A 55,797-nucleotide genomic window follows, 5' to 3' on the forward strand; every position below is an offset into this window, starting at 1 on the left:
TCAACATCTACGTCAACGACGAGGACGTCCGCTTCTCGGGCGGTCTCGACGCGGCGGTCAAGGACGGCGACACGGTCACGATCCTCCCGGCCGTCGCGGGCGGCTGACGTGGCTCGCTACGAGTCGCTGCTGGACGCGGTCGGCGGCACGCCCCTGGTCGGCCTGCCGCGGCTGTCGCCGTCGGCCGACGTCCGCCTGTGGGCGAAGCTGGAGGACCGCAACCCGACCGGCTCGATCAAGGACCGGCCCGTGCTGGCCATGATCGAGGAGGCGGAGCGGTCCGGGCAGCTGTGGCCCGGCTGCACCATCCTGGAGCCCACCTCCGGCAACACCGGCATCGCGCTCGCCATGGCGGCCAAGCTGAAGGGCTACGGGCTGGTCTGCGTGATGCCGGAGAACACCTCGGCCGAGCGCAAGCAGCTGCTCCAGGCGTACGGCGCGCGGATCGTGTTCTCGCCCGCCGCGGGCGGCTCCAACCAGGCCGTCGCGCGCGCCAAGGAACTCGCCGCGCAGAACCCGGACTGGGTCATGCTCTACCAGTACGGCAACCCGGCCAACGCCGGCGCGCACTACCACGGCACCGGGCCGGAGATCCTCAAGGACCTGCCCACCATCACGCACTTCGTGGCGGGCCTGGGCACCACCGGCACCCTGGTCGGCGTCGGCCGCTACCTGCGCGAGCAGAAGCCGGACGTGCAGGTGGTGGCCGCCGAGCCGCGGTACGGCGAGCTGGTCTACGGCCTGCGCAACCTGGACGAGGGCTTCGTGCCCGAGCTGTACGACGCGGAAGTGCTGACCGGCCGCTACTCGGTCGGCTCGTACGACGCGCTGCGCCGCACCCGGCAGCTGCTGGAGACCGAGGGCATCTTCGCGGGCATCTCCACCGGCGCCATCCTGCACGCGGCGCTGGCCGTGGCGGAGAAGGCGGCGGCCCACGGCGAGCGGGCCGACGTGGCGTTCGTCGTCGCCGACGCGGGCTGGAAGTACCTGTCCACCGGCGCCTACTCGGGCACCCTGGACGAGGCCGCGGAACGGCTCGACGGGCACCTCTGGGCGTGATGTCGGGGAGCCCGGCGGGCCGGGCTCCCCGTCGCCGCTCAGGGCGTCAGGGCGCGATCGCCCGGCCGTTCAGGATCCGGCCGGGGCACAGGCCCTTGTCCTTCAGGCCGCGGACGATCAGCGGCACCGCCGCCACCGTCGCCGGGTAGCCGTCGTGCATCAGCACGACATCGCCCGCCTCCGCGCCGGTGGCGGACCGCACGATCTCCTCGGTCGACTTGCCGGACCAGTCCAGCGTGTCCACCGTCCACAGCACGTGCTCCAGGCCCAACGCGCGGGCCTGCGCCTCGACGGTGGCGTTGGTGTCCCCGTACGGCGGCCGGAACAACGTCGGCACGTGCCCGGTGATCCGCCGCAGCACGTCCTGCGTGCTCGCGATCTCCTTCGCCACCTCGGAGGCGGACAGTTTGGTCAGGTACGGGTGCGACCACGAGTGGTTGGCGATCCAGTGGCGTTCCCGCGCCGTGGCGCGCACCAGCTCCGGCTCCTCCCACGCGCGGGCGCCCACGTCGAAGAACGTGGCCCGCGCGCCCGCCGCCCGCAGCGCGGCCAGCAGCGGCCGGGTGTAGTCGGCCCCGCGTGGTCCGTCGTCGTAGGTCAGCGCCACATAACCCGTGCAGCCCCGCGCGGCATTCGCCGGGTCCACCGGCTCGGCGGCATTCGCCGGAACCACCGGCGCGAGCGCCAGCAGGGCGACCACGAGCAGAGTTCTCAACAGCATCTTCGCTCCCCGGAAGTGGACGCGGCGACCGCCACCACTATCGACCGCCCGCGGGGTGCCGGACAACGGTCCGGGTCGTCTGAAATGGCCGGTCCGCCATTCGGACCCGGGTCCGCCCGGTAAACCGCGGAATTCGCTTCCGACGGGACTTCGGTGAACCGCAGTCACCGCCCGCCGAGTGGTCCGCTGAGGCATTCGAGTGAAAATCCCGCGAAGTCATTGCCGAGTGGCCCGCGAGCGTTTTCGGCAATTCACGGACGACGACTGCTATCGTGCCGGACATGCAATTGACGGTGCTCGGGTGCTCGGGTAGCGCACCCGGTCCGGACCTGCCCACCTCGGGTTACCTGCTGGAAGCGGGCGGCGTCCGGATCGCGGTGGAACTCGGCGGCGGCGTGTTCGGCGCGCTCCAGCGGTGCTGCGACCCGTTCCGGCTCGACGCCGTGCTGCTGTCGCACCTGCACCTCGACCACTGCGGTGACTTCAGCTCCCTCACCACCTACCTCCGCGAGCACCCCGACCGGCCCGCGGCGCACCGCAGGCTGCCGGTGTTCGCGCCGGCCCACGCGCCGAGCCGCCTCGCCGCCGCCCACGCCGCGTCCGAGGAGGAGCTGGCGACCCTGCGGCTGGAGGACACGTTCGACTTCGTGCCGCTGCGTGCCGGGCGGTTCACCGTGGGGCCGGTGTCGATCGAGGTCGCGCCCATGCGGCACATCTGCGAGGCGTACGCGTTCCGCATCACCCACGACGGGACGTCGCTGGTGTTCACCGGCGACACCGTGCCGTGCCCCGAACTGGTGGACCTGGCCCGCGGCGCGGACCTGCTGCTCGCCGACGCGGCGTGGCGGGAACAGGCCGGGCGCGCCAACTACCTGCACATGAGCGGCCGGGAGACCAGCGTCGTCGCCACCGAGGCGGGCGTCGACCGGCTCGTGCTCACCCACGTCCTGCCCTGGTCGGACCGGGACGGCGTGCTGGCCGACGCCGCCGAGGACTACGCCGGCACCGTCACGCTCGCCGAACCCGGCGCGGTCTACGTCGTGTGAGCGGTCAGCCCGCGAACGCGGTCGACGGCAACCCCTCGCCGGCGCCCGGCGCGACCAGCACCGCGCTTCCGCCGGTCGCCGTCACGTAGAGGTCGGTGAAGTCCGCGCCGCCGAACACGCACGCCGTCGGCTCCTCCACCGGCAGCTCCAGGTCCACGTCCACCCGGCCGTCCGGCGTGTAGCGGCGCACCGCCGACCCGCCCCGCAACGCCACCCACACCGCGCCCGCCGAGTCCACGCACAACCCGCCCGGCAGGCCCCGGTCCACCTCGGCCAGCACGCGGCGGTTCGTCGCCTCGCCCGAATCGCGGTCGTAGTCCAGCACGTCGACCCGGCCGGTCGCCGAGTCGACGTAGTACGCGCGGGTCCCGTCCGGGCTCCACCCGACGCCGCCGCTCACCGCGACGTCGGCCAGCACGACCTTCGCGTCGCCGTTCGGCTCGACGCGCGCCAGCCAGCCGCCCGGGCCCTCGTCGTAACGCGTGGTGCCCGCCCACAGCCGTCCCGCCGGGTCGACGGCCGCGCCGCCGCCGCGCACCCCGTCGCGCGCCCAGTAGACGAGCCACGTCTTCGCGCCGTCGCGGTCCACCAGCGCCACGCCGTCACGCAGGTTCAGCACCAGGCCGCCCCGGGAGCGGGGCTTCGCCGCGCCCACGTGCTGCGGCACCGCCAGCACGGCGTCCTCCGACCGGTCCGGCGCGAACCGGTGGACCTCGCTGCGCAAGACGTCCACCCAAACGAGGGTCCCACTACCGTGATCCCACGTGGGGTCCCCGGCCAGTTCGGCGTCTCCGCGCACAGCCACTTCGATCGACACGGGGCGACAGCGTAGGCGCTGATCACCAGGGGCGCGGCGAGCCCGCCGCAGCGTTGTCCGCCAACTCGCCCGAACGAGGAGTAATCCCCATATGGGGTGATCATGCGGTTACGGAGCGGTCATGCCCCGAACGACCGTCATCCGAGACCCGGTTCGCACGTAGCCTGAACACGTGGACCCCACGGTTGTGTCACCCGCGCCGGTGCCGCGGTCGCCGGCCAAGCGCGTCATACCGCCGAACCCGGTGCTGTCGGCCCTCGTGGTCGGCGGCTTCGTGGCGCTGCTGTACGTGATCGAGGGCATCGACACCGCGCTCGGCGGGGCGCTCGACCGCGAAGGCGTCATCCCGCGCGACTTCACCGAGTGGGACAACATCCTGTGGGCGCCCCTGCTGCACGGCGGCTGGGCGCACGTGACCAGCAACGCCGTGCCGCTGCTCCTGCTCGGCTTCCTCGCCAACTCCGGCGGGATCAAGCAGTTCCTCCAGGTCACCGCCGTCATCTGGCTGACCGGCGGGCTCGGCGTGTGGGTGATCGGGTCCACCGCCAGCCACATCGGCGCGTCCGGCCTCGTGTTCGGGTACCTGGTGTTCCTGCTGCTGCGCGGGCTGTTCACCCGGTCCGTCGCGCAGATCGCCGTCGCCGTCGTCGTGTTCGCCCTCTACGGGGCGGCGCTGTGGGGCGTGCTGCCGGGGCAGCCCGGCATCTCGTGGGAGAGCCACCTGTTCGGCGCGCTCGGCGGCGTGCTCGCCGCGTGGGGCGTCGCACGCGACAACCGGCGGGCCGCCGCGTGACCACCGCCGACGCGCCGATCGGCGTCTTCGACTCCGGCGTCGGCGGCCTGACCGTCGCCCGCGCGATCATGGACCAGTTGCCGGAGGAGAGCATCCGCTACGTCGGCGACACCGCCAACGCGCCCTACGGGCCGCTGCCCATCGCGCAAGTGCGCAAGCACGCCCTCGAACACCTCGACCGGTTGGTCGAGGACGGGGTGAAGATGCTGGTGATCGCGTGCAACACGGCGTCCTCCGCGTGCCTGCGCGATGCCCGTGAGCGTTACGACGTGCCTGTTGTGGAGGTCGTGCTGCCCGCCGTGCGGCGGGCCGTCGCCACCACCCGCAGCGGGCGCGTCGGCGTCATCGGCACCCAGGGCACCATCACCTCCGGCGCCTACCAGGACGCCTTCGCCGCTGCCCGCGACATCCACGTCACCGCCGCGGCGTGCCCCCGGTTCGTCGACTTCGTGGAGCGCGGCACCACCTCCGGCCGCCAGGTGCTCGGCCTCGCCCAGGCGTACCTGGAACCGTTGCAGCGCGCGGAAGTCGACACGTTGGTGCTCGGCTGCACCCACTACCCGCTGCTGACCGGCGTGCTCCAGATCGTGATGGGCGACGGGGTGACGTTGGTCTCCAGCGCGGAGGAGACCGTGAAGGACGTCGTGCGCCTGCTCACCGAACGCGACGAGTTCCGCGCCGGCGACCCCGACCTGCGGTTCTCGTGCACCGGTCCGGTCGAACCGTTCGCCCGGTTGGCCCGCAGATTCCTGCCCAGGCTGGAAAACGCGTCTTTCCACCCCCACGAATGATTTGGCACTCTCCAACGGTGCTGTTGACCATCCTCGGCTGCTCGGGCAGCCTGCCGGGGCCGCAGAGCCCCGCATCCGGCTACCTCGTCGAGGCGGACGGCTACCGGATCGGGTTGGAACTGGGCAACGGTGTGCTGGCGTCACTGCAAGCGCACTGCGACCCGTTCTCGCTGGACGCGTTGCTTTTCTCGCACCTGCACCCCGACCACTGCGCGGATTTCACCACCCTCGCCGTGATGCGCCGGTACCACACCCATCCGCCGCACGACACGACCAAACGCCGCCTACCGGTGCACGGCCCGTCCGAGGCGCCGCGCCGATTCGCCCGCGCGTACGCCGAAAGCGCCGACGAGCTGCGGACCGCCGACCTGACGGACGTCTTCGACTTCCGTTCCCTGACCCCCGAACCGTTCCGCGTGGGCCCGTTCCACATCACCGCGGCGCGCGTCGACCACCCTTGCGAGGCGTACGGGTTCCGCATCGCGACGGAGAACGCGGTGCTCGCCTTCACCGGGGACAGCGGGCCGTGCGATGCGTTGCACGGGCTCGCTGACGGGGCGGACGTCCTGCTGTCCGAGGCGACGTGGACGCACGCCGACAACCGGCCACCCGGCACCCACCTGTCGGGCGTGCAAGCGGGTGAACTGGCGACGGCCGCCGGGGCCGCCCGCCTGATCCTCACCCACGTAGCCCCGTGGACCGCTCCGGAAGCCGTGCTGGCCGAAGCCCAGAGCCGCTTCACAGGCCCCACCGAACTCGCCCGCCAGGGCGAGAAGTACACCGTAGACGACCCAGTGATCCGCCTGACCAGCGACGACAGTTAACCCTCCGCCCCCGACCCTCCGCTCCCTCCCTCGACTTCCCCGCCGGCTCCCTCTACCTACCCCGCCGGCTCCTTCCCGCCCCCGCCGCTCACTTCCCTCCCACTGGCTCATCCCCGCTCCCACCGCCTCCCACCGTCCCGCCCACCTCATCCGCCCCGACGCCGCCCACCCGCGCCACTCGCCCGGCGGCGTCCCAACCTCCGCCCCTCCGCCGCCGCGCCCCACCCCATGGCCGGTCTCGACCCGCCACCTGCCGTGCACGCCGCTCGGCGCATACCCACGCCTGGCGCATCCTCGGCCCGCCGCGCCGCCGCCTACCGCGCAACCCGCCCTGGCGCGCGCAGCCCGGGTTCACCCGACCCGCCAGCCGCCGACTCCCGCCTCGCCGCGCCCGGCTTGCTATCCCTGATCCGCCAAGCCCGGCTTCTTGCCCCTGATCCGCCAGGCATGGCCTTCCCCAGACCCGCCGTGCCGGATTCTCCCCAGACCAGCCGCCCAGACCGCGGTCCTCGATTCGCAACCGGAGCCGCCAGCACGCACACCGGCTCGGCGCTTGCCGGCCGCCACCCGCGGCTCCTCGCCCGATCCGCCAGGCACGCCTCGCCCTGTCGCATCTGTTCCAGCGCGTGGGTTCCCGCAGCAGCCGTAAGCCCTTGCCGGGCCTGGCACGCGGCCGACCGGTGCCGACCGGCAGGGCCTCTACCGCCACCCCCACCGCCATCCGGCGCCGGCCGGCTACCTGCTTGAGCGACGAGGGCTTCGAGGCGGGAAGCCCGGCAGGCCGTTGGGAGCCTGTGGAGGGCAAGTCGGCGGTGCGGGGACGGGTGAGGGGTGAGGGGCGGGGTGGTTCGCGCGGGTTCGATATCTCACCGAGGAGGCCGGGGGTCGGTTACGTACGAGTACCGGCCTCATATCCCCTAGTAGTGCTGCGAACGCCACCCGGCAGGGGGCACGGCCTGGCGGGAGCCCGGAGGGGTGTGGGGCACATTATGGCGGCTCGGCCCCTCTTCTCGGCTAACGTCGACGGCGTGTCGAACATCGAAGTCCGCCGGGTCGGTGTCCACGAGTTCGTCGCCGAGAACGACCGGGGCGCGTCGGTGCGCATCGGGCGCAAGGGCGCGGAAGGCTCCTTCAGCCCCGTGGAGTTGTTGCTCGCCGCCACCGCCGGGTGCGCGATCGTCACGGCCGAAACGCTGATCACCCGCCGCGTCGGCGAAGGGCTCACCGCCCGCGCCGACGACGTCCGCCCGGCAGGCGCGCACGACCTCGACGCCATCCCGGTCACCCTGGAGTACGACGTCTCGACCCTCACCGAGGACCAACGCGCGGCACTCGACACGGCCGTCCGGAGGGCCATCGAGCAGCTCTGCACGGTCTCCCGCACCATCAAGAAAGCGCCGCCCACGCCGCTCCACCTGCCGTGACCGAAGCTCAGCGCGCGTCGCCGCCCCACACGGCCGTCGACCCGCTGTGCCCGATGCGGATCGTCTGGACGGTCGCCGCCGCCCCCGCGGCCATCACGAGCACCGCCACCACGACCGATATCCGCCGCCACGTCCTCGGCACGGCCGGCCCGTCGGCGGCACGCTCGCGGTCGGCCAACCGGCCCGCCACGACCAGCACCACGACGAGCACCCCGAACCCCAGGGCGAACGGCAGCAGGTCGTTGCCCAACTCGGCGTGCCGCTGGATCAACGGGTTCCCCGACGGCGCCATACGCGCTTTCAACTGCTCACCGGCCTGCTGCGCGGGCAGCACCGAACCGACCCCGAGCAACGTCACGCCGAGCAACGGCCCGGCGTAGCGCTGCCGCCACCGGGGCACGACGGCCAACGCGGCGGCGAACACGGCGGACAGGGGGAGCAGCACGACGACCGCGTGTACCAGCAACGGGTGCGCCGGTAGGCCGAACACGGTCACCAGGCCGTTCGCGAGTGCCATGCCTCTCCCTACGCCAGTGGGACGTCGTGGGGTTCAGCGTCTTAGGGTAGTGCCGTGCTGAGGACCGATGGCAGGAACGACGACGTACTGCGCGACATCCGGATCACCCGTGGCTTCCAGCAGTGGCCCGCCGGGTCGGTGCTGATCGAGTTCGGCAACACGCGTGTGCTGTGCGCGGCGAGCGTGACCGAAGGTGTCCCCCGATGGCGGGCGGGCTCCGGCCTCGGATGGGTGACGGCCGAGTACGCGATGTTGCCGAGCGCCACGCACACGCGCGGCGACCGGGAGTCGGTCAAGGGCCGCATCGGCGGCCGGACGCACGAGATCTCCCGGCTGATCGGCCGCTCGCTGCGCGCGTGCATCGACCTCGCGGCCCTGGGTGAGAACACCATCGTCATCGACTGCGACGTGATCCAGGCGGACGGCGGTACGCGCACGGCGGCCATCACGGGCGCGTACGTGGCTCTCGCGGACGCCGTCACGTGGCTCCGCGCGGCGGGCCGGCTGGCGGACCCGCAGCCCCTCTCGTGCGCCGTCTCGGCGGTCTCGGTGGGCGTGGTGGACGGTCGCGTTCGGCTGGACCTGCCGTACGAAGAGGACTCGCGCGCCGAAGTGGACATGAACGTGGTCGCCACCGACGCGGGCACCCTGATCGAGATCCAGGGCACCGGCGAGGGCGCGACGTTCGCCCGGTCCACCCTGGACAAGATGCTGGACCTGGCGCTGGCGGGCTGCGCGGAGCTGAACCGCGCGCAGGCGGCGGCGCTGGCCGAGCCCTACCCGGGCGTGCTGCCCGAGCCGAAGGGGCGGAAGAAGTGAAGCTGCTGCTCGCGTCCCGCAACGCCAAGAAGCTCGACGAGCTGCGCCGCATCCTGGCCGCCGAGGGGATCGCCGGCGTCGAGGTCGTCGGGCTGGCCGACGTGCCGGAGTTCCCGGAGGCGCCGGAAACGGAGCCGACGTTCGAGGGCAACGCGCTCGCCAAGGCCCGCGACGCGTTCCGCGCCACCGGTCTGCCGTCCGTCGCGGACGACTCGGGCATCGCGGTGGACGCCCTCAACGGGATGCCGGGCGTGCTGTCCGCCCGCTGGTCGGGCGTCCACGGCAACGACACCGCGAACCTGGAGCTGGTCCTGGGCCAGCTGCGGGACGTGCCGGACGAGCGGCGTGGCGCGGCGTTCGTGTGCGCGGCGGCGCTGGTGGGGCCGGACGGGCTGGAAACCGTGGTGCGCGGCGAGTGGCGCGGCGTGGTGCGCCGCGAACCCGCCGGCGCCAACGGCTTCGGCTACGACCCGATCTTCCAGCCGGAGGGCTGCGCGGTGACCTCCGCCGAGCTGTCCCCGGCGGAGAAGGACGAGCGGTCGCACCGGGGCCGCGCGCTGCGGCTGCTGCTGCCGCACCTGCGCGGCCTGGCGGGCTGAGGTCAGGCGGGCAGTTCGCGCAGCAGCTTGGCGACGTGGCCGGTCGCGCGGACGTTGTACATGGCCTTCGCGATCCGGCCCTCCGGGTCGACCAGGAACGTGGACCGGATGACGCCGGTGACGGTGCGCCCGTAGTTCTGCTTCTCGCCGTACGCGCCCCACTCGGCCAGCACGGTGCGGTCCGGATCGGACAGCAGCGGGAAGTTCACGCCCTCGTCGGCGGCGAACCGGGCGAGCTTCTCCGGCTTGTCCGGCGAGATGCCGACGACGTCGTAACCCGCGGCGGCGAGTTCGCCGATGCTGTCGCGGAAGTCGCACGCCTGCTTGGTGCAGCCCGGGGTGCCCGCGGCCGGGTAGAAGTAGACGACCACGGAACGGCCCCGGTAGTCGGAGAGCGAGACGGTCTCGCCCGCGCTGTCGGTCAGCGTGAACGCCGGGGCCTGGTCGCCGGGGGAGAGGCGCTTCTGCTCGGTCATGCGGTCACGCTACCCGGCGTCAGGCGACGCCTTCGAAGGTGGCGCTCGGGTCCTGGCCCGCGCCGTCGGGTTCGACCACGAGCTGCATCCGGACCGGCTGCTCGGGCACCGCGAACGCCAGCGTGACGGTGGTCTCGCCACCGGGCGGCACCTCGGTGACCGACAGCCCGTTGAGGCCCTGCACCGAGTCGAGCACCTCGGCCGCGGGCTCGCCGGCGACCATGGCGCGCACGGTGAGCCCACTGGTCCGGTACGCCGTGGCGGTGGCGTTCAGCAGGGTCAGCGTGAACACGGCGGTGCGCGGGGCCTTCGGCGTGGACGTGTCGCTGGGCTTGAGCGAACGGGCGGGCGAGACGGTGACGGACAGGCCGTCCGGCCAGCTGCGGCGCGCGCCGAACGCGGTGGGCCCGGAGGCGGGCGGCGCGTTGTTCGGCTGCACCTCGGAGCTGGAGGTCGTCTCGGGGACGGACGGGTCGGGCAGCCCGGACTGGTCCGCACATCCCGCCAAGGCCCCCGCCAGGCACAGGCCGACGGCCAGTCCGGCGAACTTCACGAACCTCCCCTTCCCGCCCCGGCGGTGGGCTGACAGCGACTCCCACCACCATGACGGCGCACCGGGGCGGTCGGGGACCGAACAGGGCGCTTGATTCGGACCTGGTGCCGGCCTGTGGCCAAGCCGTGATGCCGCGCGCCACCCGCGTGGGCGGCGCCACACCCGGGCGGCGCTGCCCACGCGGACCGCGGCGGCGTCCGCTCGGGCGGCGGGACCCGCCGCCCGGAAGTTAGGGAGCGCGTCGGGGGGCGTGCGCGCTCAACAGGATCATCGCCGGCTGTTGCCCAACCGCTACACCTCGACTTCAGTCTTCACTCGTTCGGATGAGTCCGAGCGGCCGGCGAGTTCCGCCAGCAGCTCGTAGGAGCGCATCCGGTCGGCGTGGTCGGCGACCATCATCGTGACCATCAGCTCGTCGGCCCCGGTGTCGGCGAGCAGCTTCTCCAGCCGCGGCGCGACGGTGTCCGGCGAGCCGATGATCTGCTCGTCCAGCCGCTCCCGCACGATCAACCGCTCCAGGTCGGAGTACGGGTAGTCGGCGGCCTCCTGCGGCGTGTTGATGGGTCCGTGCTGGTTCTGCCGCAGCCGCAGGTACGCGAGACCGCCGGGGCCGGCGACCCACTGGGCGCGCTCGTCGGTGTCGGCGACGATGACCGTCGCGCAGATCATGGCGTGCGGCCGGTCCAGCGCGGCGGACGGCTGGAACCGCTCGCGGTACAGGCGCAGCGCGGGCACGGTGTGCTCGGCGCTGAAGTGGTGGGCGAACGCGAACGGCAGCCCGAGCAGGCCCGCGACCTGCGCGCTGTAGCCGCTGGAGCCGAGCAGCCACACCGGCGGCTTGTTGCCCTCGGCGGGCACGGCGGACAACGCCTCGGTGCCGTCGAAGTAGCCGAGCAGCTCGGTGAGCTGCCGCGGGAAGTCGTCCACCGACAGCGGGCCCTCGGTGCGGCGCAGCGCGCGGGCCGTGCGCTGGTCGGTGCCGGGCGCCCGGCCGATGCCCAGGTCGATGCGGCCGGGGTGCAGCGCGGTGAGCGTGCCGAACTGCTCGGCGACCACCAGCGGCGGGTGGTTGGGCAGCATCACGCCGCCGGAGCCGACCCGCAACGTGCTGGTGGCGTCGGCGATGTGGCTGATCAGGATGGCCGGCGAGGAGCTGGCGATACCGGTCATGTTGTGGTGTTCGGCGAACCAGAACCGGTGGTAGCCGAGCCGTTCGACGTGCTGGGCCAGCTCCCGGCTCTGCCGCAGCGATGTGCGGGCATCCGTCACCGTCGACACCAGGGCGAGGTCCAGGACGGAGAGGGGGACGTCACGGAGTCGGCTCATACCCGGGGTCAACGCCACCGCCGGTGGAAGCCTTCCGCGTGTGACCGAGTGCTCACCCGATCGTCCGACTGTTCCATCACATCGGGGAAGTCACCCCGGGCGTGGCGCGTTTCCCGGTGCATGGACGTCGTGGTCGTCGGTGCGGGTCAGGCCGGGTTGTCCGCCGCCTACTTCCTGGCGCGGGCGGGCCTGGAGCACGTGGTGCTGGACGCCGAGAGCGGTCCGGGCGGCGCGTGGCGGCACCGCTGGCCCACGCTGCGGATGGCGACCGTGCACGGCATCCACGACCTGCCCGGGATGCCGTTCGCCGAACCCGACCCGACCGCGCCCGCCAACGAGGTGCTGCCCGCGTACTTCGCCGATTTCGAGCACCGCAACGGCATCCACGTGCGGCGGCCCGTGCGGGTGCGCGCGGTGCGCGACGCGGGCGGTCCGCTGGAGGTCGTCACCGACCGGGGCACGTGGCGGACCAGGGCGCTGGTGAACGCGACCGGCACGTGGACGCGCCCGTTCTGGCCCCGCTACCCCGGCCAGGAGCTGTTCCGGGGCGAGCAGCTGCACTCGTCGGAGTACCGGGGGCCGGAGAGGTTCGCCGGCAAGCACGTCGTCGTGGTGGGCGGCGGCACGTCGGCCGTGCAGCAGCTCCTGGAGATCGCCCGGCACACCACCACGACGTGGGTGACCCGGCGGGAACCGGAGTTCCGGGACGAGCCGTTCACGCCCGAGGTGGGCCGCGCCGCCGTGCGGCTGGTCGAGGAGCGGGTGGCGGCGGGGCTGCCGCCCCGGAGCGTCGTCAGCGTCACCGGCCTGAGCCTCACGCCGGCGGTGCGCGCGGCGCTCGCCGACGGCACGCTGCGGCGGCACCCGGTGTTCGAGCGGATCACCGAGGACGGCGTGGTGTGGCCGGACGGGACCACGCGGCACGCCGACGTGCTGCTGTGGGCCACGGGGTTCCGCGCCGCGATCGACCACCTCGCGCCGCTGCGCCTGCGCGAGCCCGGCGGCGGCATCCGCCTGGCGGGCACGCGTGCCGTCGCCGACCCGCGCGTGCACCTGGTCGGCTACGGCCCGTCCGCCAGCACGGTCGGCGCCACCCGCGCGGGCCGGGCCGCGGCCCGGGAGATCCGCGAGCTGCTGGACCGGGAGCTGGTCGCCTGATCCGGTGGTCGAATGCGGCTAGCCTCGTGGTGTGCACAGGGCGTCGCGCTTGCTGGTCGGACTGCTGCTCGGCGCGGTGACCGCACCCGTCGGGCTGGTCGTCGCGGTGTGCGCGCGCCCGTTCGCGCGGCGGTTCGCGGAACTGGACCGCCGCCGCGTCAAGCGCTTCCTGGACGTCGACAGCGCCGAGCCGACCCGCGCGCGGGCCGCCCGCTACCTGGTCGCACGGGCCGGCGTGGGGCTGCTCGGCGGCATGTTGCTGGCGTTGCTCGGCTACGGCGTGGTGATGGGCGTGATCGCCGTGCAACGGCTGCTGGCGCACCGGTTCGACGGCGTGGACCTGGCCGAGGACGTCGTGGCGGTGCTGTGGACGGCGTTGCTCGGCGGCGTGCTGCTGTACCTGGAGGTGCAGGGCCTGCGTGGCGTGGCGGCGCTGGAGGGCCGGGTCGCCGCCCGCTACCTGGGTCCCAGCGAGGCGGAGCTGCTGCGCGGCCGGATCGTGGAGCTGGCGGAGAGCCGGGCGGGCATCGTGGCGGCCGTGGACGCCGAGCGCCGCCGCATCGAGCGCGACCTGCACGACGGCGTGCAGCAGCGGCTGGTCGCGCTGGGCGTGCTGCTCGGCCGCGCCCGCCGCCACCCCGACCACGCCGACGAACTGCTCCGGCAGGCGCACGAGGAGTCCCGCGGCGTGCTGGACGACCTGCGGGAGGTGGCGTGGCGGGTGTACCCGGCGGCGTTGGACTCGCTGGGCCTGGCGGAGGCGCTGGAGGCCGTGGCGGACCGCTCGCCGATCCCGGTGACCATCACGTGCGAACCCACCCGCGCGCCCGCGGCGGTGGAGACCGCGGTGTACTTCGTGGTGTCCGAGGCGGTGACGAACGCCGCCAAGCACTCGGGTGCGAGCATGGTCCGCGTGGACATCGGGCGGGAGGGCGACGTCGTGCGGGTGCGGGTCGAGGACGACGGGGTCGGCGGCGCGGACCCGGCGGGCGGCGGGTTGGCGGGGTTGTCGCGGCGCGTGCTCGCCCTGGACGGCCGGTTCGCGGTGACCAGCCCGGCGGGCGGTCCCACGGTGATCGCCGCGGAGGTCCCGTGCGGGTGATCCTGGCCGAGGACTCGACCCTGCTGCGCGAGGGGCTCGCGCGGTTGCTGGCCGAGGAGGGCCACGACGTGGTGGCGTCCGTCGGTGACGCGGGCGCGTTGCTCCAGGCGGTCGCCGCGCACCTGCCGGACGTGGTGGTGACCGACGTGCGGATGCCCCCGACGCACTCCGACGAGGGCCTGAAGGCCGCGTTGGAGATCCGCCGGAGGCATCCGGGTGTGGGTGTGCTGGTGTTGTCGCAGTACGTGGAGCAGCGGTACGCGGCGGACCTGCTGACCGACCGCGCGGAGGGCGTCGGCTACCTGCTGAAGGACCGCGTGGTCCAGGTGGAGGAGTTCCTGGACGCGTTGCGCCGGGTCGGCGCGGGCGGCGCCGCGTTCGACCCGGAGGTGGTGCGCCGCCTGCTGGCCCGCTCCACCCACCCGCTGGACGTGCTGACCGCGCGCGAGCGGGAGGTGCTGGGGCTGATGGCCGAGGGGCACACCAACAACGCGGTCGCCGCGCGGCTGCACGTGTCGCGCAGCGCCGTGGAGAAGCACGTCAACTCGATCTTCGACAAGCTCGGTCTGTCCGATGTGGACGGTTACAGCAGGCGGGTGCTGGCCATCCTGCGCTACCTGCGGTCCTGAGCGCGGTCCGCGTCGCGGCGGACCAGGCGGGACACCACGAAGAACGCGATCGCCAGCAGCACCAGCACCACCACGGCCTTGCTCACCACGTCCATGTAGCGCTCGACGACGTGCCAGTTCTCGCCGAGGAGGTAACCCGCCATGATCAACGCGGTGTTCCAGATCGCCGAGCCGGCGGCGGTGAGCAGCAGGAAACCGGGCAGCGGCATCCGCTCCACGCCCGCGGGCACCGAGATCAGGCTGCGGAAGATCGGCACCATCCGGCCGAAGAACACCGTCGCCCGGCCGTGCCTGCGGAACCAGTCCTCGGTCTTGTCCACATCGGACACCTTGACCAGCGGCATCCGCGCCGCGATGGCCCGCACCCGCTCCCGGCCGAGCAGCGCGCCCACCTGGTAGAGCACCAGCGCACCCGCCACCGAACCCGCCGTGGTCCACAGGATCGCGGCCACCAGGCTCATCCCGCCCCGGCTCGCGGTGAAACCCGCGAGCGGCAGGAACACCTCGCTCGGCAGCGGCGGGAACAGGTTCTCCAGCGCGATCGCGAGGCCGGCGCCGGGCGCGCCGAACGACTCCATCAGGTCGGTGACCCACTTGACATCCATGATCGACACGCTAAGGACGGGCCGGGGTGGCGTGCCATGCAGCGGACCGCACAACGGGGTGTGGAAAACCCCAGTGCGCCCGCCGCGGCCGGCTCGCTCCGGTGGCGGGACGGCGTGCCCTCCCGTCGGCCGGGCGTGTGCTGCACCACCTCCCGGGAAGTGGGTGCCCCGTGACCGGTGCCGGAAACCCCCGCGCCACCGGCTAGCATCGGCGGCGTGCAGCGGGTCCCGGTGATCGTCGTGGCGGGTTTCCTCGGTTCCGGCAAGACCACGCTGCTCAACCACCTGCTCGCCGGCGCGCGCGGCACCCGGGTCGGCGTCGTGGTCAACGACTTCGGCGCGATCGGCGTCGACGCGATGGCCGTGGCCGGGCAGGTCGACTCCACCGTCGCGCTGAACAACGGGTGCCTGTGCTGCGCGGTCGACGCGAGCGGGCTGGACGAGATGCTCGCCCGGCTCGACTCGCGGGTCGACGTGATCGTCATCGAGGCCAGCGGCCTCGCCGAGCCGCAGGCCGTGGTGCGGATGGTGCTGGCGAGCGGGAACCCGCGCCTGTCGTACGGCGGGTTGGTGCTGCTGGTCGACGCCGCCGAGTTCCCCGCCGACCTGGAGCGCCACCTGCGCGTGGCCGACCTGGTGGTGCTCAACAAGGTCGACCGGGTGCCCGACCCCGGCCCGCTGCTCGCCGAGATCGACCGCCTCAAGCCGGGCGCGCCGGTGGCCGCGGTCGAGCACGGCCGGATCGACCCGGCGCTGCTGTTCGACACCCGGGAACGGCCGCGGCACGGCCAGCTCTCGTTCGACGACCTGGTGGCCGACGAGGAGCACGACCACGTCCACCACCAGGCCGTGGAGTTCACCGGCGGGGCGATGGACCCGTTGCGGCTCATGGCGTTCCTGGACACCAGGCCCGCCGGGCTGTACCGGATCAAGGGTTTCGTGCGGTTCGACGTGCCCGGCCACCGGGACCGGTTCGGCCTGCACGCGGTCGGCGCGTTCCTCCGCTTCGAGCGCGGGTCGTGGGGGCGCGCGCCGCGGCGCACCGAGCTGGTCCTCATCGGGACCGACCTGGACGCCGCCGCGATCCGGGCCGACCTCGCCGCGTGCGCCGAACCCGACCCGGCGGCGGTCGACCCGGCCGCGATGCTGGAGGTCCTGCGGTACCTGGCCTGAGCCGGGGCTGCCCCACGTTTGCCCCACGCCCGTCTTCGATCAGCGCGTTGTGGCTGCTGGTGGGGCCGGAGAGACTCGAACTCTCACTGGCACGGACCTAAACCGTGTGCCTCTGCCAATTGGGCTACGACCCCGCACCGCCAAGCCTATCGGCCGGCCCGGCCGGCTGTAACGAGGGACACCCCGCGCGCCCCGTCGAACGGCCGGCCCGGGTCTGAACTACGGTTGTCGGCAGACCGCAAGGAGGAGATGTGGCGCGCGACCCCGACACCATCCAGCGCGAGATCGAGCAGGCTCGCGACGCACTGGCCGTGACCCTCGACGAGCTGGGCACCAGGGCCAACCCGCAGCGCTTCGTGGAGGCGGGCAAGGACAGCGTGCGCGCGAAGCTCGACGAACCCAAGATCCGGTACTCGCTGATCGCGGTGGCCGTGCTCGTCGGGTTCGCCTTGCTGCGCAAGCTGTTCCGCTGACGGCTGCTACTGCCCCTTGCCGACCAGGGGCAGCAGCACCTGCTCGACCACGCGGTCGACGAACGGCAGGTCGAGCGGGTCGCCGGTGAGCATCAGCCGGTAGATCAGGGCCGCGCCCGCCAGCTCCACCGCCATGCCGCGCGGCGCGTCGGCACGCAGCTCGCCCCGCTCGTCGGCGCGCTCCAGGATGCGGCGCAGCACGTCGCGCTGGGCGATCAGGAACGTGTCCCGGAAGGCGGTCGCCAGTTCCGGCTCGTGCGGCAGCTCGCCCACCAGCGCCTGCGCGGCCTTGCCGATCGGGCCCGACAGGAAACCCGCGAACGACGCCAGGAACTCACGCAGGTCGCCGGCGAGCGAACCGGTGTCCGGCTCGGCCAGGTTCTCCGTCGCGAGGTGCGTGCACGTGTCGATGACGAGGTCGAGCTTGGACTCCCACCGCCGGTAGATGGTGGCCTTGCCGGCACGGGCGCGCGCGGCGACGGCGTCCATCGTCAGCGCCCGGTAGCCGACCTCCGCCATCACCTCCAGCGCTGCTCGGCGGAGCGCGTCGTCGCGGCTGGCGTCCCTGGGTCTGCCTCGTTGCGGGGATCGCGCGGCCCCGCTGTACACCGGTGTGGCCATGTCTGCTCCCGTTCGCCTTTGGCGGGACATCCTAGGCGGGAGCGACCTGCCTCAGGGGTGGATTGCCTGGTCGTGAGCGGTGCTCGTGTCGGGTGGCACGGTCAGCCCGTGGCGGGTGTGCAGGTAGGCCACGGAGAACGCGAGCGCGTCGCCGTCGAGCATGTGCACGACCGTGCACCGGTTGTGCCCTCCGGTGAGTTCGTCCACGAGCTGGTCGGCCTGGACGCGGGCCGCGATGAGGCCCGGTGCGGTGGCGGCGAGCGCGCGGTCGCCGCGGCGCACGGTCACCGCCCAGTCGTCGCCGTCGCGCCGGTAGTCCGCGGTGATCGGGAGCATGAGCATGGCAAGACCTCCGTCCTGGCACCCAATCTGACCGGCAATCGGTCGCGATCATGCGGTCAGTCCCTCTAAGGAGTGACGATCAGCCCCTGGTAGCGCGGAGTAGCGCCCCCGAGTTGCGCGGCGGGATTTCTTCGGGCCGTTGCGGAACGGGTTGGTGGGACGGGTGCGGGTTCGCCAGGATGGCCGCCGTCATCGACCCCCTGTGCGCTGCGTGAGGAGAACCGTTGCGGGCTACCACGATCCACGGTCCGAAGGACATCCGGGTGGAGGAGGTGCCGGACGCCGCGGTCCGGCACCCCGGCGACGCCGTCGTGCGCGTCGAGCTGGCATGCATCTGCGGCAGCGACCTCTGGGGCTACCGGGGCGTTTCCCAGCGCGTGCCCGGCCAGCGGATCGGGCACGAGTTCCTCGGCGAGGTGGTCGACGTCGGTACCGGGGTGACGTCCCTGCGCGCCGGCGACCGCGTGCTCGCGCCGTTCGCGTGGAGCGACGGCACGTGCCCGCACTGCGCGGCAGGGCTCCAGTCGTCCTGCCCGGACGGCGGGATCTGGGGCACCGGCGCCGCCGACGGCGGCCAGGGCGAGGCGGTGCGGGTGCCGTTCGCGGACGGGACCCTGGTGCGGTTACCCGAAGGCGTGGACGACGCCCTGTTACCCGCGTTGCTCGCGTTGACCGACGTGATGGGCACCGGTCACCACGCGGCGGTCGCGGCCGGGGTGGGTCCGGGCTCGACGGTCGTGGTCGTCGGCGACGGCGCGGTGGGGCTGTGCGCCGTGCTGGCGGCGAAGCGGCTCGGCGCGGAACGGGTGATCGCCCTGGGCAGGCACGCCGACCGGGCGGCGGTGGCGCGGCGGTTCGGCGCGACCGACCACGTGCCGGAGCGCGGTGACGAGGCCGTGGCGCGGGTGCGGGAGCTGACCGGTGGGCTGGGCGCGCCCGCCGTGCTGGAGTGCGTCGGCACGGACCAGTCGTGGCGGACCGCGATCGGCGCGGCACGCGACGGCGGGCGGATCGGCTACGTCGGCATCCCGCACGAGGCGCCGCACCTGCCGCTGCGCGAGCTGTTCGAGCGCAACGTCTCGGTGGCGGGCGGTGTCGCGCCGGCGCGTGCCTACCTGCCGGAGCTGATGGCGGAGGTGCTGGCGGGGGAGTTGGACCCGTCCCCGGTGTTCGACCAGGAGGTGCCGCTGGCGGACGTGGCGGCCGGGTACGCGGCGATGGACGAGCGCCGCGCGCTCAAGGTCGTGGTGCGGCCGTGACGGCTCAAGGGGCGAGCCGGCGTCCCACGCCGTGCCACACGATGTCCATCACGTAGTCGGTGGCGAGCGCCGGACCCACCTCGGGGCGGCGCTCGCACCACAACGCGAGGCGTTCTGCGGCGCCGACCACGACCTCCGCGAACGCCTCCGCCACCACCGGCGCCGCGCCGGGGTCGAAGCCCGCGAAGACGGCGGCGATCAGGTCCGTCTGCTGCCGCCGGATGCCCTCGACCTCGGCCACCGCGGCCGGCACGGTGACCGCCGCCTCCTGCCGGAGCAGCGACCACGACCGCCGGTGGTCCGCGATGAACCCGAAGAACGCCAGCAGGCCGCGGCGCAACACCTCCTCCGGGCCGTCCGCGCCGGTGATCGCCCGCCGCGTGCGCTCCAGCAGCTCCGCCCGCGCCCGGCGGACGCACCCGGTGAGCAGGCCCTCCTTGGACCCGAAGTATTCGTAGAGCATCGGCTTGGACACGCCCACGCGTTCCGCGATCTCGTCCATGGACGCCGCGACGTAACCGCGCTCGGCGAACACCTGCTCCGCGACGTCGAGCATCTGCGCCTTGCGCTGCTCCTTGGGCATCCGCTTGCGACGCGGCTCCGCGGTGGTCACCCGGCGCACACTACCGCAGGTAACTTACTTCCAGTAACCTACTGGGCAGTATGCAGCTGGACTTGGAGGACGGGATGCACCGGAAGGTCGAAGTCCTGGTCATCGGCGCGGGGTTCGCCGGTCTCGGCATGGCGATCGAGCTGCTGCGCGTCGGCCGGCGTGATTTCGTCGTCCTGGAGAAGGCGGGCGACCTGGGCGGCACCTGGCGCGACAACTCCTACCCCGGCTGCGCCTGCGACGTGCCGTCCCACCTGTACTCGTACTCGTTCGAGCCGAACCCCCGGTGGACGCGGGTGTTCGCCACCCAGCCCGAGATCCGGGACTACCTGGCACGGGTCGCCGACAAGCACCGGCTGCGCGACCACATCCGGTTCCGCACCGAGGTGTCCGGCGCGCGCTGGGACGAGGACGCGAAGGTCTGGCACGTCGACACCAGCCGCGGCGACACCTACACCGCGAAGGCCGTCGTGGCGGGTGTCGGCGCGTTGCACATCCCGAACATCCCGGAGTTGCCCGGCGTGGACCGGTTCCGGGGCAAGGCGTTCCACTCCGCCCGGTGGGACCACTCGTACGACCTCAGGGGCAAGAAGGTCGCCGTCATCGGCACCGGCGCGTCCGCCATCCAGTTCGTGCCGCGCATCGCGGACGACGTGGCCCGGCTGACCGTGTTCCAGCGCACGCCGCCGTGGGTCATGCCCAAAGCGGACCGCGCCATCACCACGTGGGAGCAGAAGCTGTTCCACGCCCTGCCCGGCACGCAGCGGGCGTACCGGAACCTCGTGTACTGGACCAGGGAGTCGAGCGCGCTCGGGTTCGCCGTCAACCCGAAGATCATGGAACTCGCGCAGGGCATCGCCCGGCGGCACATGCGTGCCCAGGTGCCCGACCCGGAGCTGCGCGCCAAGCTCCTCCCCGACTACACGATGGGGTGCAAGCGGGTCCTCATCTCCAACGACTACTACCCCGCGCTCATGAAGCCCAACGTGGACCTCAACACCGCGGGCATCGCCGAGGTGACGGCGCACGGGATCGTGGACGGGGCGGGGGTGACGCACGAGGTCGACGCCATCATCCACGGCACCGGGTTCCACGTCGTCGACGGCTACGACCACCTGGACTTCCGGGGCAGGGGCGGCGTCGACCTGGCCGGGCGGTGGCGTGAGCAGGGGATCGAGACCTACTACGGGATCACCGTCTCCGGCTTCCCCAACCTGTTCTTCCTCCTCGGCCCCAACACCGGCCTGGGCCACAACTCCGTCGTGTTCATGATCGAGTCGCAGATCCGGTACGTGCGGCAGTGCCTGGAACTGCTCGACCGGCACGACGCCGACGAGATCGACGTGCGGCCCGACGTGCAGGCGCGGTTCAACCGGCGGTTGCAGCGCAAGCTCGGCAGGGGCGTGTGGACCGAGGGCGGGTGCAAGAGCTGGTACCTGGACGCGCGGGGCGTGAACCGGACCGTGTGGCCCGGGTTCACGTGGCGGTACTGGATGCGGACCAGGAAGGTGCGTGCCGAGGACTACGCGCTGACCCGCGCGCGGGCGCGGGTGTGAGCGGGTCAGACGCCGGCCGCTTTGGCCCGTTCCGCGCGCAGCGCCGTCACGGCGGGGAGGTCCAGCGGCGCGAGCCGCGTTCCCGTGGCCCACTCGATCAGCAGGTCCGCCAACTGCGGGTTGCGCGGCAGCACCGGCCCGTGCAGGTACGTGCACAGGATGCGGCCCTGCACCGCGCCCTCCACCGAGCCGTCGTTGCCGGTGCCCACCTTGACGTGCGCCAACGGCCGCGCGGACGGGCCGAGCACGGTGCGGCCCTGGTGGTTCTCGAACCCGGTCAGCAGGCCCTCGAACAAACCGTCCGCGGGCGTCGCGACGACCTCGCCGATCGCCCGGGTGCCACCCGCGTGCGACGTCGAGTCGATCAGCCCGAGCCCGGCGTGCGTCACCTGGTCGGCCCGCGTGAACGACTCGCCGAAGATCTGGATGCCCGCGCACACCCCGAGCACCACCGCGCCGCGCGCGGCGGCCCGCTGCATACCGGGGTGCTCGCGCAGGTGCCGCACGGCGAGCGTCTGCGCGGTGTCCTCACCGCCGCCGACCACGTAGATGTCGCACGAGTCCGGCACGGGCTCGCCGAAGTTCACCGACACGATCTCGGCCGGGATGCCGCGCCAGGTCATGCGCTTCTCCAGCACGACCGCGTTGCCGAAATCGCCGTACGTGCCCAGCAGGTCGGGCAGCACGAGCGCGATGGAGACCCTGCTCTGCGGTCGGTTCACTGGGCGGCCCTCGCGTTCAGGTCGCGGAAAGCGGTGTAGTTGGCGATGACCTCCACCGCGCCCGGCGGCATCGCGTCGATCGCCTGCAACGGGTCGGGCACGATCGTGTGCTCCACCTCGGCGTAGGTCAGCCGGACCGCGAGGTCCGTGGCGCGCTCGCCGGACGCGATCACCTGCCGCCCGCGCAGCCGCTCGAACGGCACGTCCCACAGCCACGACAGGTCGCGCCCGTCCGCCTCGTGCGCGTTGATCACCAGCACGGCCGGGTGGTCGGCCTCGCGCACCACGGTGAGCGTCTCGCTCCAGCCCGCCGGGTTCTTCGACAGCAGCAGCCGGGCGCGGTGCCCGCTGCGCTGGATCGTCCGGTAGCGGCCCGCCACGTTCGACACGGCGCGCAGCCGCTCCACGGCCTCCGGCACGGGCACGCCCAGCGCGTCCGCCGCCGCGACCGCCATCACCGCGTTGGCCTGGTTGAACTTGCCCGGCAGGCGCAGCGCCAGGCCGACCTTCTCACCACGCGGCGTGATCAGGAAGCCGTCCCCGGTCACCCAGTCCGGCCGCGGCCGGGCCAGGTCGCAGCCGGTGCACTGCCAGTGCTCGCCCTGCCAGCGGATCGGGTCGCCGCACCGCGGGCAGGACGCCGCGTCGTTGTGCCACCCGGTGCCGGTCGCCACCCACACGACGCGCCGCGCGTCCCGGGCGGCCGACGTGACCATGATGTCGTCGCAGTTCGCCACCACCACGCCGGGCACGCCCGCCAGGGCCGTCCGCAGCGACTTCTCGATCGTGCGGACCTCGCCCACCCGGTCGAGCTGGTCGCGGGACAGGTTCAGCAGCACCGCCACCGCCGGCGCGGACGCCCGGCATACCTCGGGGAAGTACCCCTCGTCCACCTCCAGCACCGCGTACGGCGCGTCCGGCTGCTTGGACAGCGCCGTCACGTGCCCGTCGGGCATGTTCGCGCCGCCGTGGTTGGTCGCGACCGGACCCAGGTGCGACACGGCGCGGCTGAGCATCATCGTGCTCGTGGTCTTGCCGTTCGTGCCGGTGACGAGGGCCACCGACCGACCGGACGTCAGGTGCGCCAGCGCCTGCGGGTCCAGCCGGAGCGCCACGCGGCCACCGATCATGCCGCCCGCGCCCAGGCCCATCTTCTGCGACAGCTTCGAGCTCATGTTGCCCAGCCGCACGGCCGCCGCGGTGCGCAGCGGCAGTCGGGCAGGGTCTGCACCAGGAGTGTTCGGCAAGCGACTTCCCGCGTCGGTAGGAGGAGTGCCGCCGATGCTACCGGGGGACGTGGTGGCCCAATTCCCGCAGGGTCCGGATCAAGTCCGCGGTGCTGAGCTGGCACAACTGCGCCATGTACTCCAGCGCCGGCGGGTCCAGCCGCACCTCGGCCGCCTGGCCCGGCACGAGCTGCGCCAGCCTCCCCTTGGCCCACCGGCGCAGCGGCAGCAGGTGCGGTCGGGTGTCGGCCACGACCGCGGCGAGGTTCACCGCCAGGTGCCCCGCGGGCGCGTCGCCGAAAACCCGGTCGTGCACCCTGGCCAGCACGTGGTGCGGGGGCACGCCGAGCGCGACGCAGATCTCCACGAGCCGGACCACGGAGCACTGCCGGGTGCCCAACTCGTAGGTGGCGAGCGTCTGGAGCGAGATCTCGCTCTGCAACCGCCGGTTGAGTTCCTTGCGGGTCCATCCGCGCTGCTTGCGCAGGTTGCGCAGCTCATCGCCGAGCACGCGCTGGTACGCCGCTGTGTCGATCTGCACCCTCTGGTCCTCCATGTCCACCGGGGCCCCGACCGACCCCACGGAGATGGAAAGCGCGACGCGGCGTCCGCTTACGCGACTCGCCCCAAACATCGCCTGATCGGCCCAATGGAGGAGCACTCACAGTAGTTGTGGAGTGGTCCCGTTCACAGCGTGAGCGCCTCGGTCACACCGGTCTCCCGCGGACCGAGGAACGTCGGGTCGCGCTTCACGACGAGCCCGTCCCACAGGGCCTTCCCGCTCGCGAACGCCTCCCGGAAGTAGCCGTACGCGGTCGTCCGCGTCGACTGGTCCCAGGTGTCGTGGCCGACCCCGTACGCCTCCAGCCCCGCCTCCCGGCACAACGTCACCGCGCGTGGCAGGTGGAACTCCTGCGTCACCACCGTGGCCTTCGACACGCCGAAGATGCGCTTCGCGCGGGAGCACGAGTCCCAGGTGTCCAGGCCCGCGTAGTCGGCGACCACGGCGTCGGCCGGCACGCCGTGCTCCACCAGGTAGGTCCGCATCGCGCTCGGCTCGTCGTAGTCGACGCGGCTGTTGTCGCCGCTGACCAGCACGACCTTCACCTTCCCCCGCTGGTAGAGGTCCACCGCCACGTCCAGGCGGCCCGCCAGGAACGGCGTCGGCCTGCCGTCGCGCAGGCCCGCGCCGAGCACCAGCGCCACGGGGGTCTCGGGCACCTCGGCGGTCGAGTCGTAGCGGTAGGCGGAGCTGGCCGCCAGCACCCAGACCCAGGGCGCCAGGGCGAGCACGGTCAGCACACCGCCCGCGATCAGCACGCGTGACCACCGGATGCGCCGGATGAGGGTCCTCATGTCCGGGAAGACGTGGGAAGGGGGCGGGCGGTTGCGATCACGCGGCTCGGTTCACGGCTCAGTTCACGCAGCGCACGCCGTCGGCCGTGATGGGCGGCTGGGTGCTGGTCGGCTGCCGCAGCGCGTCGGCGCCCACCGGGTGGCGGAGCGCGCCGTCCAGGTTCAGCAGCCGGTCGCCGGTCAGGTTCTGCGTCCCCGGACCGGAGTAGTCGCTGCCCACGAACACCCGTGCGTAGCCCGCCGGGACGGTGTCGTCCTGCTCGGTGGGGATGCCGTCCAACGCCTCCGCCACGGCCGCGGCGGCGGCCTCGCCGCCCTTGCCGTAACGCACCGCGGACGACGCCATGGTCTCGTCGGCGTTGCGCGCGCCGCCGTCCACGAACTTCTTCGCCACCAGCGACTGGAGCACGCGCCCCGCGAGCCCCGCGCGGCCCGAGGCGTTGCGCACCTCCACCGTCACGGTCGCGGGGTCCACCGCCGGCGTCGACTGCCCGGCGTTCGCCGCACCGCCGAGGTTGCGGAAGAACTTCTTCACCTCGGACTCGCTGATCTCGATCGCCTGGCCGTCCTCCGGCGTGTCCAGCTCCGGGTTGCCGGTGGGGATCGTCTCGAACTGGAGGTTCCCGCCCGACAGGTCCTTCATCTGGGTGGCGAACCGCAGCACGTCCCAGTCCTTGTCCAGCACGATGGACTTGGTCAGCGCGTCGATGAGCCCGCTGAGCTTGCCGGGGTCGGACAGCGTGCCCGCGGACAGGATCTTCTTCGCCAGGCCCGCCATGAACACCTGCTGGCGGACGATCCGGTCCAGGTCGCCACGCAGCAGGCCGTGCCGCTGGCGCACGAACGCGAGCGCGTCCCGGCCCTCGATGGTCTGCGGACCGGCCTTGAAGTCGGCGCCCGAGAAGTCGTCCTGGGTGGCCTCGTTCAGGCAGACGTCCACGCCGCCGACGGCCTTGGTGATCTCGTAGAAGCCGACCAGGTTGATCTCGGCGTAGTGGTCGATGGTGACGCCGGTGAGGCCCTCGATCGTGCCGATGAGGTTCCGCGCGCCCTCCTTCTTCGAGTCCAGTTCGAGCTGCGCCTGGTTGGTCACGCCCTGCTTCTGGAGCTTCGCCACCGCGTCGTTCTTCGCGTACCCGTACGCCGAGTTGATCTTGTGCCGCCCGTAGCCGCCGGCGATCTTCACGTACGAGTCGCGCGGGAACGACACCGCCACCGCCTTGCCGGTGTCGTTCGGGATGTGCATCAGGATCAGGGTGTCGGTGTTCAGCCCGCCCGCCGTCTCGTCACCGGCCTGGAGTTCGTCCAGGACGTGCTGCGGCAGCGGGTTGCCCTTGGCGTCGGTGCGGCTGTCCATGCCCACCATGAGGATGTCGATCGACCCGTCCTTCGGCCGCTCGCCACCGCCCTCGGTGCCGATCACGTCCGTGGTCGTGAGGTTCTCCTGCAAGGACTTGAAGTTCGCCCACGCGTAACCGGAGCCGATCAGCACCGCCACCGAGAAGAACGCCGTCACGGTGCGGCGGATCAGGGCCGCGGAGCCGAGCGGCGGGCCGGAGGGGGTGCGTGCGTAGGGCGGACGGGTGGGGCGTGCCTGCCCGGCGGCGCGGTTCGCGGGGGCGGGGCGGGTGGAGCGGTCTGCCGGGCGTCGGGGTTCGTGGCGGGGTGGGATTCGCCCGTTCGGGGCGCGGTTGGGCGTGCGGGGAGCGCCGGGGCGGGGTGCGCCGCTGTCCTGGGCGCGTCGGTCCGGTGGGGGAGGGACGCGTCGGGGTTGCTCCCGCCGGGGCGGCTCGCGCCGGGGTTGCTCGCGGCGGGGCGGCTCGCGGCGCGGTTGGTCGCGCCCGGGCGGCTCGCGGCGGGCCTGGTCGCGGGGGGTCTGGTCGCGGCGGGCCTGGTCGCGGTCGCGGTGGGGGTGGTCGCGGTGGGGGCGTCCCCACCCGTCCGGCCGGTTGTCCACTCGCGATGCTCCTTCCCGTGCCGGGTGTCCCCTGTCGGACGCCCCGGCCCCCACTGGGGTTGCCCAAAGCGTGGCACAGCGAACTCTGGTGACGAGGTGATACCGGGTCTTGACATGCGGTGAACAGCGAAGTAGCCCGATTGTGAACTTGGGTGTGCCTCGTTCGTAGACTTCGCCCGTGCTCACGATGCAGGACGCGCTGCTCTCGCTGACCAGGTACTGGACCGAACGGGGCTGCCTCGTGGTCCAGCCGTACAACACGGAGGTCGGCGCGGGCACGCTCAACCCGGCCACCGTGCTCCGCGTGCTGGGCCCCGAGCCCTGGCGGGTGGCGTACGTGGAGCCGAGCGTGCGCCCCGACGACGCCCGGTACGGCGAGAACCCCAACCGCCTCCAGACCCACACCCAGTTCCAGGTGATCCTCAAGCCCGACCCCGGCGACCCGCAGGAGCTGTACCTCGGCAGCCTGGAAGCGCTGGGCATCGACGTGCGCGCGCACGACGTCCGGTTCGTCGAGGACAACTGGGCCTCGCCGGCGCTGGGCGCGTGGGGCCTGGGCTGGGAGGTGTGGCTGGACGGGTTGGAGATCACCCAGTTCACGTACTTCCAGCAGGCGGGCGGCATGGCGCTGGACCCGGTGTCCGTGGAGATCACCTACGGCATCGAGCGCATCATGATGGCGTTGCAGGGCGTGTCCCACTTCAAGGACATCGCCTACGCGCCGGGCATCTCCTACGGCGAGGCGTTCGGCCAGGCCGAGTACGAGATGTCGCGGTACTACCTGGACGACGCGGACGTCGAGGCCAACAAGAGGCTTTTCGAGGAGTACGCCGACGAAGCCCGCCGGATGCTGGACGCCCGGCTGCCCGTGCCGGCGCACAACTTCGTCCTGAAGTGCTCCCACACGTTCAACGTGCTGGACGCCCGTGGCGCCATCAGCACCACGGAGCGGGCGCGCGCGTTCGCCCGGATGCGTGGCCTGGCCCGCGAGGTCGCGGCGTTGTGGGCCGCGCGCCGGGAGGAGCTGGAGCACCCGCTGGGCGTGGTGCCGCCGCTGCCGGCCGCGGTGGCGGGCGAGCCGGCGGGCCGGACCGAGCGCCCCGAGACGCTGCTGTTCGAGATCGGCACCGAGGAGCTGCCGCCGGCGGAGGTGACGCGCACCGTCGAGGCGGTCCGCGCCGCGGTGGCGCAGAAGCTCGCCGCCACCCGCCTGGGCCACGGCGAGGTGGTCGCGCACGGCACGCCGCGGCGGGTCGTGGTGCTGGTGCCGGACGTGGAGCCGCGTGAGCCGGACGCCGAGAAGACGGTGCGCGGTCCCCGCGTGTCGGCCGCGTTCTCCCCGGATGGGCAGCCCACCAAGGCCGCGCAGGGCTTCGCGCGTGGCCAGGGCGTCGACGTGGCCGACCTGAGCCGGGTCACCGAGAACGGCGTCGAGCACGTGGCGGCCGTGCGGACCGAGGTCGGCGGCGACGCGGTCCGGGTGCTGGGGCCGCTGCTGGCCTCGGTCGTGGCGGAGCTGCGAGCCGAGAAGAACATGAAGTGGAACGACCCGAAGCTGTCGTTCACGCGCCCGATCCGCTGGCTGCTGGCGCGGCTGGGCGAGGTGCCGGTGCCCGTGGCGGTGTCGGCGCTCGCGTCCGGGACCACGACGAGGGTGCACCGGACCGCCGCCGAGCCCGTGGTGGAGGTGCCGCGGGCGGACGGGTACGTCGAGTTCCTGGCCGAGCGCGGGATCGTCGTGTCGGCGGAGCGGCGGCGGGCGACGATCGTGGCCCGCGCGGAGGAGCTGGCGGCCGGGGTGGGCGGTGTCGTCGACTTCGGCGACCTGCTGGACGAGGTGACGAACCTGGTCGAGCAGCCGACGCCGATCCTCGGCTCGTTCGACGCCGGGTACCTGGAGCTGCCGCCGCAGATCCTGACCACCGTGATGCGCAAGCACCAGCGGTACCTGCCGGTGCGGGGAGCGGGTGGCGAGCTGCTGCCCCACTTCGTGGCGGTCGCGAACGGGGCGGTGGACGAGTCGGTCGTGCGTGCCGGCAACGAGGCGGTCCTGCGTGCCCGGTACGAGGACGCGGCGTTCTTCTGGCGGGCCGACCTGCGCACGCCGCCGGCCGACATGAAGGCCGGGCTGGAGAAGCTGACGTTCGCCGACAAGCTGGGGTCCATGGGTGACCGGGCTCGGCGGATCGCGGCGTTGAGCGTCGCGTTGGCTGATGTGGTCGGCGGTGCCGATGATGTGCTGCGTCGCGCAGGGGAGCTGGCGAAGTTCGACCTCGGGTCGCAGATGGTGGTCGAGCTGTCCAGCTTGGCCGGGGTGATGGCGCGGGAGTACGCCCTGCGCGCCGGCGAGCCGGAGGCCGTGGCGCGGGCGCTGTACGAGATGGAGCTGCCGCGGTCGGCCGGTGACGCCCTGCCCACCACGCGGGCCGGTGCGCTGCTGTCGCTGGCGGACCGGTTCGACCTGCTGGCCGGGTTGTTCGGGATCGGGGCCAACCCGACCGGCAGCTCCGACCCGTTCGGGCTGCGGCGGGCCGCGTTGGGCGTGGTGAGCGTGTTGCGGGCGTTCCCGGAGTTGCGCGGGATCACGGTGTCCCGCGGGTTGGAGCTGGCCGGTGGGGCGGGTGACGTCGCCCGGGAGTTCGTGGTTCGGAGGTACGAGCAGCAGTTGCTCGACGCCGGGCACGACCACCGGTTCGTGCAGGCGGTGCTGGTGCTGGCCGATGCGCCGGCGGTGGCTGACGAGACGCTGGCCGAGTTGGGTGGATTGGCTTCCGACGAGGCGTTCGGGGAGCTGGTCGCCGCGTTGCAGCGGGTTCGGCGGATCGTGCCCGCCGGGGTGGTTGCCGAGTACGACGCCGGTGCGCTGGTCGAGCCGGCCGAGTTGGCGTTGCACGAGGTGGTTCGTGGTCTGCCTCGTGGGGTGACCGGGCTGGGTGAGTTCGTGCGCGGGGTGGACGGGTTGGCCGGTGCGGTCAACCGGTTCTTCGACGAGGTGCTGGTGATGGCTGAGGACCCGGCGTTGCGCGCCGCTCGTCTGGGGATGCTCGCGGTGGTGCGGGATGTGGCCGCGCCGGTGCTGGATTGGGCGGCGTTGGGGTAGGGGTGGGATAAAAACAACGCTCGCCGCTTGGCAGGCCGCCAAGGAGAAGTGTGAGGGTCGTGTTCTCCCCGTATGGCCTGGTCAGAGACAACCACCCTCGTTCCCCGGGCGCAAACGAAAAGCGTGTTTGCACCCGGGGAACGAGCGCGGTTCGCTGGCGCGCAGGCCATACGGGGAGAACACGACGGCTAGCCGTCTGGCCGGAGCCCGACCCCTTGCTGAAGACGGGTGGCCGGAGCACCTGACCTCGGTACCCCAGCCGACCCTCCGCCCGGTCCGCCTCGCTTCCTGCCGACGCCCGGCCCGCCTCGCTTCCTGCCGACGCCCCTGTCGCCCCCGGTCTGGGGGCGCGCCCTCTGCGGCGGCTCAGCGCTGCACGGCCCGGCGTCAACCAGTCTGCGCATTTGGCCGGCCAGGCGGTCCCGTCGCCGGTGGCCCTCCCACGTGTGGTCCCGTCACTCGTGGTGGCGTGCTCTGTCGCTGGTGTCGCCGGTGCCAGTGCCGGTGTCAGGCTGCCGGCTCGGGTGGGTGGGGGCTGCCTACCACTCGCGGTTGGCCGACGTGGTGCTGGTCGTGGGCTCCTCACCGCCGAGCTGGGCGGGTGCCACGGCGGCGACATCGGCGGCACTCCCGCCCCGGGCCGCGGCCGGCTGGGCCGTCGCGAGCAAGGCCGCCACCGCCGCCGCCAGCGCCACCGCCGAAGGAACGATTCCGCGTCTTCTCACGCTGTCTCCTCACACCGATCCGGTTGCTTCGCGCGCCACCATGGCACAGAAAATCCTTCGTTGTCAGAGGTCGTTCGTTGGCATCCGGCAACGTAGCCGAATGTACGCAGAGCGTGACTTTTTCGATATTGGTAACGCTGCTGCCTGCGGGTTCGATGGTCCCTAAAGGTCAACTGGCCGATTGGTACGGACCATTCGGACGGGATTGTCGCTACGTCTTGACGAAGGTGCGTCCCGGGGGATGGAATCCGCACAATCCGAATTTCGGCGGTCTGCGGGAGGGCGTCCCGTGCTAGGGGTTGGCTGATGCGAAGACTACGTGGAGCGGCGCCGTGCGTCGCGCTCGTCCTGCTCGTGGCTTCGTGCGGGGCGAAGGGTGACGCCGGCGCGCAGGCCCCCGCCCAGTCCTCGTCGGACCGGCCCCTGGTGGGTGTGATCCTCCCCGACAAGGAGTCCTCCAGCCGCTGGGAGTCGCAGGACCGGTCGCTGCTCGAAGGCGCGTTCCGGGTCGCCGGCGTGGACGCCGTGATCGAGAACGCCGAGGGCGACGAGAAGAAGTTCGCGAGCATCGCCGACGCGATGCTGCAACGCGGCGTCAAGGTGCTCATGACCACCCCGCTCAGCACCGAGGGCGGCGCGACGGTGGAGCGCAAGGCCAAGCAGTCGGGCATCCCGGTGATCAACTACGACCGGATCACCCCGGGCGGCACGGCGGACTACTACGTGTCGTTCGACAACCTGAACGTGGGCGAGTTGCAGGCCGAGGGCCTGCTGTCCTGCCTGGGCGGCAAGTCGGGCGCGCAGATCATCGAGATGCAGGGCTCCCCGTCCGACAACAACGCCACCCTGTTCGCCGACGGCCAGCGGCGCAAGCTCGGGCCCAAGTACGACACCGGCGCGCTCAAGCTGGTCAAGAGCCAGCCCGTCGACAAGTGGGACCCGGTCGCGGGCCGGAGCCTGTTCGAGCAGATCCTCAGCGGCAACTCCGGCCGGGTGGACGGGGTGGTCGCGGCGAACGACGAGTTGGCCGGCGCCGTGATCGAGGTGCTGAAGGACCGCGGGCTCGCCGGCAAGGTGCCGGTCACCGGGCAGGACGCCACCCTGGAAGGGCTGCGGGCGGTGCTGCGGGGCGACCAGTGCATGACCGTCTACAAGCCGATCCGCGACGAAGCCGAGGCCGCCGCCCGCCTGGCCACGGCCGTGGCCCGCGGCGACCGCAGCGGCGCGGACGACCTGGCCACCGGCAACACCCGGGACCTGGTCTCGCGCCGGGACGTGAAGTCGGTGCTGCTCGGCGCGGACCTGATCACGCGGGACAAGGTGCGCGGACTGGTCGCGCAGAGCGTGGTCAAGGCGTCCGACCTGTGCGCGGGCGACATCGCCGACGACTGCGAGGAACTGGGCATCTTCGTCGGCTAGTCCTCGTCGTGGCGGCCGGAGATGAACTCCTGGACGCGGATCTTCGCCCGGATCAGCGGCTGCCTGATCCGGGCCTCCCGGCGGTAGGCGCGGCGCAGCTTGCCGGAGCCCTCCGGGTAGCGCCAGCGGGCCCACGGCGAGCCCGGCCTGGCCAGGCGCAGGGCCCCGATCTCCGGCAGCACGGGCACCAGCAGGCCGAGCAGGCCCGTCCACACCTTGCCCTTGAGCAGGGCGACGATCGCGAAACCCAGGTTGACCAGGATGGCGAGCACGCGGACGGCCACGCCCTCGCCGTAGAACTCGTCGTAGCCCAACGGGCGCGCACCGAGCAGTAACAGGCCCGTCATGCCGATGGCGAGGAACACCGCGTCCACCGACAACCGGCCGTCCTTGGACCAGTAGACGTCCCTCAGGTGGAGGATCAAAGCGAACTCGTCGAGCACCAGCGCGGCCCCGACGCCCATCAGGGCCGCCGCGCCGACCCGGACGCCGTGCTCGTCGTCCGGCGCCGCGATCCCGGTCACGCCGCCGAGGAGCAGGAAGACCGTGCCGAAGACCACGTGGTGGATGTGCGTGCCGCCGGTGGTGATGTTGCCCGGCCACCACCTGACCTTGGCGCGGATCAGCCGCACGCTCACCCTGATCAGCACGAACGTGACGACCAGGCCGAGCAGGAAGAACAACAACCGCGTCTGCGGCAGGTGGAGCGACGACACCGCTCCATCTTCACCCCGGACTAGGTGAAGGTCACCCCGCCTTGGATATCACCCGCTTGGAGCACGTTGCCGTGCACCGTGCCGGACACCTGGTTGCTCACCCGACCGGACTGCCGGACGACCGCCGCGGCGTGGGCCTGGCGGAGTTCCGCAGCGAATTCCGGATCGGTGGCGGTGGCGTGCTCCAACGTCTCGCTCAACGCCCTGACCTGCGGTGATTCCGGTTTCGCGCCCTCCGCGGCGTCGAGTGCGGCGAGGGCGGCCGGGTCACCGGCGAACTTCGCGCGGACCAGCTCGTAGAGGCCCGCGACGGCCCTTGAGGCGAGCGTCGCGGCTATGGACACCAGCACCGGCTCAGGCACGGAAGACCCCCTGTGATCGGCTCGTCGCCCAGAGTAGCAGTGCGACTCGCCGCACTCTGCCGCTCGACTGCCAGTGGCATGTCGTGGTTGACTGTCTTCGGTCGTACCTTTCTGTGTTCGTGTTCCACCACGCTCGCGGAACGGAGTTGCGGGCGCCGAACTTTCCTCCAGGAAGGACCGTCGCCCTAGCTGACCCGGTGGTCGCAAGCGCGATCCGGCACCTGTTAGAGGAGAAGTAGCAAGATGGCAGTTCAGGGCACCGTCAAGTGGTTCAACGCGGAGAAGGGCTTCGGCTTCATCTCCCCGGACAACGGTGGCGCCGACGTGTTCGTGCACTACTCGGAGATTCAGTCCAACGGGTACCGCACGCTGGAGGAGAACCAGCGGGTGGAGTTCGAGATCGGCCAGGGCCAGAAGGGCCCGCAGGCGCAGACGGTTCGACCGCTCTGACCCCATCCGGGCACATCGCTCGGAGCTTCGAGCCGCCATCCCCGGCCACCGGGGGTGGCGGCTCGTTCGTGCCTACGGGTTCATCTCGTACCGGCCGGACAGCGCGGCGACCTCCGCCCACACCCGCTCGAACCGCTCCCGGTCCACCACCGGCTTGCGCACCTGGCCGAGCGCCCACTCCTGCTGGGCGGGCGTGGACGACGCCTTGCCGTGCAGGGCGACGGCGTAGCCGGAGAAGTCGCGGACCAGCACGTCGAACACCTGGTCCAGCAGGTCCTCGCCGAAACCCGTGAGCCCGGCCTGCTCCAGCACCAGCTGGCCGTAGACCACCAGGGTGAACAGGTGGCCGAGGTTGAGCAGGAAGTCCAGGTCGCGCTGCTGCTCCTCGTCGGGCGCGGCGGTGGTGAGCAGCACGCGCAACGCCCGCGCCTGCTCGTGGAACCGGGCCACGTTCGGCACGTGCGCGTGCTCCCGGTAAGCCCGCTCCCAGTCGTGGAAGCGGACCGCGCCGAGGCCGCGCGCCGGGCCCTGCCGCCACAGGAAGTCGTCGTCGGCCGGGTCGTGCCTGGTCGGCACGTCCGGGTACGCGACCGGGTCGAACAGGTAGGCCGGCATGAACTTGAGCACCAGCGCCAGGTTGACGTGGACGGTGCCCTCCAGCTTCGGCAGCGCGCCGATGTCGCGGCCCGCCATCCGGAAGTAGGTGTCCTTCTCGAAGCCCTTGGCGGCGATCACGTCCCAGAGCAGCGCGATGACCTGTTCGCCCTCGCTGGTGACCTTCATCTTGGTGATGGGGTTGAACAGCAGGTAGCGGCGGTCGTCGGGGGAGGCGCTGCGGAAGTAGTCCACCGCGCGGTCGGCGAACAGCTTCATGGCGGCGAGGCGGGCGTACGCGTCCACGAAGTTCTGCCGCACGTGCGGGAAGTCGGTGACCCGCTTGCCGTACAGCACGCGGTTGTGAGCGTGGGTGATCGCCTCGTACGTGGCGTGCTCGCAGATGCCGATGGACGCCGTGCACAGGTTGAACTTGCCCACGTTCACGGTGTTCAACGCGGCGCTGAACGCCTCCTGACCCGTGTGCAGGATGTCGTCCGCGGTGAGCGGGTAGTCCTCCAGGCGGAACTCGCTGACGAACATCTGGGAGTCCACGACGTTCCGCACGAGCTTGTAGTTCGGGTGCCGGCTGTCCACGGCGAAGAAGACGTAGCCGTCGGGGCCGTCCACGTCGGCCCGGCGGCCGAAGACGGAGACCATGCCGGCGACGTTGCCGTTGCCGATGTAGAACTTGCCGCCGTTGGCGGTGAAGCCGCCGTCGGTGGGCGTGAGCACCATGTCCGTCGAGTAGACGTCCGCGCCGTGCTCCCTCTCGGAGAGCCCGAACGCGAACACCGCGCCCTCGTCGAGCAGCCTGGCGGCACGTTCCCGCGCGGCGGCGTTGTCGCTCATCCAGATGGGCCCGAGGCCGAGCACGGTGACCTGCCACGCGTACCAGAACTGGAGGCCGTAGAAGCCGAGGACCTCGCTCAGGGCGGCGTTGCGGGCGGCGTCCCAGCGCTTGTCCGGCGCGCCGGCCGCCTCCGCGCGTGGCGTGCAGAAGGTGGCGAACAGCTTCTCCCGGGCCGCGAAGTCGAGGAAATCGGCGTACCAGGTGCGGGCCTGGTCGTCGGCGACCAGGCGGCGCTTGCCGCGGTCCTCGAACCAGTCGATCGTGGCCCGCAGCAGTCGCCTGCTCTCCGGGTCCAGGTGCGCGGCCTCGTAGCTGTGCGGATCGAACAACACCGGCCTTCTCCCTTCGTCCCGCCGCACGTTACCAGTCGGTAACTTGGCGGGTCCGATTCCTGCGGACCCGGAAGATCGGGCGTACTGTGCTCGCCGTCACCGACCCGGGGAGGCCACCGTGCACGTGCTCGCGATCGGCACTCGCAAGGGGCTGTGGCTCGCCACCAGCGCGGACCGCCGCTCATGGGACCTCGACGGGCCCCACCACCCGATGACCGAGGTGTCGGCGATCGCCCTCGACCACCGCCGCCTGCTGGTCGGCACCGCGAACTCCCACTTCGGGCCGAGCCTGCTGGCCAGTGAGGACCTGGGGCGCACCTGGGAGGAGCGCTCGCCCATCGACTTCCCCGCGGACGCGGCGCTGGAACGGGTCTGGCAGCTCACGACCACCGCCGACCCGGACGTGGTGTACGCGGGCGTGCAACCGTCCGCCCTGTTCCGCTCCGACGACGGCGGCCGGAAGTTCTCGCTGGTGGAGGGGCTGTGGGAGCACCCGCACCGGCCCGAGTGGGGCGCCGGGTACGGCGGGCAGGCCGTGCACACCGTGCTGCCCCACCCCCGCGACGAGCGGCGCGTCACGGTGGCGATGTCGACCGGCGGCGTGTACCGGACGTTCGACGGCGGCACGTCCTGGGAGCCCGCCAACCGGGGCGTCCAGGCGTACTTCCTGCCCGACCCGTACCCCGAGTTCGGCCAGTGCGTGCACAAGATCGCCCGCCACCCGGCCGAGCCGGACCGGATGTACCTCCAGAACCACCACGGCGTGTACCGCTCGACCGACGGCGGCGACACGTGGCACTCCATCGCGGACGGCCTGCCCAGCGACTTCGGCTTCGCCGTCGTCGTCCACCCGCACCGGCCCGAGGTCGTCTACAACTTCCCGCTGACGGCCGACAGCGACCGGTTCCCGCCGGGCGGCGCCTGCGCCGTGCACCGGTCCACGGACGGCGGCGACACGTGGACCGCCCTGCGCACGGGACTGCCGGACGACTTCTGGACGAGCGTGCTGCGTGACGCGATGTGCGTGGACGCGGCCGAACCGGCGGGCGTGTACTTCGGCTCGCGGTCCGGCGAGGTGTACGCGAGCGCCGACGAGGGCGACACGTGGCGGTGCGTGGCCCGGCACCTGCCGGACGTGCTGTGCGTGCGCGCGGCGGAGGTCTGAGTGCGCGTCGTGGTGCTGGTGCCGGGTGTGCTGCGGTCCGCGGCGGGCGGTCGGGCGGTCGTCGACCTGGACCTCGCCGAACCGGCCACGCTGGGCACCGCCCTGGACGCGCTCACCGCCTCCTGGCCGCTGCTGGACCGCAGGCTGCGTGACGAGCGCGGCGTGCTGCGCCGGTACGTGAACTTCTACGTGGACGGCGAGGAGTGCCGCCGCCTGGCCGGCGTCGACACCCGCCTGGAGCCCGGCGCGGAGATCCGCGTCCTGCCGTCCGTGGCGGGCGGCTGACCGGTCACGCCCGCAGCGTGGCCAGGACGCCCGCGCCGCCGGACCACGTGCCGAGCAGGCGACCCACCGCGTCCGGACCGGCCGGGTGGTCGGCCGGGCGGCGGTGCAGCTCGACGCGGGCGTCGGCCGGGACGTCCGCCAGCCGCTCACCCCGTGCCTCGGCGGCCCGGGAGCGCCCCGCGCCGTGGGACACCCCGCCGTCCCGCACGGTCGTGCGCACCAGCTCGTGCCACAAGGGGTCGTGCTCGGCGTCGTAGATCCACCGGGTGCCCAGGACGCTGTGCTCGGCGGTGGTGATCAGGCCCGGCGAGGCGATCGGGGCGCCCCGGTAGGTCATCGGGAGCTGGTAGAGCACGCCCCCGGCACGCACCAGGTGCGTCTCCAGCCCGACCTCGCCCGCCGGGTCCTCGAACCGGAACGCGCCCACCAGCTCGGGGGTGGGCACGTCGTCACCCGCGTACCAGGTGCGGGAGGCCAGCCAGGCGGGGAGGAAGTCGCGGAAACCGGGCGCGAGCGTCGCGCCGCGGTGGATGTTCGCCATGTCCGGGCACCGTAACCGCTCTGATCTGCCATCGGGTCGGTTCCCGAGTAGACAGGGGGGAATGGAGGACTACCAGCCGGACCCCAAGCGGTGGAAGGCGCTGTCGGTGACGTTGGTGGCGGGCTTCATGAGCCTGCTCGACGTGAGCATCGTGTCCGTGGCGCTGCCGTCCGTGCAGCACGGGCTGGGCGCCTCACCCGCCGCCGTGCAGTGGGTCGTGTCGGGGTACGCGCTGGCGTTCGGCCTGGTGCTGGTGCCCGCCGGCCGGCTCGGCGACGCCATCGGGCGGCGCACCATGTTCCTCGCCGCGCTCGGCGGGTTCGTGGTGTGCAGCGCGGCGGCCGGGCTCGCGCCGACCACCGGCGCGTTGATCGCCGCCCGGCTCGCGCAGGGCATGTGCGCGGGCGCGCTCGCGCCGCAGAACTCGGCGTTGATCCAGCAGCTGTTCCGGGGCGCGGAACGCGGCCGGGCGTTCGGCTTCTTCGGCGCGACCGTCGGGTTCTCCACCGCCGTGGGACCGGTCGTCGGCGGCCTGATCCTCGCGTTGGCGGGCGAGGACCAGGGGTGGCGCTGGATCTTCTACGTCAACGTGCCGATCGGGCTGGCCGCCCTGGTGCTCGCGGCCCGCCTCATCCCGCGGGCCGACCCCGGTCCGCGGGGTGACCTGGACCCGGTGGGCGTGCTGCTGCTGGGCGCGGGCGTGCTCGCGCTGATGCTGCCGCTGGTGCTGGCCGAGTCGGGCGGGCTGGTGACCCTGTGGTGGCTGTTCCTGGTGGGCGCGGCCCTGCTGGTGTTGTTCGTGCGGTGGGAGCGGCGGGTCTCGGCCCGCGGTCGGCAGCCGGTGCTGGACGTGCGCCTGTTCACCACCACGCCCGGCTACGCCTCGGGCTCGGCGCTGGGCACCGTCTACTTCATCGGGTTCAGCGGGATCTGGCTGGTGTTCGCGTTGTTCTTCCAGAACGGCCTCGGCTACACGCCGTTGCAGTCGGGACTCGCGGTGACGTCGTTCGCGATCGGCTCGGCCGCGTCGTCGGTGGTCGGCGGCAGGCTGGTGGAGGCGTGGGGCCGGAAGCTGACCGTCACCGGCCTGAGCCTGGTCGGGGCCGGGCTCGCGGCGACGGCGGTGGTGCTGTGGCTCGCGCCGCCCTCGGCGGCGGGACTGGCCGCCGCGCCCGCGTTGCTGGTCGCGGGCATCGGCGGCGGGTGGGTGGTCGCGCCGAACACGACGATCACGTTGCGGCACGTGCCGGTGACCATGGCGGGCGCGGCGGGTGGCGCGTTGCAGACCGGGCAGCGCATCGGCTCCGCCGTGGGCACGGCGGGGTTGGCGGGCGTGTTCTACGCGGTGCTCACCGGGTCCGGGGGCGACTACGAGCAGGCGGTGGGCGTGTCGGTGGGCGTGGCGGCGTTGACCGTGCTGGCGGCGCTGGTGATCGCGGTGGCGGAGCTGCGTTCCCGGCCGCGGTGCCCCAAGGCCGTGGACAAGGACCTGGAGCACGCCCTGCCGGACCCGAACTGACCGGACACGGGCGGCCGAAGCGGCGGTACAGCGGTCGCAGCGCGTCGGTGACCGGGTCGCCGTCGACGGTCAGCGGGCCGAGTTCGTCGAGGATCGCGTCCGGCCGCGTGGCGGTTCCCGGGACGGCGTCGTCCTCGACGGGCGCGGCCGGCGCGGCGGGGCGTTGCCAGAACACGTCCAGCAGGTCCTCCAGCGGCGGCGGGCCGCCGGGGTGGTCCTCCTCCGGCGGCATCGGGTCGCGCAGCTCGCGCAGCCGGTCCAGCAGGTCCTCCCGCGACCGGCCGCGCCACGCCAGGATCTCGAACGGGTCCTCGTCGAACGACTCGGCCAGCAGGTAGCAGGTGGCGGCGAGGTGCTTGCACGGCACCTCCCAGTCCGGGCACGTGCAGTCCATGGACAGCTCGCGCGGCGACTGCGGGAACAACGTCAGCCCGAGCCCGGCGAACACCTCCTCGATCTCCGCCGGCATCTCGCCCGCCAGCAGCTTCGCCGCGAACACCGCCCGGTCGGCGAGCGCGTGCTCGATGCGCCGCCAGTCGTCGTCGGAGAACTTCCGCACCCCGATCCGCGCCCGGTACGGCTCGGGCCGCGAGCCCATCACCAACGCCACCACGAGGCTCGTGGACAACGACAGGCTCATCACCTGGCCGGTGCGCGCGTACGTGCGGCCACGCGCCAGCCGCCCGCCCATGCCGAGCGATTCCAGCACCTCCACGAACCGCCGCGACCACCACGTGCGTGCGACGTCACCACGCTTGCCGCGCAACGTCAGGCCGCCCTCGACCCGGATCGGCCGGGCCGGCGGGCGCTCGCCGTGCCAGTCACTCACCGACGGCCCCCGCGGACAGGGCGAACAGGTCCCGCAGCTCGTCCGTGGACAGCTCGGTCAGCCAGTCCTCGCCCGCGCCGACCACGAGTCGCGCCAACCCCCGCTTCTCCTCGATCATCCGGTCGATGCGCTCCTCGACCGTGCCGACGCACACGAACTTGCGCACCTGCACGTGGGAGCGCTGGCCGATCCGGAACGCCCGGTCCGTGGCCTGGTCCTCCACCGCCGGGTTCCACCAGCGGTCCAGGTGGATCACGTGGTTGGCCGCGGTGAGGTTCAGCCCGGTGCCCCCGGCCTTCAACGACAGCACGAACACCGACGGCCCCGCCGGGTCCTGGAACCGGCGCACCATCTCGTCCCGCGCCCGCTTCGACGTGCCGCCGTGCAGGAACAGCACCTCGGTGTCGAAGCGGGCCGCGAGGTGCGGCACGACCAGCGCACCGAACCCGGTGAACTGGGTGAAGCACAACGCCTTGTCACCGTCCGCGAGGGCCTCGTCCAGGATCTCCTCCAGGCGGGCGAGCTTGCCGGAGCGGCCCGCCGTGCGGGAGCCGTCGCCGAGCAGCTGAGCCGGGTGGTTGCACACCTGCTTGAGCTTCGACATGGTCGCCAGCACCAGGCCCTTGCGCCGGATGCCCTCCACCTCGCCGATGCGCGCGAACATGTCGTCCAGCACGGCCTGGTAGAGCGACGCCTGCTCGGCGGTGAGCGTGCACAGCTGCCTGACCTCGATCTTGTCCGGCAGGTCGGCGATGATCCGCGGGTCGGTCTTGAGGCGGCGCAGCAGGAACGGCCGGGTGACGCGCCGCAGCCGCACGGCGGCGTCCTCGTCGTTGTGCCGTTCGACGGGCACCGCGAAGCGCGCGCGGAACGTGTTGACGGTGCCCAGCAGGCCGGGGTTGACGAAGTCCATGACGGACCACAGCTCGGCGAGCCGGTTCTCCACCGGCGTGCCGGTCAGCGCGACGCGGTGCCGGGCGGGCAACGCACGCACCGCGCGGGACTGCCGGGTCGCGCTGTTCTTGATGTTCTGGGCCTCGTCCAGCACCACCCGGTCCCACTCGACGGCGGCGAGCACGTCGAAGTCGCGGGTCGCCACGGCGTAGGTGGTGATCACCAGGTCGTGCCCGCCCAGCCCGACCCCCGACCGCTCGCCGCCGTGGTGGACGTGCACCCGGAGACCCGGCGTGAACCGCTCGGCCTCGGCCTGCCAGTTGCCGACCACGGACATCGGGCAGATCAGCAGTGTCGGTGGGCGTGGGGCGCGTTCCCGCGCGTACGCCTCCAACGCGAGCAGTTGGACGGTCTTGCCGAGCCCCATGTCGTCGGCGAGGCAGGCCCCGAGCCCCAGCCGGTCCAGGAACACCAGCCACGCCAGTCCCCGGAGCTGGTACGGCCGGAGTCGTGCGGTGAGCCCGGCGGGCGGCGGCACCGGTGTCAAGCGGTCGGCGGACCCGGACAGCAGGTCGCCCAGCCAGCCCTCACCGCGGACGTCGTTGACCGGCAGCGGCAGGTCGGCGTCCCGCAGGCCGGCGTGCGCCAGCACCTGGCCGGCGGTCATCTGCCCGGCGCCCCGGCGCAGGAAGGCCAGCCCTTCCGCGAGCCGCGCGCGGTCGACGTGCACCCACTGGCCACGCACTCGCACCAGCGGTGCCTTGGCCTTGGCGAGCGAGGACAGCTCGGCCTCGGTGAGCCGTTCGTCGCCCAGCGCCAGCTCCCAGCGGTAGTCGACCAGGGCCTTCAGCCCCAGCTCGCTCTCCTTGGCCACCACCCCCGCCGCCCCGGGCCGAGCCGACAACGCCAACCCGAGCCGCCGCGGAGCCCGCCACCAGGAGGGGACGAGGACCCCGAACCCGGCCTGGGTCAGCGAGGGAGAGCCACGCAGGAACTCGTAGGCCCCGTCGACCCCGAGGTCCATCCCGACGGGCCGCTGCTCCGCCAACGCCCGGTCCAACGCGGGGAACAGCCGGGAAGCCCGCCCCAACTCCCCGAGCAGAACCTCCTGGGGCCGCCCGACCCACCGCCGCAAAACCCCTTCCCGCCGCCGCCACACGGCAGTGGCGGGAACCAGCACACTCGGCTCCTCGACCGCCTGGAGCAGGAACTCCAGCCGCCACCCCTCGTCCTCGACCCCACCCTGCAAGGGCGAGGAAAGCCGAAAACAAAGCCGAACCCGCTCCCCACCCCGCCCAGCGGCCCGCCCCCACTCCCCGACCGCGTCCCGCAGCAGGTCCACCGCGCCGGTGGAGGCGACGAACGAAGGCCCACGCACCAAGGCCCCCAACCACCGCCCCACCACACCGTCAACGCTGTCGGCCGAAGCCACAGCCCCGCCGCCGGTACCCACACCGCCGTCGCGGGACATGCGCCTGCCACCCGCGCCGCCGGCTTGCACGCCCGCATCGGCCGGCACGTCGAACCCGACCCGAGCGGCGCCGGCAGCGGTGCGCGGTGGGGAACCCGACAGCCTGCGACGGATTTCCCGGTCCACCAAGGTGTCCAGGACTGGTTGCAGCGGCTCCTCGACACCCTCCGCGGCGCGGAACGCCGGTGGCATCGCGGCGTGGAGCGCCGCGTGCCGCATGGCGTCCACACCGGACGCGACCGCGCGCCACCGCGCCACGGCCGGAGCGCCGGCAGGCGTAGGGACACCACCGGCTGAACCCGCGCCGGAGCCGGTGGGCGCGGTGCGGGTGGGCGCGGAGCCGGTGGGCGCGGTGCCGGGCGCGATCGCGGGCAGCACTCGACCCCTGGTCACGAGGTCCCCGGCGAACGCCGCCACCTCCGCCAGGTACTTCGCGGACGCGCCCAGCCTGGTGTCCGCCGGTGCCTCCGGCAGGGCACCGTCCAGCCACACCACCGGCACCAGCCAGGTCCGCAGCCGCACCGCGCCGCGGCGCGACGGTGGCTTGGCCAGCGGGTCGCGCACCAGCTCCGGCGACTCGACCGGACCCGACGCGTACGACGGCAACCGCACCGCCACGGTCCCCGGAACACCGGACACCAAGGCCGCCAGGGTGTCGGCGTCGGCCGCGAACGGGTGCGGCACGGCGGCCTTCGGCAGACGGCCCGACGCGCGCATCGGGAGCCGTGAGTCTTCCGCCCACAGCGCCGGACGACCGTCGGCCGCGCACAGGCCATGGAGCACCAACACGCCCACGACTCTATGCGCGACCTGCCCGAGCGACGGCTTCGGGCAGGCCAGAGCCGGTGTGCGGCCGACACCGAGCCATGCCGCCGGACACCGAGACGTGCGGGCCGGTGCCGAAATCGCGCGGCCGGATGCCGAGCGAGTCCGGTCGATGGCGGAACTGCGTGGTTGCGGACCACACCGGCCCGGCTGGAACCGAACCGGCGCGGCTGGGTGCCGCGCCGGCGCGGTTGGAACCGACCGGCCAACGCGGGTGCCGCACCCGCGCGGGCCGGTCGGCGGAGCCGCGCACCAGGCAGTGCCGACACCGAGCGGTGCCGACACCGAGCGGTGCCGCTGACACCGAGCGGTGCCGCCGACCGACACCGAGCGGTGCCGCCGTGGGTCGAACGGTGTCGCCGGGGTTGGACCGGCGGAGGGGCCTGGCGGTGCCTGCCAGACAGGGCACCGCCAGACAGGGCACCACCAGGCAGGGCGACTAGTGCTGCCGGGACCTCGCCCGGCCGGCCAGGGCGCTCACGCCCACGCCGGCCAGACCCACCTGGAGGGCCAACTCGATCCAGTCGATGCCGTCGGTGTCGGCCACGCCGATGACCGACGCCGCGAACGTGCCGACCAGCGCCGCCGCGATGCCGACCAGCATGGTCATCAGCAACGAGATCCGCTGCCTGCCCGGCACGACGAGCCGCCCCAACCCGCCGATGATCACGCCGATGATGAGCGCCGAGATGATGCCGGTGATCTCCACGTGGGGTCCCCTCTTCGAACTACGTCTGCCCCACGAGCATCACCCCTGCCCCTCCGTCACCGGATCGGGTGAGCCCCTGACCTCGCCCTGATCTCGACCCTGAACTCCGAGCAGGTCCGCCCCCACCGGGCTCAGGGGCCTGCCGACGACATCCGGGTCGCAACCCACCTTGGCCAGCCGCGCGCGGATGGACGTCGGGGAGCGTTCGCGCTGCTTGGCGAGGGTGCGGATGAGTTCGACGGCGGGTGTGGTGGGTGGGGAGGACAGCCAGGTGGTCCGCAGGTCGGCGTCCTGGCCGGTGGTCCAGGGTTGGTTGGCGTTCGCGGGCCGCGGTCGGCGGGCGCCCGTTGGTGGCGCGCCCAGTTTGCCGAGCGCGTCCAGCACCTGGCCGAGGAGCTTGCCCACGACCGCGCCCGACGCCGCGGGCAGGTGCAGGTCGCCGCTCGCCACGGTGCGGCCCGACGGGTCCGTGCCGGACAGCTCCAGGAACAGGTCCGGGCCGGTGGACGCGCGCAGGCGGTAGGTCGTGGCGCCGATGCTGGTGTGGGATTCGTACGTGGTCGTCGTCATGGGGATGACAGTAGACCGGGGGTACGACAATTCGGGGTTTGGGCTGGTCAGATGCCCTTTTTCAAGCACAGGGGGCAGGCCGGGGCGGACGGTTCGGCACCCGTCAGGTAGGGCTTGAGGTGGTGGGCGATGGCCCGCGCGAGGGTCGGTGGGACGGCGTTGCCGATCTGCCGCGCGACCTCGATCTTGGTGCCGCACCACTCGAAGTCGTCCGGGAACGACTGGAGGCGGGCGGCCTCCAGGTGCGTGATGGGGCGGTCGACGCGGTGCCCGTGCTCACCCGGTTCCCACTGCGGGTGCAGGTACTGGCCCTTCTCGGGCTTGTAGAACTCGGTGCGGATGGTGAGCGACGGCTCGTCCCACCGCATCCGGCCCATGACGTCGGTGGTGCCGGTCTTCTTCTCCCGCCAGCAGCGCGGCAGCAGCTCGTCGGGCAGGTCGAACCGGCCGCCGCCCGGTGGCACGTGGCGGTAGCGCTCCAGCGACAGGGGTGTCGGTGTGCGGCCGATGTGCAGGTCGGGGCTCTTGTGCCGGCCCGGCAGGGTGACGCCGAAGAACTCCACCGACGATGTCGGCAGCGCCGTGGTCACGGGCACCTCGGGCAGGCCGTGGAGCACTTCGCGCACGGTGTGCCACCGTTGCCGCGGGTGGGTCGGTGTGGGCAGCGGGATGTGCCCGATGCGCGAGCCGATCACGATCGCGCGGCGGCGGCGTTGCGGCACGCCGAAATCGGCCGCCAGCAGGATGCCCGCGCTCAGCTCGTAGCCCTCGGTCTCGGCCTGGAGCAGGGCGAACTCGGTCGAGGACAGGAAGCGGTCGACGTTCTCGATCACGAACACCGCGGGCCGGGCCTTGCGGACGAACCGCAGGTACTCGCGCCACAGCGAGTTGCGCGGGTCGTTGACGTCGCGCGAGCCGAGGTTGGAGAACCCCTGGCACGGCGGGCCGCCCACGATCACGTCGACGCGGGGTATCTCGTGGTCCGGGATCGACGCGATGTCCGACCAGCGCGTGTGGTCCTCGCCGAAGTTCGCGGCGTAGGTCGCCGCCGCGTGCAGGTCCCACTCGACCGACATGACGGGCCGGTACCCGCCCGCCGACGTGAACCCGGAGGTCATGCCCCCACAGCCGGCGAACAGGTCGATCATGGACAGCACGGGCTCAGGCTAGCCCACCGCGGCGCGCGAGCACCGCCTCCCGGACCCGATCGGCCGCCTCGGTCGGGTTCTCGTGCTCCCAAACCCGGATCGCGAGCCAGCCCGCCTCGGCCAGCCGCTGGTCGGTGTTCGCGTCCCGCGCCTGGTTCGTCTCGATCTTCGTGCGCCAGAACTCCCGGTTGTTCTTGGGCCACGTGCCGTGCTCCGGGCACCCGTGCCAGAAGCAGCCGTCCACGAAGACCGCCACCTTGCTCGGGCCGAACACCACGTCGGCCTCCCGCCGGACCGCGCGCACCGGCCGCTGGTGGACCCGGTAGCGCAGGCCGAGCCGGTGCAGCTCGCGGCGCAACGCCACCTCGATCTCGGTGTCCTTGGACCGCTGCCTGCTCATCCTGGCGCGGACGTCGTCCGTGGTCTCCAGCTTCGGCACCGGGCCATGATGGCTCACGACGGGTACAGGACGGCGCGCAGGCTCCGCACGGCCCGGTCGAGCTGCCGACGGCTCGGCAACGCCACCGCGCCGACCTGCTCGGACTCGGTGAAACCCAGGTCGTGGAAGAAGAACGGCGGCATCGCGTGCACCAGCAGGTCGGCCGACCGCTGCGGCCCGCCCCGCGGGTTCAGGATCAGCCGCTCCACCCACGCGTCGACCCGGAACACCACGTCCGCCAACGGGTGCACGCGCACGTCGAGCCCGTTGCGCCGCAGTTCGGCGACCACGTACGTGTGGCGCAGGAACGCGCTGAACTCGGTGACCACCTTGTGGTGCATGGCTTTCCGCGCCAGCGGTCGTTCGGCCCGTGCTCCGGCGATGGCCTCCTGCGCGGGTGTCCAGAGCATGGAGCGGGTGCGTTCGTCGGACTCGCAGAAGTCCCGGAACTCCGCCCACCCCGGTAATCGGCCCAGCGTCTCCACCACGTGGTGGGCGACGTGCGTGAACGCGAAATCGGGTCGCCAGCCGCGGATGTCGAGGACGTCCGGTGGCGGGCCGGTGCGCGGGACCGTTATGCACGCCTCCACCACGTCCTGCGGCGTCACGCGGAGGACCACGTCGGCCTCGTGGTTCATGACCAGCGCCGCGACGTGCTTGTGGTCGCTGAACCAGCCGTTGAAGTGGAGCCGGGTCTCCTGGGTGACGTTGAAGATCCGGCGGACGTCGAGGGCGGTGGTCATGACGCAGAGATTACGGACCGGCACCGACAGTCGGGGGAGTCGCAGGTCAGGACGGCCCGGCTCTCACGGGCGGTCGACGTCCAGGTCGGCGTGGTCGGCCGCCGCGCGGCCCGCGTCCCAGCCCGCCGCGCTGCGGACCGCGGTCGTCTTGGTGGTCGTGTTGGTGAACAGGGTGGTGAAGAGCTGGTCCACGGCCTTGCGGCGGGCGGCCAGCACGGGGAGCAGGCGATCGTCGGCGGTGGGCTCGTTGGCGGCCTTGAGGCGTTCGCCGATGCGGTGCGCGTAGGACAGCAGGAAGGACTTCCGGAACGCCAACGAGCGGGATTCGGCGCCCTTGCGGGCCTTGTCGCCGGCCGCGACCATCGCCCGGGTCGCCTGCACCAGCAGGGACGCGGACAGCAGTTCCACGATCTCCAGGTCCAGTTCCTCGCCCACCAGGGCCACGAATCCCAGGTCGTAGACCACGGCACGGCAACGGTTCGCCTCGGCCACCACGTGCACGACCTGCGCCTTGCCGTCGAAGTAGCGCTTGTCCAGCCACAACCGGCGGGACGTCGTGGTCGCCGGCTCGTCCGGCATCCGCTCCAGGGCGTGCCGGGTGACGAGTTCCTGCGCCTTCGCCGACAGGGCCTCCGCCTCGTCGGGGTACGGCGTGGACTCGGCCTTGGCGAGCAGGGAGCGGACGCGCTTGAGGATCTTCGGGGCGACGCTGTGGTGCGCGATGGCGGCCAGTGGCGTGCCGGGGCGGGGCGCGATCAGGGGCAGGGCGGGTAGGCCGTAGAGGGTGCCCAGCAACGACACGACGACTGCCACGGCGTCATCCGGCAGTTCGATGTGCCTGGTCGCCCACTGGTGCAGGTGGGATTCCGACTCGTCCCACCAGACCGTCGCCCCGATCTCCGCCAGTTGGTCACGCCAACGGGGGTCGAGCGCGGTGTAGGACGACGTGTTGCGGGCTATCGCGTCCACCAGGAACGACAGCGCGCGCTCGTCGTCGTTGCGGCGGACGACCTCGTACACGTCCACGGGCAGCCAACCGTGGTCCCACAAGCGGTCCAGGGTTTCGTCCAGCGCGGTGCGCACCGCACCGTCCACTTCGGTCGGCGTGAGGCCGGCCGTGCGGGGCAGCGGCGCACGCCGGTTCGCCGCGGCTCGCCGGATCGCCTCACGCAGGGAGTTCACGAGGGTGATTCTCCCCGGTGACGTGGTGTCGCTGCGGCCGGTACGACGGGCGGCGTGCCAGCCTCGCGCGGTGAGCCGCCAGAAGCTGCGCCCGACGCGACGGCCGATCGTGGTGGTGCGCCGCCCGCAGGGGAGTCCGCTGAACCCGGCGCAACGCGCCGTGGTCGACCGCTGCCGCGGCCTGCCGCAGCTCACCGACCCGTTGGCGGCGGAGTTGACGGTGAGCACCGCGGTGGCCGACGTCGTCGCCGACGAGGAGTTCTGGGCGGGGATCGTGACGCACGCGGTGTCCCTGCCGAGCCGGCGCAACCACCGGCTGTTGCAGGTCTTGGCAGCGTTGCTGACGGGACGGCCGCGTGAGTGGGCGGCGGACGCCGTGTCCCCCGAACAACCACCGTTGACGGCCGGCTGCGCATGGGTCTGCGACCGTTCCGTCGATGCCGGTTACCTGGTGTTGTTGTGCGAGTACCGGTTCGTGGACGAGCACGGCATGGTGTTCATGATCGACGAGCTTTCCGGTGGCGTGGTGCGCAAGGCCTTCGTCGCCCGTGACGTGGCCTTGGCACGTGCACGGCTCGCCGGGTACGGGCCGTTGAGCGCCATCGGCGCCGAGGCCGCGCATTGGCTGCTCGCGAAATCGTATGAACGCCTTGATCGGAACCCCGACGCGCGAGTCGACGCCGACGTGCGCCGCACCCGCCTGCTGGCGAACCGCCGGATCAGCCTGGCGTTCGGCTGATCAGCCGTGTTCCGCTGAGCCTTCAGTAGATCAGCGTGATCCACCCCACGACGACGCCGGTCAGGGTCGGAGACGTCACCGCGATGGTCACTGCCGCTCCGGCAGCCGCGACGGCGACGAACCTCATGATCTTCTGCACGTCGGCGAGCGTAGGCCATGCCTGGTGGAATCCCGTCACGGGGGTGGGTCGAGCCGTCACCCGCTGGAGTCGCTGGGTGGTGGGCCGGGTAGGCGTCCGGTCCTGCCCGACTGCGTCGAGTAGCTCGGCCGAGCCGTTACCCCTACACTATTTGATCACGGTGAGTAACGTTCGTGCTGGTGGTATTGATCAGTTTGCCCGCCGGTATGCGTGGATCCGGGATCACGTGCGCGCGCAACGCTTCCAGGTGTTCCACGATGAGGTTGCCTTCGACGCTGTCCGCGCCGAGCAACTGGAGCGCATCGGACCAGCGCTGTGCCGCGGCATCGGTGTCACCGAGCGCTACCAACGCATGGCCGGCCACGTGCTGCGCCCGTGCCCGGCCGTGCACCGGGTCGTCGCCCAACTCCGCGGCCAGTTCGACGGCGCGTTCGGCGTGCGCCAGGACTTGGGTGTAGGCGCCCCGGTCGTACTCCACCTCCGCCAAAGCGGTGAGCGTTTCGACGATGCGGGCCCGGTCGCCGCCCGCCTCGGTGACCGCCAGCGCCGCCTGGAGTCGCTGCAACGCCTCGTCGGCGCGCCCGTGCCGATGCAAGATGATGCCGATTTGGTAGAGGGCAACACCTTCGCCGTGTTGTTGACCGATGGACTGCCAGACCGTGCGGGCCCGGGCGTAGAAGCCCAGTGCCATGTCGTCGCGCTCGAGACGGCGGTGGGCCAGGCCGAGTTGGGACAGGGCGGCTCCCTCGAGCGATCGCATCCCCAGTCGTTGGGCGGTGCGCAAGACCCGGTCGAACAAGGTGATCGCCCGGTCGATCCGGCCGCACTCCAGGTACACCCCCGCGACGTTGTGCTCCGTCATCCCCTCCAGATCCGGTCTGTTCAGCTCGCGCACCGCGATCAGGCACTCGTCGTACGCGTTGATCGCCTCCTCGACCCGGCCCAGTCGCAGCAAGGTGGTCCCCGTATTGGCCAACGTGCCCCATTGCGCTTCCCGGTCACGGAGCAGCAGTGCCGCCTTGTGCGCCGCGTAGAGGCAGACCAGCAGGTCAGAGTGGTAGCCGAGCCGGTCGAACGCGGCGTGCAGGTTCGCGGCGAGGCGCCAGGAATGCTCGTGCAGGTTGCACCGCACGGCATGAGGCACCGCTGCGACCAGGTTGGCCCTCTCCTTGACGAACCACTCCAGGGCCGCTTGGACGCTGTCGAACGGCGCTGCCTCCGGCACGCCGGCCAGCGGGCGCTCCGCCGCGCGATCCGGCACGAGCTTTCGGCACGCGGCCACCGCCTTGCCGAGGTAGTGGTTGAACATGCCGCCCAGGGCGGCCTTGATCTGCCCGGCGTCCTCGTGACGCAGCAGGTCGACGGCGTACCCGTGCAGCAGGTCGTGCAGTCGGAAGCGCTTGGCGGTGCCGTGCTGGAGCAGGTTCGCCTTGGTCAGGCGCCGCAGGTGGCGGCTTGCGGCGCTCTCCGCTTCGCCGATGAGCGCGCCGGCCACGCCCACGTCGAACTCGGTCGTCGGGTGCAGCCCGAGCAGCCGGAACACCCGCGCGGTGTCGGCGGGCAGTGCCCGGTAGGACCAGGAGAACGCGGCGGGCAAAGTGGCGTCCGCGTCGTCGGCGTCGTCCAGGGAACCGAGGACACCGAGTCCCTCCTGCTCGCGGAACTCCGCGACGAGGTCCGCGATGGCGGTCTCCGGTCGGTCCGCCACGTGCTGGGCGATGATCCGCAGCGCCAGCGCGAGGCCGTCGGAGAGGGACGCCAGTTCGGCCACGGCCGCCGGGGCCTCGTCGGCGCGCTGGGTGCCGATCACGCCGCGGAGCAGGGCGGCGGACTCCACCGGTGACAGCCGCGGTACGTGGACGACCTGCGCGTCATCGCGCACCGGTAGGCCGAGCGGTCGAGTGCGGGTCGTGATGATCGTGAAGCACGAGGTGGTGGCGTCGAGGATGGGGCGGACCTGGGTGCTGTCCCGGGCGTTGTCCAGCACCAGGAGCACGCGCTTGCCGGCGAGGGCCTGCCGCAACCGGTTGCGGCGGTCGACGGCGGAGGTCGGGACGGGCCGGGTGTCCAGCTTGGCCAGCAGGATGCCGAGCACGTCGTCCGTCGCCGGTGCGGTACCGGGGCCGAAACCCTGGAGGTCCACCACGACCTGTCCGTCGGGGAACCGGTGCGCCTGTCGGTGCGCCCAGCGGACCGCCAGCCGTGACTTGCCGATCCCCGGCATCCCGTGCAGGACGACGACCTGCTGGTCGCCCGCGTCGAGCACCGAGTCCAACCGCGCGAGGAGGTCTTGGCGGCCGGTGAAGTTCGCGCCGTCGCGCGGGAGGTCCCTGGGCACGAGGTGGACCCTGGTGTCGGGCACCGGGTCCGCGCCCGACTGCTTGCGCAGCAGGTCGCGGTAGACCCGCCGCAGCTCCGGGCCGGGCTCGGCACCGGTGAGTTCGACCAGGCGCTCGCGGAATTCGCTGTGCGCCTGGAACGCCTCCACGTGCTTGCCCGACCTGTCGAGCGATTGGATGTAGAGCCGGGCGAACGTCTCGTCGGTCGCGTGGGCGCGGCTCAGCCGGCCTGCGTCGCCGAGCACCTCGACGTGCTCACCCAGTTGCAGCCTGCTGTCCAGCAGAGTGTGCCAGGCGATGCGCAAGTCGAATCTTTCCATCTGGTCGCGGCAATGGTCGGCCCATGGCCCCTCGAGTTCGTCGAGCGGTCGGCCCCGCCATAACGAGAGTGCTTCCACGAGAACTGTCTTGGCGGTCCGGTGGTCTGCGGCGGCAGCCGCCGCACGGCCTCTTTCCGCTAATTTGCGGAAGCGGTGGTAGTCGATCAGATCCGAATCCAGTTCCAGTCGGTACGCTTCGCCCTCGCGGGCTATCCGTCCTTTCCAGTCGGTCTCGTCGAGCACTTTTCGCAGCCTGCTGACCAGTGGCTGGAGTCGAGTGCGGATGAGGTCCGGGACCTCGATGCGCCACAGCGTCCGCCCGATGTCCGTCACCTGGACCGGGTGGCCCACGTGGTACAGCAACAATGCGAGCAGGCCACGTTGCTTGGTGCCGCCGAGATTGATCTCATTCCGTTCGGTGTGTAATCGAGTCTTGCCGAGGATCTTGAATTCCACCAGCGTCTCCCTTCGCCGGCGGGGCGCCGCGGAAAGTCAGTGTGGAGCAGCGCGCCGCGATTCCGCAGCCGAGTCGGGGTTATTGCTCCGGTTCGGGGACGGGGGGCCGTCGATCGGCCGTGCAAGTGGACTGCAAGTTCTCCGGCAAACCCGACCACGACTCTTGTCCCACCGGAGCGGGAGGGGGAACCGCATGAGCGGTGCGGAATGGTTGCGGGTGCCGGTCGGGATCGACGCGAGCCGATGGGTCACCAGGGGGAAGAGTCGGGACGTGCTGGCCCTGGTGCACACCGTCACCAGTGGCCAGCGGGTGTTGGAGGCGGTGGAGATGATCGAGAGCGACCTGCGCGTGCAGGTCACGTTCAGCCGTGCGCCGGACACGTTCTCCATGGGTGTGGACGAGTTCCTGCGCAGCGTGCGGGGTGTGGTGCTGCCGTGGGAGCAGGCGAGCCGTGAGCGGTTCGACCTGGCGTTGACCGCGTCTTACGGGTCGCTGCACATGGTGCACGCGCCGATCGTGCTCATGCCGCACGGCGCGGGCTACGGGAAGTCGGTGTCCACGGCCGGTCCACCGCAGGTCTACGGCCTGGACGCCCAGCGGCTGCTGCACAACGGCGAGGTGTTGCCCGCCGCGCTGGTGTTGTCGCACGAGCACCAACGCGACGTGTTGCGCAGGCAGTGCCCGGAGGCGTTGGACGTCGCGGTCGTGGCGGGCGATCCCTGCTACGACCGGATGGTGGCGAGCCTGCCCCGGAGGGACGACTACCGGGCGGCCCTGGGCGTCACGGCGGGGGAGCGGCTGGTGGTGGTCACGTCCACGTGGGGCTTGGACTCGCTGTTCGCGCGCTTCGAGGACCTGCTGCCCCGGTTGCTGGAACAACTCGGGGGCCAGGGGTTCCGGGTCGCGGCGATGCTGCACCCGGCCGCGTGGTCCGCGCACGGCGTGCGTCAGGTGGAGGCGTGGCTCGCCGACTGCCGGGACGCCGGTCTGGTGCTGGTGGGCCCCGGCTTCGACTGGCGTGCGGCGGTGGTGGCCGCGGACGACGTGATCGCCGACCACGGTTCGGTCGGGGTGTACGCGGCGGCGCTCGGGACGCCGGTGCTGCTCGCCGACGCGGCGATGGCCGCCGTGCTGGGCGACGGCTCCGCGCAGGAACTGCTGCGCCGGTCGGCGCCGCGGCTCGCGCTCGACCGGCCGGTGGCGCCCCAGCTCGAGGCCGCCGCGCGTGGCGCGCCGGACCTCGCCGGGCCGGTCCGGGACCGCCTCACGTCCTGCCCGGGTCGGTCCGCCGCCGAGTTGCGGCGTGCCGTGTACCGGTTGCTCGACCTGCCCGAACCGGGGCGGCACCGGGCGTTGACGCCGGTCGAGGCGGTGCGGTGGTGACCCGCTCGTCGCTCGCCGACGTGTTCGTCGTGGCCACGGCGGACCCGGTCCGGCTGCTGTCGCTGTTGCACCGCAACCCCTTCGCGGAACTCGCGGTCGGGGTGACCGGTGCCGGTGTGGTCGCCGCCGTCACCGGCGGGCAGGTGCTGGCGTTCACGTCCGCCGACGTGCCGTGCGTCGCCGCGGACGGGATGTGGTGCGCGGTGGTGGACACGCTGCACACGTGGCACGTCGCCGGGCTGGACCTCGGGCTGCTGCGGCGGCACGGCCTGCCGCTGTGGTGCGAACACCACCGCGGCGCGCCCTCACCGTGCGGACGGCTCGATCCCGCGCAACCGGGCGGCGACCTCCTCGGCCCGCCGTGACCCCAGGGCGGTCAGCAGGGCCAGCGCGCGCCGCCAGTGCTCGGCGGCGCGCGCCGGGTCGTCGGCCGCCTCGGCCAGCACCTCGTGCGCCTCGGCCGCGCCCCGGTCCGAGCCCAGCGCCACCATGTCCGCCAGCACGGCGGCGCCCACGCGGGTCGCTTCGGCCGGGTGCCCCGCGCGCTGGTGCAGCCGGGCCTCGGCGACGGCGACGCGGGCCCGGTTGTACGGGTCGGGCTCGACGAGCCCGTCGAACAGGGCCGCCGCCTCGCGGAGGGCGGCCAGCCCGTCCGGCACGCGCCCTACCCGACCGAGGACGTCGCCGAGGTGGGTCAAGGTCAGCCCCAGGTTGCGGTCCGCGCCCAGTTCGCGGTTGGTGCGGACCAGTTCCTCCAGCCCGGCCAGGGCCTCCGCCGGCCTGCCCCGCTCCAGGTGCAGCAGGGCGAGCCTCTCCCGGGCGTCGGCCGCGCCGCGCCGGTCGCCCGCCGCCGTCGCGACCGCCAGCGACGCGGCCAGGTGGTGCTCGGCCTCGTCCGGGCGGCCGGCGGTGGCGAGCGCCATGCCGTGCCTGCGCAGCATCACGGCTTCGGCGACCGGTTGGCCCCACCGGCGGGCCGCCTCGACGCCCCGCTGGTTGATCTCCCACCGGTCGCGGTAGTGCTTGTGGTGCAGCAGCAGCGGCCACATCACGTCGGCGAGCTGCCAGGCGAGGTCGGGCCAGCCGTGCTCCAGGGCGAGCCTGCCGGCGGCGATGAGGTTGGCCCGCTCGGCTTCGAGCCAGTCCAACGCCCCGGTGCGGTCCACCGCGGGCAGCCGCGTGGGCGGCGCGGAGAACTCGTACGGCAACCGGTCGCGGTACGGGGTGACGACGAGGTCCGCGACCCGGGCCGCGGCCAGGTACCACTCCAGCATCCGCCGCGACGCACGCGTGCGCTCGGCGGGTTCGGCCTGGTCCCGCGCGTGCAGGCGCACCAGGTCGTGGAAGCGGAACCGGTCCTCGCGCACCTCCTCGACCAGCGAGCCCTCCACGAGTTCGTCCAGCACGTCCGGCGGGGCGTCGTCAAGCACGGCCAGCGCGACCCGCGGCCCGAAGTCCTGGCCGGGGTGCGCGGCCAGCCGCCGGTACAGCGCCGCCGCCGCCGGTCGCAGCGCCCGGTAGGACAGGTCGAACGTGCTGCGGACGGACAGCTCCGGTGACGTGGAGAGCACCGCGAGCCGACCGCGCTCGTCGTCCAGTTCGGCGACGACGCGCTCCACGGACCAGCGGGGCCGGGTGACCAGGCGGGCCGCCGCGACGCGCAGCGCGATCGGCAGCCCGCCGCACAGGGCGACCAGCCGCCGCGCGGGCACGCGCTCGGTCGTCATGCGCCTGCCGCCGACGGCGAGGTCGAGCAGGCGCATCGCGGACGCGACGGCCAGCGGTCCGACGTCGAGCAGGCGGGCGCCCTCCGCCACCAGGCCGGTGAGGCGACCGCGGCTGGTCACCAGCACGGCGCTGCCGCGCGCCGCGGGCAGCAGCGGCCGGACCTGCGCGGCGGACAGGGCGTTGTCCAGCAGCACCAGCAGCTGCCGGTCCGCGGTCAGCGTCCGGTACAGCGCGACCTGCTCGGCCGGCTCCGCGGGCACGCGCTCCGGCGGCACGCCCAGCCCGCGCAGGAACAGGCCCAGCGCCTCGGCGGGGGTCACCGGCTCGCCGCCGCTGAACCCGGCCAGGTCGACGTAGAGCTGCCCGTCCGGGAACCGGTCGCGCCGCCGGTGTGCCCAGTGCAGGGCGAGTGCGGTCTTCCCGACGCCGCCCGGGCCGCTCAGCACGGCGAACGTCCGGCCGCCGCGCGCGCCTGCCGCGTCCAGCGCGGACAGCTCCGCGGCGCGGCCGGTGAAGTGGGCCGGCTCGGCGGGCAGTTGGCGCGGCAGCGGTGGCGGGGTGGCGACCGCGTGGATGTGGACGCCGCCGTGGACCGTGCCCGCCTGCACCGCACCGCCGGAAACCGAACCCGTCAGCTCGTTGCGCTGCTCCCCGCCCTCGGTCGCCATGCGCCCTCCCGTGCGCCAAGACGACCGTACGGTGGCGGGTCGCCGATCGAGCCCCAGGACCGCCGGAACGGGTGCCGGCAACCACCCGGGACGAGCAACGGCGGGCCGCGAACCGCCACGAGTCGTCACTGCGGCAGGGCGTTCTCCGCCGATCGGGCGGTCCAGTGGGGGTCGCGGCCCAGGAGGGTGAGGGTCCGGTGCCAGTCCGGGGCGTCCGCCGCGGTCGGGAGGGCGGGTGCGAAGGGCGCGCCCGGTGCGGTGCGGGTCGGGCCGTCCGGGATGTGCTCGGCCTGGCGCAGCGCGGCGGTGACCAGGTCGGCCGGGTAGTCGATCCCGGTGCCGAGGCTCGCGGCGACGTCCCAGCCGTGCACGAGCGTGTCGACCAGGTGGAAGCCGATCACGACGGGCAGGGGGAAGCGGCGGCCCGCCAGTTCGGGCAGCAGGACCTGCCGGTCGGGGGCGGCGGCGAAGGCGGTGACGACCAGGTCCGCCGACCGGGCGTGGGCGGCGGGTGAGGGGGCTCGTGGTGCGAACGCCTCGGCGGTGACGTCGGCACGCACGGCGGCGGCGAAGCCGTGGTCCTGGCCGATCATGTGCGC

55 protein-coding genes, 1 tRNA gene and 1 pseudogene (2 of these 57 running past the window's edge) are annotated in these 55,797 nt (G+C 72.6%); 25 read left to right on the top strand and 32 right to left on the bottom strand.

Annotated elements, in window-relative coordinates:
• Positions 1–107, top strand: partial view of a MoaD/ThiS family protein gene (locus KZQ38_RS26035; RefSeq protein ID WP_219445382.1) — the final stretch only. Its footprint begins 166 nt before the window's first position; 107 of the gene's 273 nt are visible here — the last part of the coding sequence; its start codon lies off the left edge, out of view; the stop codon is at positions 105–107.
• A gap of 1 nt (position 108) precedes the next feature.
• Positions 109–1,059, top strand: a complete 951-nt coding sequence (locus tag KZQ38_RS26040; protein ID WP_219445383.1) for a PLP-dependent cysteine synthase family protein — start codon at positions 109–111, stop codon at positions 1,057–1,059.
• A 46-nt stretch (positions 1,060–1,105) separates the two neighbouring features.
• Here the strand turns inward: KZQ38_RS26040 and KZQ38_RS26045 are convergent, their stop codons facing one another.
• Positions 1,106–1,780, bottom strand: coding sequence for a polysaccharide deacetylase family protein (locus tag KZQ38_RS26045; protein ID WP_219445385.1), 675 nt, complete (start codon positions 1,778–1,780; stop codon positions 1,106–1,108).
• A 281-nt stretch (positions 1,781–2,061) separates the two neighbouring features.
• On the opposite strand from KZQ38_RS26045, the gene KZQ38_RS26050 reads away from it, so the two are divergent.
• Positions 2,062–2,826 (top strand): MBL fold metallo-hydrolase, encoded by a 765-nt coding sequence (locus tag KZQ38_RS26050; protein WP_219445387.1) that lies wholly within the window; start codon positions 2,062–2,064, stop codon positions 2,824–2,826.
• Positions 2,827–2,830: 4 nt separating this feature from the next.
• Here the strand turns inward: KZQ38_RS26050 and KZQ38_RS26055 are convergent, their stop codons facing one another.
• Positions 2,831–3,643 carry an SMP-30/gluconolactonase/LRE family protein gene (locus tag KZQ38_RS26055; RefSeq protein WP_219445389.1) on the bottom strand — a complete coding sequence of 271 codons (813 nt, stop codon included), beginning with the start codon at positions 3,641–3,643 and terminating at the stop codon, positions 2,831–2,833.
• A gap of 172 nt (positions 3,644–3,815) precedes the next feature.
• Here KZQ38_RS26055 and KZQ38_RS26060 point away from each other — a divergent pair, with 172 nt between their 5' ends.
• From KZQ38_RS26060 to KZQ38_RS26075, 4 genes are all read left to right on the top strand, one after another.
• Positions 3,816–4,436, top strand: a complete 621-nt coding sequence (locus KZQ38_RS26060) for a rhomboid family intramembrane serine protease (protein ID WP_219445391.1) — start codon at positions 3,816–3,818, stop codon at positions 4,434–4,436.
• Positions 4,433–5,227: a glutamate racemase gene (gene murI / locus KZQ38_RS26065; protein ID WP_219445393.1), complete on the top strand. Its 795-nt coding sequence runs from the start codon at positions 4,433–4,435 to the stop codon at positions 5,225–5,227. The genes KZQ38_RS26060 and murI overlap by 4 nt, the downstream gene beginning before the upstream one ends.
• A 17-nt stretch (positions 5,228–5,244) precedes the next feature.
• Positions 5,245–6,051 (top strand): MBL fold metallo-hydrolase, encoded by an 807-nt coding sequence (locus KZQ38_RS26070; RefSeq protein WP_219445395.1) that lies wholly within the window; start codon positions 5,245–5,247, stop codon positions 6,049–6,051.
• A gap of 989 nt (positions 6,052–7,040) precedes the next feature.
• Positions 7,041–7,475 carry an OsmC family protein gene (locus tag KZQ38_RS26075; protein ID WP_219445397.1) on the top strand — a complete coding sequence of 145 codons (435 nt, stop codon included), beginning with the start codon at positions 7,041–7,043 and terminating at the stop codon, positions 7,473–7,475.
• A gap of 7 nt (positions 7,476–7,482) precedes the next feature.
• On the opposite strand, the gene KZQ38_RS26080 is transcribed toward KZQ38_RS26075, so the two are convergent.
• Entirely contained in the window at positions 7,483–7,992 is a 510-nt protein-coding gene (locus KZQ38_RS26080) for a DUF2231 domain-containing protein (protein ID WP_219445399.1), read from the bottom strand.
• Positions 7,993–8,046: 54 nt separating this feature from the next.
• Here KZQ38_RS26080 and rph point away from each other — a divergent pair, with 54 nt between their 5' ends.
• Both rph and rdgB read left to right on the top strand, forming a co-directional pair.
• On the top strand, positions 8,047–8,811 hold the full coding sequence (gene rph, locus KZQ38_RS26085; protein WP_219445400.1) for a ribonuclease PH: 765 nt from the start codon (positions 8,047–8,049) through the stop codon (positions 8,809–8,811).
• A complete protein-coding gene (rdgB, locus tag KZQ38_RS26090) occupies positions 8,808–9,410 on the top strand; it encodes an RdgB/HAM1 family non-canonical purine NTP pyrophosphatase (protein ID WP_219445402.1) in 603 nt (200 codons plus the stop codon). Before rph ends, rdgB begins: the two co-directional genes overlap by 4 nt.
• A 2-nt stretch (positions 9,411–9,412) precedes the next feature.
• Here the strand turns inward: rdgB and bcp are convergent, their stop codons facing one another.
• The 3 genes from bcp to KZQ38_RS26105 all read right to left on the bottom strand — a co-directional run bounded on the left by bcp (position 9,413) and on the right by KZQ38_RS26105 (position 11,765).
• On the bottom strand, positions 9,413–9,886 hold the full coding sequence (bcp, locus tag KZQ38_RS26095; RefSeq protein WP_219445404.1) for a thioredoxin-dependent thiol peroxidase: 474 nt from the start codon (positions 9,884–9,886) through the stop codon (positions 9,413–9,415).
• A 19-nt stretch (positions 9,887–9,905) separates the two neighbouring features.
• Complete coding sequence (locus KZQ38_RS26100) at positions 9,906–10,439, bottom strand: hypothetical protein (RefSeq protein ID WP_219445406.1); 534 nt, start codon at positions 10,437–10,439, stop codon at positions 9,906–9,908.
• Between the two features lie 291 nt (positions 10,440–10,730).
• Positions 10,731–11,765: an LLM class flavin-dependent oxidoreductase gene (locus tag KZQ38_RS26105; RefSeq protein ID WP_219445407.1), complete on the bottom strand. Its 1,035-nt coding sequence runs from the start codon at positions 11,763–11,765 to the stop codon at positions 10,731–10,733.
• Positions 11,766–11,885: 120 nt separating this feature from the next.
• On the opposite strand from KZQ38_RS26105, the gene KZQ38_RS26110 reads away from it, so the two are divergent.
• The 3 genes from KZQ38_RS26110 to KZQ38_RS26120 are packed head-to-tail and all read left to right on the top strand — an operon-like array spanning position 11,886 to position 14,654.
• Positions 11,886–12,923 (top strand): FAD-dependent oxidoreductase, encoded by a 1,038-nt coding sequence (locus tag KZQ38_RS26110; protein WP_219445409.1) that lies wholly within the window; start codon positions 11,886–11,888, stop codon positions 12,921–12,923.
• Positions 12,924–12,954: 31 nt separating this feature from the next.
• Positions 12,955–14,025, top strand: a complete 1,071-nt coding sequence (locus KZQ38_RS26115) for a sensor histidine kinase (protein WP_219445411.1) — start codon at positions 12,955–12,957, stop codon at positions 14,023–14,025.
• Positions 14,016–14,654 carry a response regulator transcription factor gene (locus KZQ38_RS26120; RefSeq protein WP_219445413.1) on the top strand — a complete coding sequence of 213 codons (639 nt, stop codon included), beginning with the start codon at positions 14,016–14,018 and terminating at the stop codon, positions 14,652–14,654. Before KZQ38_RS26115 ends, KZQ38_RS26120 begins: the two co-directional genes overlap by 10 nt.
• On the opposite strand, the gene KZQ38_RS26125 is transcribed toward KZQ38_RS26120, so the two are convergent.
• Positions 14,639–15,259, bottom strand: coding sequence for a DedA family protein (locus KZQ38_RS26125; protein WP_219445414.1), 621 nt, complete (start codon positions 15,257–15,259; stop codon positions 14,639–14,641). The two genes, KZQ38_RS26120 and KZQ38_RS26125, sit on opposite strands and share 16 nt — an antisense overlap.
• 216 nt (positions 15,260–15,475) lie before the next feature.
• On the opposite strand from KZQ38_RS26125, the gene KZQ38_RS26130 reads away from it, so the two are divergent.
• Positions 15,476–16,432 carry a CobW family GTP-binding protein gene (locus tag KZQ38_RS26130; RefSeq protein WP_219445416.1) on the top strand — a complete coding sequence of 319 codons (957 nt, stop codon included), beginning with the start codon at positions 15,476–15,478 and terminating at the stop codon, positions 16,430–16,432.
• A gap of 57 nt (positions 16,433–16,489) precedes the next feature.
• On the opposite strand, the gene KZQ38_RS26135 is transcribed toward KZQ38_RS26130, so the two are convergent.
• A tRNA-Leu gene (locus KZQ38_RS26135) sits at positions 16,490–16,566 on the bottom strand.
• 117 nt (positions 16,567–16,683) lie between these two features.
• Here KZQ38_RS26135 and KZQ38_RS26140 point away from each other — a divergent pair.
• Positions 16,684–16,905: a DUF3618 domain-containing protein gene (locus KZQ38_RS26140; RefSeq protein WP_219445418.1), complete on the top strand. Its 222-nt coding sequence runs from the start codon at positions 16,684–16,686 to the stop codon at positions 16,903–16,905.
• 6 nt (positions 16,906–16,911) lie between these two features.
• Here the strand turns inward: KZQ38_RS26140 and KZQ38_RS26145 are convergent, their stop codons facing one another.
• Together KZQ38_RS26145 and KZQ38_RS26150 are read right to left on the bottom strand one after the other, a co-directional pair.
• A complete protein-coding gene (locus tag KZQ38_RS26145; protein WP_219445420.1) occupies positions 16,912–17,526 on the bottom strand; it encodes a TetR/AcrR family transcriptional regulator in 615 nt (204 codons plus the stop codon).
• Positions 17,527–17,577: 51 nt separating this feature from the next.
• A complete protein-coding gene (locus KZQ38_RS26150) occupies positions 17,578–17,868 on the bottom strand; it encodes a hypothetical protein (RefSeq protein ID WP_219445422.1) in 291 nt (96 codons plus the stop codon).
• Positions 17,869–18,092: 224 nt separating this feature from the next.
• On the opposite strand from KZQ38_RS26150, the gene KZQ38_RS26155 reads away from it, so the two are divergent.
• Entirely contained in the window at positions 18,093–19,127 is a 1,035-nt protein-coding gene (locus KZQ38_RS26155; protein ID WP_219445424.1) for a zinc-binding dehydrogenase, read from the top strand.
• 4 nt (positions 19,128–19,131) lie between these two features.
• Here KZQ38_RS26155 and KZQ38_RS26160 read toward each other — a convergent pair whose 3' ends face one another.
• Positions 19,132–19,740 (bottom strand): TetR/AcrR family transcriptional regulator, encoded by a 609-nt coding sequence (locus tag KZQ38_RS26160; protein WP_219445425.1) that lies wholly within the window; start codon positions 19,738–19,740, stop codon positions 19,132–19,134.
• A gap of 50 nt (positions 19,741–19,790) precedes the next feature.
• Between KZQ38_RS26160 and KZQ38_RS26165 the strand changes: the two genes are divergently transcribed.
• A complete protein-coding gene (locus tag KZQ38_RS26165) occupies positions 19,791–21,293 on the top strand; it encodes a flavin-containing monooxygenase (RefSeq protein WP_257902267.1) in 1,503 nt (500 codons plus the stop codon).
• 5 nt (positions 21,294–21,298) lie between these two features.
• On the opposite strand, the gene KZQ38_RS26170 is transcribed toward KZQ38_RS26165, so the two are convergent.
• From KZQ38_RS26170 to KZQ38_RS26190, 5 genes are all read right to left on the bottom strand, one after another.
• Positions 21,299–22,015: a type 1 glutamine amidotransferase gene (locus KZQ38_RS26170; RefSeq protein WP_219445427.1), complete on the bottom strand. Its 717-nt coding sequence runs from the start codon at positions 22,013–22,015 to the stop codon at positions 21,299–21,301.
• Complete coding sequence (locus KZQ38_RS26175) at positions 22,012–23,190, bottom strand: MurT ligase domain-containing protein (protein WP_257902268.1); 1,179 nt, start codon at positions 23,188–23,190, stop codon at positions 22,012–22,014. Before KZQ38_RS26175 ends, KZQ38_RS26170 begins: the two co-directional genes overlap by 4 nt.
• 109 nt (positions 23,191–23,299) lie before the next feature.
• Positions 23,300–23,782 (bottom strand): helix-turn-helix domain-containing protein, encoded by a 483-nt coding sequence (locus tag KZQ38_RS26180; RefSeq protein ID WP_219445436.1) that lies wholly within the window; start codon positions 23,780–23,782, stop codon positions 23,300–23,302.
• A 146-nt stretch (positions 23,783–23,928) separates the two neighbouring features.
• Positions 23,929–24,597: a SanA/YdcF family protein gene (locus tag KZQ38_RS26185; protein WP_219445438.1), complete on the bottom strand. Its 669-nt coding sequence runs from the start codon at positions 24,595–24,597 to the stop codon at positions 23,929–23,931.
• 58 nt (positions 24,598–24,655) lie between these two features.
• Positions 24,656–26,113 carry an LCP family protein gene (locus tag KZQ38_RS26190; protein ID WP_308258596.1) on the bottom strand — a complete coding sequence of 486 codons (1,458 nt, stop codon included), beginning with the start codon at positions 26,111–26,113 and terminating at the stop codon, positions 24,656–24,658.
• 628 nt (positions 26,114–26,741) lie between these two features.
• Between KZQ38_RS26190 and KZQ38_RS26195 the strand changes: the two genes are divergently transcribed.
• Complete coding sequence (locus KZQ38_RS26195) at positions 26,742–29,654, top strand: glycine--tRNA ligase (protein ID WP_219445779.1); 2,913 nt, start codon at positions 26,742–26,744, stop codon at positions 29,652–29,654.
• 539 nt (positions 29,655–30,193) lie between these two features.
• Here KZQ38_RS26195 and KZQ38_RS26200 read toward each other — a convergent pair.
• Positions 30,194–30,379 (bottom strand): hypothetical protein, encoded by a 186-nt coding sequence (locus tag KZQ38_RS26200; protein ID WP_219445441.1) that lies wholly within the window; start codon positions 30,377–30,379, stop codon positions 30,194–30,196.
• Between the two features lie 306 nt (positions 30,380–30,685).
• Between KZQ38_RS26200 and KZQ38_RS26205 the strand changes: the two genes are divergently transcribed.
• Entirely contained in the window at positions 30,686–31,798 is a 1,113-nt protein-coding gene (locus KZQ38_RS26205; RefSeq protein WP_219445443.1) for a sugar ABC transporter substrate-binding protein, read from the top strand.
• Here KZQ38_RS26205 and KZQ38_RS26210 read toward each other — a convergent pair.
• Together KZQ38_RS26210 and KZQ38_RS26215 are read right to left on the bottom strand one after the other, a co-directional pair.
• Positions 31,795–32,514 (bottom strand): hypothetical protein, encoded by a 720-nt coding sequence (locus tag KZQ38_RS26210; RefSeq protein WP_219445451.1) that lies wholly within the window; start codon positions 32,512–32,514, stop codon positions 31,795–31,797. The two genes, KZQ38_RS26205 and KZQ38_RS26210, sit on opposite strands and share 4 nt — an antisense overlap.
• Before the next feature lie 20 nt (positions 32,515–32,534).
• Positions 32,535–32,876, bottom strand: a complete 342-nt coding sequence (locus tag KZQ38_RS26215; protein ID WP_219445453.1) for a hypothetical protein — start codon at positions 32,874–32,876, stop codon at positions 32,535–32,537.
• Positions 32,877–33,119: 243 nt separating this feature from the next.
• On the opposite strand from KZQ38_RS26215, the gene cspE reads away from it, so the two are divergent.
• Positions 33,120–33,326, top strand: a complete 207-nt coding sequence (cspE, locus tag KZQ38_RS26220) for a transcription antiterminator/RNA stability regulator CspE (RefSeq protein ID WP_053717138.1) — start codon at positions 33,120–33,122, stop codon at positions 33,324–33,326.
• A gap of 72 nt (positions 33,327–33,398) precedes the next feature.
• Here the strand turns inward: cspE and KZQ38_RS26225 are convergent, their stop codons facing one another.
• Complete coding sequence (locus KZQ38_RS26225; RefSeq protein WP_219445455.1) at positions 33,399–35,105, bottom strand: acyl-CoA dehydrogenase family protein; 1,707 nt, start codon at positions 35,103–35,105, stop codon at positions 33,399–33,401.
• 118 nt (positions 35,106–35,223) lie between these two features.
• On the opposite strand from KZQ38_RS26225, the gene KZQ38_RS26230 reads away from it, so the two are divergent.
• Together KZQ38_RS26230 and KZQ38_RS26235 are read left to right on the top strand one after the other, a co-directional pair.
• Positions 35,224–36,270, top strand: coding sequence for a WD40/YVTN/BNR-like repeat-containing protein (locus tag KZQ38_RS26230; RefSeq protein WP_219445457.1), 1,047 nt, complete (start codon positions 35,224–35,226; stop codon positions 36,268–36,270).
• Entirely contained in the window at positions 36,271–36,555 is a 285-nt protein-coding gene (locus tag KZQ38_RS26235; RefSeq protein ID WP_219445459.1) for a MoaD/ThiS family protein, read from the top strand. It begins immediately after the preceding gene.
• Between the two features lie 4 nt (positions 36,556–36,559).
• On the opposite strand, the gene KZQ38_RS26240 is transcribed toward KZQ38_RS26235, so the two are convergent.
• Positions 36,560–37,096: a maltokinase N-terminal cap-like domain-containing protein gene (locus tag KZQ38_RS26240; protein ID WP_219445461.1), complete on the bottom strand. Its 537-nt coding sequence runs from the start codon at positions 37,094–37,096 to the stop codon at positions 36,560–36,562.
• A gap of 61 nt (positions 37,097–37,157) precedes the next feature.
• On the opposite strand from KZQ38_RS26240, the gene KZQ38_RS26245 reads away from it, so the two are divergent.
• Positions 37,158–38,615 (top strand): MFS transporter, encoded by a 1,458-nt coding sequence (locus KZQ38_RS26245; protein WP_219445462.1) that lies wholly within the window; start codon positions 37,158–37,160, stop codon positions 38,613–38,615.
• A 334-nt stretch (positions 38,616–38,949) separates the two neighbouring features.
• On the opposite strand, the pseudogene KZQ38_RS37245 reads toward KZQ38_RS26245, so the two are convergent.
• The 8 genes and pseudogenes from KZQ38_RS37245 to KZQ38_RS26285 all read right to left on the bottom strand — a co-directional run.
• Positions 38,950–39,306, bottom strand: a pseudogene (locus KZQ38_RS37245) (SWIM zinc finger family protein); the annotation flags it as partial.
• A gap of 130 nt (positions 39,307–39,436) precedes the next feature.
• A complete protein-coding gene (locus tag KZQ38_RS26255) occupies positions 39,437–42,598 on the bottom strand; it encodes a DEAD/DEAH box helicase (RefSeq protein ID WP_308258597.1) in 3,162 nt (1,053 codons plus the stop codon).
• 475 nt (positions 42,599–43,073) lie between these two features.
• Positions 43,074–43,343, bottom strand: coding sequence for a GlsB/YeaQ/YmgE family stress response membrane protein (locus KZQ38_RS26260; RefSeq protein ID WP_219445463.1), 270 nt, complete (start codon positions 43,341–43,343; stop codon positions 43,074–43,076).
• 39 nt (positions 43,344–43,382) lie between these two features.
• Positions 43,383–43,913 carry a hypothetical protein gene (locus tag KZQ38_RS26265; RefSeq protein ID WP_219445465.1) on the bottom strand — a complete coding sequence of 177 codons (531 nt, stop codon included), beginning with the start codon at positions 43,911–43,913 and terminating at the stop codon, positions 43,383–43,385.
• Between the two features lie 47 nt (positions 43,914–43,960).
• Positions 43,961–45,061 (bottom strand): DNA cytosine methyltransferase, encoded by a 1,101-nt coding sequence (locus KZQ38_RS26270; RefSeq protein ID WP_219445782.1) that lies wholly within the window; start codon positions 45,059–45,061, stop codon positions 43,961–43,963.
• Positions 45,062–45,074: 13 nt separating this feature from the next.
• Entirely contained in the window at positions 45,075–45,461 is a 387-nt protein-coding gene (locus KZQ38_RS26275; RefSeq protein WP_219445783.1) for a very short patch repair endonuclease, read from the bottom strand.
• Between the two features lie 53 nt (positions 45,462–45,514).
• The gene (locus KZQ38_RS26280; RefSeq protein WP_219445467.1) at positions 45,515–46,243 is read right to left on the bottom strand and encodes a hypothetical protein; all 729 of its coding nucleotides are present in this window, start codon (positions 46,241–46,243) and stop codon (positions 45,515–45,517) included.
• A gap of 63 nt (positions 46,244–46,306) precedes the next feature.
• On the bottom strand, positions 46,307–47,425 hold the full coding sequence (locus KZQ38_RS26285; RefSeq protein ID WP_219445468.1) for a DUF2786 domain-containing protein: 1,119 nt from the start codon (positions 47,423–47,425) through the stop codon (positions 46,307–46,309).
• A gap of 70 nt (positions 47,426–47,495) precedes the next feature.
• On the opposite strand from KZQ38_RS26285, the gene KZQ38_RS26290 reads away from it, so the two are divergent.
• A complete protein-coding gene (locus tag KZQ38_RS26290) occupies positions 47,496–48,164 on the top strand; it encodes a hypothetical protein (RefSeq protein WP_308258598.1) in 669 nt (222 codons plus the stop codon).
• A gap of 281 nt (positions 48,165–48,445) precedes the next feature.
• Here the strand turns inward: KZQ38_RS26290 and KZQ38_RS26295 are convergent, their stop codons facing one another.
• Positions 48,446–51,418 carry an AfsR/SARP family transcriptional regulator gene (locus tag KZQ38_RS26295; RefSeq protein WP_219445472.1) on the bottom strand — a complete coding sequence of 991 codons (2,973 nt, stop codon included), beginning with the start codon at positions 51,416–51,418 and terminating at the stop codon, positions 48,446–48,448.
• Between the two features lie 193 nt (positions 51,419–51,611).
• On the opposite strand from KZQ38_RS26295, the gene KZQ38_RS26300 reads away from it, so the two are divergent.
• Positions 51,612–52,802, top strand: a complete 1,191-nt coding sequence (locus tag KZQ38_RS26300) for a hypothetical protein (protein ID WP_219445474.1) — start codon at positions 51,612–51,614, stop codon at positions 52,800–52,802.
• A complete protein-coding gene (locus KZQ38_RS26305; RefSeq protein ID WP_219445476.1) occupies positions 52,799–53,167 on the top strand; it encodes a hypothetical protein in 369 nt (122 codons plus the stop codon). Before KZQ38_RS26300 ends, KZQ38_RS26305 begins: the two co-directional genes overlap by 4 nt.
• Here the strand turns inward: KZQ38_RS26305 and KZQ38_RS26310 are convergent.
• Both KZQ38_RS26310 and KZQ38_RS26315 read right to left on the bottom strand, forming a co-directional pair.
• Positions 53,108–55,198 carry an ATP-binding protein gene (locus KZQ38_RS26310; protein WP_219445479.1) on the bottom strand — a complete coding sequence of 697 codons (2,091 nt, stop codon included), beginning with the start codon at positions 55,196–55,198 and terminating at the stop codon, positions 53,108–53,110. The two genes, KZQ38_RS26305 and KZQ38_RS26310, sit on opposite strands and share 60 nt — an antisense overlap.
• 125 nt (positions 55,199–55,323) lie before the next feature.
• Positions 55,324–55,797, bottom strand: partial view of a TIGR03086 family metal-binding protein gene (locus tag KZQ38_RS26315; protein ID WP_219445481.1) — the 3' portion only. Its footprint extends 126 nt past the window's final position; 474 of the gene's 600 nt are visible here — the last part of the coding sequence; the start codon falls outside the window, past its right edge; the stop codon is at positions 55,324–55,326.

Source organism: Saccharothrix obliqua, assembly GCF_019375475.1.
Classification (GTDB): Bacteria; Actinomycetota; Actinomycetes; order Mycobacteriales; family Pseudonocardiaceae; genus Actinosynnema; species Actinosynnema obliqua.

Coding starts and splice junctions, on each gene's coding strand:
- KZQ38_RS26045 (WP_219445385.1), bottom strand. CDS start 1,780: ATGCTGTTGAGAACTCTGCTCGTGGTCGCCCTGCTGGCGCTCGCGCCG.
- KZQ38_RS26050 (WP_219445387.1), top strand. CDS start 2,062: ATGCAATTGACGGTGCTCGGGTGCTCGGGTAGCGCACCCGGTCCGGAC.
- KZQ38_RS26075 (WP_219445397.1), top strand. CDS start 7,041: ATGGCGGCTCGGCCCCTCTTCTCGGCTAACGTCGACGGCGTGTCGAAC.
- KZQ38_RS26080 (WP_219445399.1), bottom strand. CDS start 7,992: ATGGCACTCGCGAACGGCCTGGTGACCGTGTTCGGCCTACCGGCGCAC.
- bcp (WP_219445404.1), bottom strand. CDS start 9,886: ATGACCGAGCAGAAGCGCCTCTCCCCCGGCGACCAGGCCCCGGCGTTC.
- KZQ38_RS26105 (WP_219445407.1), bottom strand. CDS start 11,765: ATGAGCCGACTCCGTGACGTCCCCCTCTCCGTCCTGGACCTCGCCCTG.
- KZQ38_RS26110 (WP_219445409.1), top strand. CDS start 11,886: ATGGACGTCGTGGTCGTCGGTGCGGGTCAGGCCGGGTTGTCCGCCGCC.
- KZQ38_RS26125 (WP_219445414.1), bottom strand. CDS start 15,259: ATGGATGTCAAGTGGGTCACCGACCTGATGGAGTCGTTCGGCGCGCCC.
- KZQ38_RS26145 (WP_219445420.1), bottom strand. CDS start 17,526: ATGGCCACACCGGTGTACAGCGGGGCCGCGCGATCCCCGCAACGAGGC.
- KZQ38_RS26150 (WP_219445422.1), bottom strand. CDS start 17,868: ATGCTCATGCTCCCGATCACCGCGGACTACCGGCGCGACGGCGACGAC.
- KZQ38_RS26165 (WP_257902267.1), top strand. CDS start 19,791: ATGCAGCTGGACTTGGAGGACGGGATGCACCGGAAGGTCGAAGTCCTG.
- KZQ38_RS26175 (WP_257902268.1), bottom strand. CDS start 23,190: ATGAGCTCGAAGCTGTCGCAGAAGATGGGCCTGGGCGCGGGCGGCATG.
- KZQ38_RS26185 (WP_219445438.1), bottom strand. CDS start 24,597: ATGAGGACCCTCATCCGGCGCATCCGGTGGTCACGCGTGCTGATCGCG.
- KZQ38_RS26195 (WP_219445779.1), top strand. CDS start 26,742: ATGCAGGACGCGCTGCTCTCGCTGACCAGGTACTGGACCGAACGGGGC.
- KZQ38_RS26205 (WP_219445443.1), top strand. CDS start 30,686: ATGCGAAGACTACGTGGAGCGGCGCCGTGCGTCGCGCTCGTCCTGCTC.
- cspE (WP_053717138.1), top strand. CDS start 33,120: ATGGCAGTTCAGGGCACCGTCAAGTGGTTCAACGCGGAGAAGGGCTTC.
- KZQ38_RS26240 (WP_219445461.1), bottom strand. CDS start 37,096: ATGGCGAACATCCACCGCGGCGCGACGCTCGCGCCCGGTTTCCGCGAC.
- KZQ38_RS26245 (WP_219445462.1), top strand. CDS start 37,158: ATGGAGGACTACCAGCCGGACCCCAAGCGGTGGAAGGCGCTGTCGGTG.
- KZQ38_RS26265 (WP_219445465.1), bottom strand. CDS start 43,913: ATGACGACGACCACGTACGAATCCCACACCAGCATCGGCGCCACGACC.
- KZQ38_RS26270 (WP_219445782.1), bottom strand. CDS start 45,061: ATGATCGACCTGTTCGCCGGCTGTGGGGGCATGACCTCCGGGTTCACG.
- KZQ38_RS26275 (WP_219445783.1), bottom strand. CDS start 45,461: ATGAGCAGGCAGCGGTCCAAGGACACCGAGATCGAGGTGGCGTTGCGC.
- KZQ38_RS26280 (WP_219445467.1), bottom strand. CDS start 46,243: ATGACCACCGCCCTCGACGTCCGCCGGATCTTCAACGTCACCCAGGAG.
- KZQ38_RS26300 (WP_219445474.1), top strand. CDS start 51,612: ATGAGCGGTGCGGAATGGTTGCGGGTGCCGGTCGGGATCGACGCGAGC.
- KZQ38_RS26310 (WP_219445479.1), bottom strand. CDS start 55,198: ATGGCGACCGAGGGCGGGGAGCAGCGCAACGAGCTGACGGGTTCGGTT.